Origin of the sequence: Cryobacterium sp. TMS1-20-1 (assembly GCF_004402355.1) — a bacterium.
GTDB classification, from domain to species: domain Bacteria; phylum Actinomycetota; class Actinomycetes; order Actinomycetales; family Microbacteriaceae; genus Cryobacterium; species Cryobacterium levicorallinum.
The window spans coordinates 1-56072 of the sequence record NZ_SOGF01000030.1; the positions used below are offsets into that span (position 1 = coordinate 1).

54 protein-coding genes and 2 tRNA genes are annotated in these 56072 nt (G+C 66.6%); 29 read left to right on the plus strand and 27 right to left on the minus strand.

Annotated elements, in window-relative coordinates:
- The first annotated feature begins 248 nt into the window (after window positions 1-248).
- Window positions 249-950: a hypothetical protein gene (locus E3O45_RS06945; protein ID WP_134442734.1), complete on the plus strand. Its 702-nt coding sequence runs from the start codon at window positions 249-251 to the stop codon at window positions 948-950.
- Window positions 951-1180: 230 nt separating this feature from the next.
- Here the strand turns inward: E3O45_RS06945 and E3O45_RS06950 are convergent.
- The 5 genes from E3O45_RS06950 to serS form a co-directional block, all read right to left on the minus strand.
- Window positions 1181-1269: transfer RNA gene (locus E3O45_RS06950), tRNA-Ser, on the minus strand.
- A 103-nt stretch (window positions 1270-1372) separates the two neighbouring features.
- Window positions 1373-2677 (minus strand): LCP family protein, encoded by a 1305-nt coding sequence (locus E3O45_RS06955; RefSeq protein WP_134442735.1) that lies wholly within the window; start codon window positions 2675-2677, stop codon window positions 1373-1375.
- 86 nt (window positions 2678-2763) lie between these two features.
- Window positions 2764-2848: transfer RNA gene (locus tag E3O45_RS06960), tRNA-Ser, on the minus strand.
- Between the two features lie 122 nt (window positions 2849-2970).
- Window positions 2971-3786, minus strand: coding sequence for an HAD family hydrolase (locus tag E3O45_RS06965; RefSeq protein ID WP_255452965.1), 816 nt, complete (start codon window positions 3784-3786; stop codon window positions 2971-2973).
- Window positions 3783-5063: a serine--tRNA ligase gene (gene serS, locus E3O45_RS06970; RefSeq protein ID WP_134442736.1), complete on the minus strand. Its 1281-nt coding sequence runs from the start codon at window positions 5061-5063 to the stop codon at window positions 3783-3785. The genes E3O45_RS06965 and serS overlap by 4 nt, the downstream gene beginning before the upstream one ends.
- A gap of 63 nt (window positions 5064-5126) precedes the next feature.
- Between serS and E3O45_RS06975 the strand changes: the two genes are divergently transcribed.
- Window positions 5127-6113 carry a diacylglycerol kinase family protein gene (locus tag E3O45_RS06975; protein WP_134442737.1) on the plus strand — a complete coding sequence of 329 codons (987 nt, stop codon included), beginning with the start codon at window positions 5127-5129 and terminating at the stop codon, window positions 6111-6113.
- A gap of 105 nt (window positions 6114-6218) precedes the next feature.
- On the opposite strand, the gene pheA is transcribed toward E3O45_RS06975, so the two are convergent.
- Entirely contained in the window at window positions 6219-7175 is a 957-nt protein-coding gene (gene pheA / locus E3O45_RS06980) for a prephenate dehydratase (RefSeq protein ID WP_134442738.1), read from the minus strand.
- Between the two features lie 35 nt (window positions 7176-7210).
- Here pheA and pgm point away from each other — a divergent pair, with 35 nt between their 5' ends.
- Window positions 7211-8827 (plus strand): phosphoglucomutase (alpha-D-glucose-1,6-bisphosphate-dependent), encoded by a 1617-nt coding sequence (gene pgm / locus E3O45_RS06985; protein ID WP_134442739.1) that lies wholly within the window; start codon window positions 7211-7213, stop codon window positions 8825-8827.
- Here the strand turns inward: pgm and E3O45_RS06990 are convergent.
- Together E3O45_RS06990 and E3O45_RS17505 are read right to left on the minus strand one after the other, a co-directional pair.
- Window positions 8824-9534, minus strand: a complete 711-nt coding sequence (locus E3O45_RS06990; protein ID WP_166789420.1) for an amidase domain-containing protein — start codon at window positions 9532-9534, stop codon at window positions 8824-8826. The two genes, pgm and E3O45_RS06990, sit on opposite strands and share 4 nt — an antisense overlap.
- Window positions 9535-9555: 21 nt before the next feature.
- A complete protein-coding gene (locus E3O45_RS17505; RefSeq protein WP_158251572.1) occupies window positions 9556-9693 on the minus strand; it encodes a hypothetical protein in 138 nt (45 codons plus the stop codon).
- A 172-nt stretch (window positions 9694-9865) separates the two neighbouring features.
- Between E3O45_RS17505 and E3O45_RS06995 the strand changes: the two genes are divergently transcribed.
- The gene (locus tag E3O45_RS06995) at window positions 9866-11281 is read left to right on the plus strand and encodes a GH1 family beta-glucosidase (protein ID WP_134442741.1); all 1416 of its coding nucleotides are present in this window, start codon (window positions 9866-9868) and stop codon (window positions 11279-11281) included.
- A 123-nt stretch (window positions 11282-11404) separates the two neighbouring features.
- On the opposite strand, the gene E3O45_RS07000 is transcribed toward E3O45_RS06995, so the two are convergent.
- Together E3O45_RS07000 and E3O45_RS07005 are read right to left on the minus strand one after the other, a co-directional pair.
- On the minus strand, window positions 11405-12328 hold the full coding sequence (locus tag E3O45_RS07000; protein WP_134442742.1) for an LLM class F420-dependent oxidoreductase: 924 nt from the start codon (window positions 12326-12328) through the stop codon (window positions 11405-11407).
- Window positions 12325-13221, minus strand: coding sequence for a site-specific DNA-methyltransferase (locus tag E3O45_RS07005; protein ID WP_134442743.1), 897 nt, complete (start codon window positions 13219-13221; stop codon window positions 12325-12327). Before E3O45_RS07005 ends, E3O45_RS07000 begins: the two co-directional genes overlap by 4 nt.
- A 49-nt stretch (window positions 13222-13270) precedes the next feature.
- On the opposite strand from E3O45_RS07005, the gene E3O45_RS07010 reads away from it, so the two are divergent.
- Window positions 13271-13609, plus strand: coding sequence for a GNAT family N-acetyltransferase (locus E3O45_RS07010; RefSeq protein ID WP_134442744.1), 339 nt, complete (start codon window positions 13271-13273; stop codon window positions 13607-13609).
- A gap of 36 nt (window positions 13610-13645) precedes the next feature.
- On the opposite strand, the gene E3O45_RS07015 is transcribed toward E3O45_RS07010, so the two are convergent.
- Window positions 13646-14698, minus strand: a complete 1053-nt coding sequence (locus tag E3O45_RS07015) for a biotin/lipoate A/B protein ligase family protein (protein ID WP_134442745.1) — start codon at window positions 14696-14698, stop codon at window positions 13646-13648.
- A gap of 9 nt (window positions 14699-14707) precedes the next feature.
- On the minus strand, window positions 14708-15550 hold the full coding sequence (locus E3O45_RS07020; RefSeq protein ID WP_134442746.1) for an alpha/beta fold hydrolase: 843 nt from the start codon (window positions 15548-15550) through the stop codon (window positions 14708-14710).
- An 84-nt stretch (window positions 15551-15634) separates the two neighbouring features.
- Here E3O45_RS07020 and E3O45_RS07025 point away from each other — a divergent pair, with 84 nt between their 5' ends.
- Window positions 15635-16126, plus strand: coding sequence for a MarR family winged helix-turn-helix transcriptional regulator (locus tag E3O45_RS07025; protein ID WP_134442747.1), 492 nt, complete (start codon window positions 15635-15637; stop codon window positions 16124-16126).
- Between the two features lie 5 nt (window positions 16127-16131).
- Window positions 16132-17541 carry an MFS transporter gene (locus tag E3O45_RS07030; RefSeq protein ID WP_134442772.1) on the plus strand — a complete coding sequence of 470 codons (1410 nt, stop codon included), beginning with the start codon at window positions 16132-16134 and terminating at the stop codon, window positions 17539-17541.
- A gap of 83 nt (window positions 17542-17624) precedes the next feature.
- Here the strand turns inward: E3O45_RS07030 and E3O45_RS07035 are convergent, their stop codons facing one another.
- Window positions 17625-18728, minus strand: a complete 1104-nt coding sequence (locus tag E3O45_RS07035) for a peptide MFS transporter (RefSeq protein WP_134442748.1) — start codon at window positions 18726-18728, stop codon at window positions 17625-17627.
- Between the two features lie 165 nt (window positions 18729-18893).
- Here E3O45_RS07035 and E3O45_RS07040 point away from each other — a divergent pair, with 165 nt between their 5' ends.
- The 4 genes from E3O45_RS07040 to E3O45_RS07055 all read left to right on the plus strand — a co-directional run bounded on the left by E3O45_RS07040 (window position 18894) and on the right by E3O45_RS07055 (window position 22550).
- Entirely contained in the window at window positions 18894-19820 is a 927-nt protein-coding gene (locus tag E3O45_RS07040) for a 2-hydroxyacid dehydrogenase (RefSeq protein ID WP_134442749.1), read from the plus strand.
- A gap of 40 nt (window positions 19821-19860) precedes the next feature.
- On the plus strand, window positions 19861-20190 hold the full coding sequence (locus E3O45_RS07045; RefSeq protein ID WP_092452431.1) for a metal-sulfur cluster assembly factor: 330 nt from the start codon (window positions 19861-19863) through the stop codon (window positions 20188-20190).
- Between the two features lie 251 nt (window positions 20191-20441).
- A complete protein-coding gene (locus E3O45_RS07050) occupies window positions 20442-21143 on the plus strand; it encodes a FadR/GntR family transcriptional regulator (RefSeq protein WP_134442750.1) in 702 nt (233 codons plus the stop codon).
- A 12-nt stretch (window positions 21144-21155) separates the two neighbouring features.
- Window positions 21156-22550: an alpha-hydroxy acid oxidase gene (locus E3O45_RS07055; RefSeq protein ID WP_134442751.1), complete on the plus strand. Its 1395-nt coding sequence runs from the start codon at window positions 21156-21158 to the stop codon at window positions 22548-22550.
- A 37-nt stretch (window positions 22551-22587) separates the two neighbouring features.
- Here E3O45_RS07055 and E3O45_RS07060 read toward each other — a convergent pair whose 3' ends face one another.
- The 5 genes from E3O45_RS07060 to ddaH form a co-directional block, all read right to left on the minus strand.
- Window positions 22588-22959, minus strand: coding sequence for a type II toxin-antitoxin system death-on-curing family toxin (locus E3O45_RS07060; protein ID WP_134442752.1), 372 nt, complete (start codon window positions 22957-22959; stop codon window positions 22588-22590).
- Complete coding sequence (locus E3O45_RS07065; protein WP_174843063.1) at window positions 22956-23162, minus strand: ribbon-helix-helix protein, CopG family; 207 nt, start codon at window positions 23160-23162, stop codon at window positions 22956-22958. The genes E3O45_RS07060 and E3O45_RS07065 overlap by 4 nt, the downstream gene beginning before the upstream one ends.
- A gap of 45 nt (window positions 23163-23207) precedes the next feature.
- On the minus strand, window positions 23208-24170 hold the full coding sequence (locus E3O45_RS07070) for an acetylxylan esterase (protein ID WP_134442753.1): 963 nt from the start codon (window positions 24168-24170) through the stop codon (window positions 23208-23210).
- Between the two features lie 153 nt (window positions 24171-24323).
- Entirely contained in the window at window positions 24324-25586 is a 1263-nt protein-coding gene (gene rocD, locus E3O45_RS07075; protein WP_134442754.1) for an ornithine--oxo-acid transaminase, read from the minus strand.
- A gap of 26 nt (window positions 25587-25612) precedes the next feature.
- Window positions 25613-26467, minus strand: a complete 855-nt coding sequence (gene ddaH, locus E3O45_RS07080) for a dimethylargininase (protein ID WP_134442755.1) — start codon at window positions 26465-26467, stop codon at window positions 25613-25615.
- Between the two features lie 226 nt (window positions 26468-26693).
- Here ddaH and E3O45_RS07085 point away from each other — a divergent pair, with 226 nt between their 5' ends.
- Window positions 26694-27131, plus strand: coding sequence for an Lrp/AsnC family transcriptional regulator (locus E3O45_RS07085; protein WP_092452413.1), 438 nt, complete (start codon window positions 26694-26696; stop codon window positions 27129-27131).
- 9 nt (window positions 27132-27140) lie between these two features.
- Here E3O45_RS07085 and E3O45_RS07090 read toward each other — a convergent pair whose 3' ends face one another.
- Window positions 27141-27911 carry an ABC transporter permease gene (locus E3O45_RS07090; protein WP_134442756.1) on the minus strand — a complete coding sequence of 257 codons (771 nt, stop codon included), beginning with the start codon at window positions 27909-27911 and terminating at the stop codon, window positions 27141-27143.
- Between the two features lie 169 nt (window positions 27912-28080).
- On the opposite strand from E3O45_RS07090, the gene E3O45_RS07095 reads away from it, so the two are divergent.
- The 4 genes from E3O45_RS07095 to E3O45_RS07105 all read left to right on the plus strand — a co-directional run bounded on the left by E3O45_RS07095 (window position 28081) and on the right by E3O45_RS07105 (window position 29947).
- On the plus strand, window positions 28081-28455 hold the full coding sequence (locus tag E3O45_RS07095; protein ID WP_092452408.1) for a GntR family transcriptional regulator: 375 nt from the start codon (window positions 28081-28083) through the stop codon (window positions 28453-28455).
- Window positions 28456-28596: 141 nt separating this feature from the next.
- Window positions 28597-29406 carry a hypothetical protein gene (locus E3O45_RS07100; RefSeq protein ID WP_134442757.1) on the plus strand — a complete coding sequence of 270 codons (810 nt, stop codon included), beginning with the start codon at window positions 28597-28599 and terminating at the stop codon, window positions 29404-29406.
- Window positions 29407-29414: 8 nt separating this feature from the next.
- A complete protein-coding gene (locus E3O45_RS17510) occupies window positions 29415-29588 on the plus strand; it encodes a hypothetical protein (RefSeq protein ID WP_166789421.1) in 174 nt (57 codons plus the stop codon).
- A complete protein-coding gene (locus E3O45_RS07105; RefSeq protein WP_370450329.1) occupies window positions 29585-29947 on the plus strand; it encodes a GntR family transcriptional regulator in 363 nt (120 codons plus the stop codon). The genes E3O45_RS17510 and E3O45_RS07105 overlap by 4 nt, the downstream gene beginning before the upstream one ends.
- 180 nt (window positions 29948-30127) lie before the next feature.
- Here the strand turns inward: E3O45_RS07105 and E3O45_RS07110 are convergent, their stop codons facing one another.
- The 4 genes from E3O45_RS07110 to E3O45_RS07125 all read right to left on the minus strand — a co-directional run bounded on the left by E3O45_RS07110 (window position 30128) and on the right by E3O45_RS07125 (window position 39373).
- Window positions 30128-31123 (minus strand): NAD(P)-dependent oxidoreductase, encoded by a 996-nt coding sequence (locus tag E3O45_RS07110; RefSeq protein WP_134442758.1) that lies wholly within the window; start codon window positions 31121-31123, stop codon window positions 30128-30130.
- A 10-nt stretch (window positions 31124-31133) separates the two neighbouring features.
- Entirely contained in the window at window positions 31134-34220 is a 3087-nt protein-coding gene (locus tag E3O45_RS07115; protein WP_241985266.1) for an alpha/beta fold hydrolase, read from the minus strand.
- Between the two features lie 426 nt (window positions 34221-34646).
- Window positions 34647-35669 (minus strand): 3-oxoacyl-ACP synthase III, encoded by a 1023-nt coding sequence (locus E3O45_RS07120; protein ID WP_092452398.1) that lies wholly within the window; start codon window positions 35667-35669, stop codon window positions 34647-34649.
- Window positions 35670-35791: 122 nt separating this feature from the next.
- Window positions 35792-39373 carry a bifunctional proline dehydrogenase/L-glutamate gamma-semialdehyde dehydrogenase gene (locus E3O45_RS07125; protein ID WP_134442776.1) on the minus strand — a complete coding sequence of 1194 codons (3582 nt, stop codon included), beginning with the start codon at window positions 39371-39373 and terminating at the stop codon, window positions 35792-35794.
- Window positions 39374-39529: 156 nt separating this feature from the next.
- On the opposite strand from E3O45_RS07125, the gene E3O45_RS07130 reads away from it, so the two are divergent.
- Together E3O45_RS07130 and E3O45_RS07135 are read left to right on the plus strand one after the other, a co-directional pair.
- Complete coding sequence (locus E3O45_RS07130) at window positions 39530-40495, plus strand: LysR family transcriptional regulator (protein ID WP_134442759.1); 966 nt, start codon at window positions 39530-39532, stop codon at window positions 40493-40495.
- A gap of 186 nt (window positions 40496-40681) precedes the next feature.
- A complete protein-coding gene (locus E3O45_RS07135; protein ID WP_134442760.1) occupies window positions 40682-41188 on the plus strand; it encodes a DUF6328 family protein in 507 nt (168 codons plus the stop codon).
- 12 nt (window positions 41189-41200) lie between these two features.
- Here the strand turns inward: E3O45_RS07135 and E3O45_RS07140 are convergent, their stop codons facing one another.
- A complete protein-coding gene (locus E3O45_RS07140) occupies window positions 41201-42061 on the minus strand; it encodes a PPK2 family polyphosphate kinase (RefSeq protein WP_134442761.1) in 861 nt (286 codons plus the stop codon).
- Window positions 42062-42197: 136 nt separating this feature from the next.
- Between E3O45_RS07140 and E3O45_RS07145 the strand changes: the two genes are divergently transcribed.
- The 6 genes from E3O45_RS07145 to E3O45_RS07170 all read left to right on the plus strand — a co-directional run bounded on the left by E3O45_RS07145 (window position 42198) and on the right by E3O45_RS07170 (window position 47965).
- Window positions 42198-43799, plus strand: coding sequence for an NAD(P)/FAD-dependent oxidoreductase (locus tag E3O45_RS07145; RefSeq protein WP_134442777.1), 1602 nt, complete (start codon window positions 42198-42200; stop codon window positions 43797-43799).
- Window positions 43800-43884: 85 nt separating this feature from the next.
- A complete protein-coding gene (locus tag E3O45_RS07150; protein WP_134442762.1) occupies window positions 43885-44391 on the plus strand; it encodes an SRPBCC domain-containing protein in 507 nt (168 codons plus the stop codon).
- A gap of 72 nt (window positions 44392-44463) precedes the next feature.
- Window positions 44464-44694, plus strand: coding sequence for an HNH endonuclease signature motif containing protein (locus E3O45_RS07155; protein ID WP_134442763.1), 231 nt, complete (start codon window positions 44464-44466; stop codon window positions 44692-44694).
- Window positions 44695-44998: 304 nt separating this feature from the next.
- A complete protein-coding gene (locus E3O45_RS07160; protein WP_134442764.1) occupies window positions 44999-46147 on the plus strand; it encodes a methionine ABC transporter ATP-binding protein in 1149 nt (382 codons plus the stop codon).
- Entirely contained in the window at window positions 46144-46911 is a 768-nt protein-coding gene (locus E3O45_RS07165) for a methionine ABC transporter permease (protein WP_134442765.1), read from the plus strand. Before E3O45_RS07160 ends, E3O45_RS07165 begins: the two co-directional genes overlap by 4 nt.
- Window positions 46912-46948: 37 nt before the next feature.
- A complete protein-coding gene (locus tag E3O45_RS07170) occupies window positions 46949-47965 on the plus strand; it encodes a MetQ/NlpA family ABC transporter substrate-binding protein (RefSeq protein WP_241985267.1) in 1017 nt (338 codons plus the stop codon).
- A 682-nt stretch (window positions 47966-48647) separates the two neighbouring features.
- Here E3O45_RS07170 and E3O45_RS07175 read toward each other — a convergent pair.
- Window positions 48648-49211, minus strand: a complete 564-nt coding sequence (locus tag E3O45_RS07175) for an acyl-CoA thioesterase (RefSeq protein WP_370450330.1) — start codon at window positions 49209-49211, stop codon at window positions 48648-48650.
- Window positions 49212-49314: 103 nt separating this feature from the next.
- Between E3O45_RS07175 and E3O45_RS07180 the strand changes: the two genes are divergently transcribed.
- Window positions 49315-49953, plus strand: a complete 639-nt coding sequence (locus E3O45_RS07180; protein ID WP_134442766.1) for a LysE family translocator — start codon at window positions 49315-49317, stop codon at window positions 49951-49953.
- Here E3O45_RS07180 and E3O45_RS07185 read toward each other — a convergent pair.
- Together E3O45_RS07185 and E3O45_RS07190 are read right to left on the minus strand one after the other, a co-directional pair.
- Entirely contained in the window at window positions 49950-51062 is a 1113-nt protein-coding gene (locus E3O45_RS07185; protein ID WP_241985268.1) for an alpha/beta hydrolase, read from the minus strand. The two genes, E3O45_RS07180 and E3O45_RS07185, sit on opposite strands and share 4 nt — an antisense overlap.
- 74 nt (window positions 51063-51136) lie before the next feature.
- Window positions 51137-51598, minus strand: a complete 462-nt coding sequence (locus tag E3O45_RS07190; RefSeq protein WP_134442781.1) for a YbhB/YbcL family Raf kinase inhibitor-like protein — start codon at window positions 51596-51598, stop codon at window positions 51137-51139.
- 119 nt (window positions 51599-51717) lie between these two features.
- On the opposite strand from E3O45_RS07190, the gene E3O45_RS07195 reads away from it, so the two are divergent.
- From E3O45_RS07195 to E3O45_RS07210, 4 genes are all read left to right on the plus strand, one after another.
- Window positions 51718-52623 (plus strand): rhodanese-related sulfurtransferase, encoded by a 906-nt coding sequence (locus E3O45_RS07195; RefSeq protein WP_134442767.1) that lies wholly within the window; start codon window positions 51718-51720, stop codon window positions 52621-52623.
- Between the two features lie 81 nt (window positions 52624-52704).
- Window positions 52705-53607, plus strand: coding sequence for an ATP-binding cassette domain-containing protein (locus E3O45_RS07200; RefSeq protein WP_134442768.1), 903 nt, complete (start codon window positions 52705-52707; stop codon window positions 53605-53607).
- Complete coding sequence (locus E3O45_RS07205; RefSeq protein ID WP_134442769.1) at window positions 53604-54440, plus strand: ABC transporter permease; 837 nt, start codon at window positions 53604-53606, stop codon at window positions 54438-54440. The genes E3O45_RS07200 and E3O45_RS07205 overlap by 4 nt, the downstream gene beginning before the upstream one ends.
- 293 nt (window positions 54441-54733) lie before the next feature.
- On the plus strand, window positions 54734-55999 hold the full coding sequence (locus E3O45_RS07210) for a DUF222 domain-containing protein (RefSeq protein ID WP_134442770.1): 1266 nt from the start codon (window positions 54734-54736) through the stop codon (window positions 55997-55999).
- The last annotated feature ends 73 nt before the right edge of the window (window positions 56000-56072 follow it).

The following is a 56072-nucleotide window of genomic DNA, read 5'->3' on the forward strand; positions in this document are numbered from 1 at the left end:
CGGGGACTTCGGTGCTTTCAGCTTCTCAGTTCGTTCTGTCATGACCATTAGTGTCACTCCTTCAAATAGATCCGCAACCCCTTACACAGACCATCTGACACCCTCCTCGGGCCGGTTCAGACACCCTTTAGGCCACTCTGGCCGAAATTGGCGCCAAGCCGGTCTTCGACTACGACAAGGACGAGCACGGCCAGACAACCTTCTACGAGGACCTCATCCAAGTCGGCGGCCAGTGGTACGTGAACTACATGCCCCAGGACCTTATCCACGCCCTCGACCTATACCGAAAGGACCGCAAGGCAGCCGACACCGGCGTGCCCGCCGACGAAGAAACGCCCGAAGACGACGCCATCCTCCCCAGCGACTCAAACCCCGTGCGTCAAGCCAAAGAACTGCGAGACCAGCGAATCGCCGAACGTGAAAAGTACCGCGCCAAGCCCAAGGGCAAGCGCCGGCCCGACGGCTCACGCCAATACCTCTACCCTGACCCCAAGAACTACGACGGTTTAGCCGTCGACCACAAGACCGGCGAACTCATCGAGCCCATCCGCAAGAAGACCGTCGTGATACCCGCCGGAAAAGACCCCGCCAAGGACAAAGCCCTGAAGTACGGGCAGACCTACCCCCACAAAAGTCCAGTGTGGAAAGGTTTCTACGCACTGCGCAACACCGTCGAAAGCCAGAACGCATTCATCAAAGACTCCGCAACCGAAGACATCGCCTCCCCCATGAAACGGCGCGCCCGCGGCAACACCTTCGCATCGCTAGCCGTGACACTCGCACTCGTCTCAGCCAACATCCGAAAGATTTTGACGTTCATTCAGAGCGAGCTCGCCCGAGTGCCCCTCACCACGAAGAACAAGTCCTTCGCGAGCACGTACTACTCCAGCACTGAAATCACGGCGGCAACGCCACCCACCGACACGGCGCCATCACCACCACCCAGCTAGCCGCCCGGTCGTCAACAATTCCGTTACCTGCAGTAAAAGTCGCTTCGCCCTGCCAAAAACAGGGCGAAGCGGTGTTTAACCGCCGACCGCGCGCCAATCACAGCGTTTCTTAGGGCTAGCACTCCCGAAATCGGCGCCTTAACGCAGAAAACCGGCGATGCGATCGCCGATTTTTTGTTGCCGCAAGAATTTCGTAAACTAAAGGCCGGAATTACGTGAATTCCTCGCTGCGGAGACGGAGGGATTTGAACCCTCGGTACCCTTGCGGGTACTCCACCTTAGCAGGGTGGTGCACTAAGCCGAACTATGCGACGTCTCCTTGGTGTCCGCTTGCGCAAACACACTCCCCCATCTTAGCCGTACCCCGGGCATCCGTTCTGACCATGAAAAATCACGGCCCGAAAACGGATGCCCAGGCCCGGCTACTGGTTTTCGAGCGTACGGCCCCTGGTACAGGTGTAGTCGCCAGCGGTTTGGCCGGTCACCGACTCCGACAGCACCACGCCCGGGTCTTCGGTGGCGACGGGAGCCTCGGTCGCAGTCGGATCGGCGGTCGCCGAAGGATCGGCCGTTGCCGCGGGATCGGTGGTCGCGGACGGTTCCGGCTCGGCTTCAACGGGAGCGTTCGGATCGGCCTCGGTGCCGCGCCCGGTGGTTCCGCTCAAGGTCAGCGGCTGGTCGGCGGCAACCGCCTCGAACAGGTTGTCGAAGGCCGGCTGCACGGCTTTCACCCCGCCGGTCGTACTGCCGGTCGGCACCTGCGCGAAGACAACCTGGTCGAGGTCGATGTCCTTGAGCGCGATAGCAATGGACGCGAGGGTCGTCACACTGCTCAGGCTGTCGGAGAGGCGCATGTTGGCCGTGACCGCCTTGGCCAGGGCGTACACCTTGGTCGGGTCAGAGAGCGTGTCAGCGCTCTTGATCGTGCGCACGAGCGACGACATGAACAACTGCTGGTTGTTGATGCGGGTGAGGTCGCCACCATCGCCGAGGCCGTGGCGGGTGCGCAGAAACTGCAGAGCCTCGTAGCCCTCGAGCGTGTGCTCTCCCGGGTCGAGGAAGGTTCCGGTGTACTCGTCTTCGATGCGGGTGGCCACGCAGACCGGAACGCCGCCAACGGCGGAGGACATGGCCATGACGCCGCTGAACTGCACCTCGGCCGCAAACGGGATGGAGAGGCCGGTGAGTTTCTCGACGGTCAGCACGGTGCAGGCGAGTCCGCCGTAGGTGAGCGTCGTGTTGATCTTCTGGCTGCTCATTGCGCTGTGCGACCCGCTGCCGTCTTCCTTTGGGCAGGAGGGGATGGCGACGAACATGTCGCGGGGAAAGCTGATGACCGAGGCGTTGCTGTGGTCTTCGGAGATGTGCAGCAGCATGGTCACGTCGTTGAGGTCGCCGGTGGAATCCTCCGGGCCGAACCTGGCCTCCTGGCCGACGCGACTGTCGCTGCCGACGACGAGCATGTTCACGCCCCCGTCGATGGCGCCGATCGACGGAACCGGACCGTTGCTCTCATTGGCCAGGTGCACGCTCGGTGACGCGCTCTGCACGACGTCGTAGGCGGCAATGGCGGCCACGGAGAATCCGCTGACCAGAACGACGGCCACGCTGCCCGCAATGAATTTCGCAACGGCAACCGCAGCGTTCGACTTTTTGAGCCGGCCGTGACGGGCAACAGTTTTGAGGTTCTTGGAACCGGCACTGCGGGGGCGAAGTTGGTCGCTCACTCATGTCCTCTCATCGGGTTGTGGGCTTGGGGCAGCCTGAGGCGACAATCATTGTGCGCCGGTGGTGGTGCGTTTCACTGGTGCTGCGGAGGGCGTGGGATTCGAACCCACGAGACATTTCTGCCCACCAGTTTTCAAGACTGGCTCCATCGGCCGCTCGGACAGCCCTCCCGGTTTGCCCATTCCCAGCATGAAAATGCCCTGCCGGGAAGAATTGGGCGAACTGGCCCGATTCTAGCCGATGGCAGACTGCTCAGGCTGACAGAGGTGCCTGAAAAACGGCTGGATGCGCGTCAGAGCGTGCGCAACACCGTGGCCAGGCCATCGCTGGTCACGTTGCCGGTGATCTCCGACCCGGCGGCGAGAACGTCGTCGGGCGACTCGCCCATGGCCACGCCGCGACCGAATTCGGCGGCCCATTGCAGCATGTCAATGTCGTTGCGACCGTCGCCGACGGCCATCACGCGCTCGCGCGGCACACCCATGGCCACGCGCACCCGCTCCATCGCCGTTGACTTGTTGACACCGTCGGGGGCGATATCGAGCCAGGCGGTCCACCCGATCGCATAGCTCACCCGGTTCAGCCCCATGCGCTCGACCACCTGGAGAAAATCCTCCATGTCATGGTCGGGCGAAATGACGACCACGCGGGTCGCCTGGTGTTTCAGCAGCTCGTCAAAGTCGACCCGTTCACTGTCCATGCCGATCGTGGCATCGGGAATCGGTTCGGTGTAGCGGTAAAAGCCGTGCTCGTCTTCGACCGCAAAGCGGGCCGAGCCGAGGTGCGCCCGAATCGAGGTGAGCACATCGCTCGGGTCGAAGGTTTCCACCCATTCACGGCGGTAGCCAAGCGGGGCGGTGGCGTCGCGGTGCATCGTGATGGCCCCGTTGGAGCAGACCACGTAGCGCGGCGAGATTCCGAGCCGGTCGAGCACCGGCAGGGCGGCCGCGGCCGAGCGCCCGGTGGCGAGCATGACCTCGTGGCCCTGCAAGGCGAGCCGGGCGACCTCGTCGATCACGGACTGGCTGATCGAGCCGTCTTCGTGCATCGTGGTGCCGTCGATGTCGAGGGCGACGAGCCACGGCTCGGTCGTCACCACGGAGGTCACTTCGCGCCCTTCACCGGGAGGGGCGTGAGCACCTCGAGGCCGCCGAGGTAGGGGCGCAGCGCCTCGGGGACGCGCACCGAGCCATCCGCCTGCTGGTGCGTTTCGAGCATGGCGACGAGCCAGCGGGTGGTGGCGAGCGTGCCGTTGAGGGTCGCGACCGGTGCAGTCTTGCCCGATTCGGTGCGATAACGGATGTCCAGCCGACGCGCCTGGTAGGTGGTGCAGTTGCTCGTGCTGGTCAGCTCGCGGAACGCATTCTGGGTGGGCACCCACGCCTCGATGTCGAACTTGCGGGCGGCGCTCGACCCGAGGTCACCGGCGGCCACGTCGATCACCCGGTAGCTCAGGCCGAGGGACTGCAGCATGCCCTCCTGCAGGGCCACGAGGCGATCGTGCTCGGCTTCGGCATTTTCGGGGAGCACGTAGGTGAACATTTCGAGTTTGTTGAACTGGTGCACGCGAATGATGCCGCGGGTGTCTTTTCCGCCCGAACCAGCCTCGCGGCGGTAGCACGTGCTCCAGCCGGCGTAGCGCAGCGGCTCCTCGGACAGGTCGAGGATCTCGTCTTTGTGGTAGCCGGCGAGCGCGACCTCGCTCGTGCCGGTGAGGTACAGATCGTCGGCGGGCAGGTAGTAGACCTCATCGTTGTGCTCACCGAGAAAACCGGTACCGTCCATGATTTCGGGGCGCACGAGGGTGGGCGTGATGAGCGGCACGAAGCCCGCTTCGAGTGCCCGGTCGAGCGCCATGTTCATGAGCGCGATTTCGAGGCGTGCGCCGATGCCTTTGAGAAAGTAGAAGCGGGTGCCGGAAACCTTGGCGCCGCGGGGCATGTCGATGGCACCGAGCAATTCGCCGAGTTCTAGATGGTCGCGCGGATCGAAGTCGAACACGGGGGCCTCGCCGTGGGTGCGCAGGGTCACGAAGTTGGCCTCGTCACCGGCCGGAACGCCGTCGATGATGGGGTTGGCGATGGTTTTCACGATTGCCGTGAAGCGGGCATCGGCCTCGCCGGCGATGACCCCGGCTGCCTTCACCTCGGCGGCAAGACTCTGCGCTTCGGCGACGAGGGCCTTCTTCTCCGCACCGGGCGCGGCCGCGACACGCTTCCCGAACAGGTTCTGGGCGGCCCGCAGGTCTTCGAAGGCTGTGATCGTGGAACGCCGTTCGGCGTCGGCGGCGAGCGCGGCATCCACCGCTTCGACGGAGTCACCACGGGCCCCCTGCGAACGCTTGAAGAGGTCAGGGTTTTCGCGTAACAGCACCGGATCAATCACCCGGCCAGTCTACAAGTGCGCACTGACGGGCAAACGCGGAGTCAACCCAGTAGCCTAGGCCTCGTGACCGCCTCCGAACGCCGCAACCAGCACGCCGCCGCCGTCTACAACCCGGTGAAAGTTGACCTCGCCAAGCTGCGGGCCAGCGTGGCCGCGGCCGAGCAGTCTGCCGGCTGGGGCGAAACGCAGTGGTTTGAAACGAGCAAGGATGACGTCGGCCAGGCCGCCACCAAACAGGCACTCGACGGCGGAGCCTCGATGGTCGTCTCGGCCGGCGGCGACGGCACCGTTCGCGCCGTGGCCGAGGCGCTGCGTGATTCCGGCGTGCGCATGGCCATCGTGCCGTCGGGCACCGGCAACCTGCTCGCCCGCAACCTCGATCTGCCGCTCGGCAGCATCGACGCGGCCACCGCGATCGCCTTCAGTGGCGAGGACAAGTCCATCGACCTCGGCGTCGCCAGCGTCACCACCGAGGCCGGGGCGGTCGAGGAACACGTATTTCTGGTCATGGCCGGTGTCGGCCTCGACGCGCAGATGATCGCCCACACCCGCGACGACCTGAAGAAGCAGGTGGGCTGGCTCGCCTACGTGGACGGGGTTGCGCGGGCACTGCCGAAGGCGCGGCCATTTCGCATCCGCTACAGCGTTGCCGGACGTACCGACCGGCCGGCGCAGGTGAGCGCCATTCTCGTCGCCAACTGCGGACTGCTGCCGGGAAATATTCAGTTTCTGCCTCACGCTCGCCTCGACGACGGGATTCTCGACATTGCCGTACTGCAGCCCAAGGGTGTGCTCGGCTGGCTCACCATCTGGCGACGGGTGACCTGGGAGAACGGCGTGCTGCGCCGTTCAGCGGTGGGTCGCCGCATGATTCAGACCACGGAATCCACCAATGAACGCGTCATGACGACGCTGCGCGGGGCCGATATTCGCATCGTGCTCGAGCACCCGCAGGATTTCGAGCTCGACGGCGACGAGTTCGGGCTGGTGCGCAAGGTGCGGCTGAACGCCGATGCCGGCGCGTTGATTGTGCGCGTGCCGGCCGAATAGCACGTCGGCTGTGAGGGGTCGTAAATATTTCCTCCCCCGCAGCCGGATTGAGGACGATTCGCGACTCCTCACGCCGCTGAGCGACGGGTTTCCCGCTGGCTGCGCCTATTCGGCGGGCTCCCCGGCGATCAGTCCGCGCAACCAGTCGCGGGCCTCGATGAAGATGCCGTCGTCGTAGCGCGAGGTGAACTCGATCGGGCGCTTGTCGGCCCGCGGATACGACCCGAGAAAGATCACCTTGGGGCTGAACCGGCGCAGGCCCAGCAACGCGTCGGCGACGCGTTCGTCGAGGATGTGCCCCTCGGCGTCGACGACAAAGCGGTATCGACCGAGGGAATCGCCGATCGGCCGGGACTGGATGAGGCTGAGGTTCACGCCGCGGGTGGCGAACTGCTCGAGCATTTCGAGCAGGGCACCGGAGCGGTCACTTGGCAGCTCGATGATGAGGCTGGTCTTGTCGGCGCCGGTCGGTGCGGTGAGTTCGGCGGTGCGGCCGACCAGCACGAACCGAGTGACGGCGTTGGGGTTGTCCCCGATATTCGAGGCGAGAACGACGAGGTCGTGGTGCTTGTCGATTCCGGGCGGGGCGATCGCGGCATCCGCTTGATCGGAGTTCAAGAGGGCGGAGGCAGCGGCGACGTTGCTCGATGCAGGGATGTGGCCGTGGCTTGGCAGGGTCTGTTCGAGCCAGATGCGGCACTGCCCGTAGGCGACCGGATGCGCATTAACGACCCGCACGTCGGCCAGAGTCGCGCCTGGGCGGGCGACGAGCACGAAATTCACCGGCACCAGATATTCGCCGATAATGCGCAGGTTTGGCACGCTGGCCAGGGCGTCCTGCGTGGCGGTGACGCCGCCGTCGACGGAATTCTCGATGGCGATCATGGCCGCGAAGCTGCGGCCGGAGACGACATCAGCGAAGGCCTCGCCCACGTTGTTGACCGGGCGCCAGATCTGGCCGCGCGCCTCGGGCACCTGCGCGAGGGCCGCTTCGGTAAAGGTTCCGGCCGGGCCCAGATAGCTGTAGGTGCGGGTCTGGGCTGGATTCGGCGCGTCGGGCATGGCTGACAGCCTACCGGTGGTGCCAGACTGTGCTCATGAGCGAACGCGCGGGCACCCGAGCCCTGGAATCTGACCTGATCGACGTTGATGGGCTGGTCAAGGCCTATTACGATTTGAAACCGGATGCCGGGGTCCCAGCCCAGAGGGTCGTTTTCGGCACCTCCGGGCATCGCGGGAGTTCGCTGAACACCGCGTTCAACGAGGACCACATCAGCGCCACCACCCAGGCCATCGTGGAATATCGCGCGGGCCAGGGCATTACAGGGCCCCTGTTCATTGGCACCGACCCACATGCCCTGAGCGGGCCGGCCTACACGACCGCCCTCGAGGTGCTCGTCGCCAACGGCGTGCGTGTGCTGGTCGACGAGTTCGACGACTACGTGCCCACCCCGTCGTTGTCGCACGCCATTTTGGCCTACAACCGCGGCGAGCACGGCGACCTGGCCGACGGCATCGTCGTCACCCCGAGCCACAACCCGCCAATGGACGGCGGCTTCAAGTACAACCCGCCGCACGGCGGCCCGGCCGACAGTGACGCGACCTCGTGGATCGCGGGCCGCGCCAACGAACTCATCTCGGGCGGCCTCGACGGCGTACTACGGAGCGAGCCGAGCGCCGTGGAAACCTACGACTTTCGCGGCCACTACGTGAACGACCTCGAAAACATCATCGACATGCAGGCCATCCGCACCAGCGGAATCCGCATCGGCGCCGACCCGCTCGGTGGCGCGAGCGTCGGCTACTGGGGCGCCATCCGCGACCGCTACGAAATCGACCTGGTCGTGGTCAACCCGAAGGTCGACCCGACCTGGCGATTCATGACGCTGGACTGGGACGAGAAGATCCGGATGGATCCGTCGAGCGCGTCGGTGATGGCATCCGTTGTCGCGCACAAAGACGAGTACGACATTCTGACCGGCAACGACGCCGACGCCGACCGGCACGGCATCGTCACGCCCGACGCTGGCCTGATGAACCCGAACCACTTTCTGGCCGTCGCGATCGACTACCTGTACAGCCACCGCGAAGGCTGGAAAATCGACGCCGCAGTCGGCAAGACTCTCGTCTCGTCGACCATGATCGACCGGGTCACCGGCTTTCTCGGCCGCGACCTGTGGGAGGTGCCGGTCGGCTTCAAATGGTTCGTGCCGGGCCTCATCGACGGCTCGGTGGCGTTCGGCGGCGAGGAGAGCGCCGGCGCGAGCTTCGTGCGCTTCGACGGCACCGTCTGGACCACCGACAAGGACGGCATTCTGTTGGCCCTGCTGGCCGCCGAGATTCTCGCGGTCACCGGCAAGACGCCCTCGCAGCGGTATGCGGAACTGACCGAGCACTTCGGCGCACCGTCCTATGCGCGAGTGGATGCCGCGGCCACGCCCGCGCAGAAGGCCGCACTGGCCAAGCTCGACGGCTCGATGATCACGGCCACCGAGCTGGCCGGCGAGAAGATCACCGGCAAGTTCAGCGTTGCCCCCGGCAACGGCGCTGCGATCGGCGGAGTGAAGGTCACCACCGAGAACGCCTGGTTCGCGGCGCGGCCGAGCGGCACCGAAGACGTTTACAAGATCTACGCCGAGTCGTTTCTGGGTGACGACCACCTGGCGCAGGTTCAGCTCGAGGCCAAGGCCATCGTCGACGCCGCGATCGCCTAAGGAACACTCCAGTAGTACGCCGTGCCGCCCGGGTGATCAACGGTGATTGCCGTGTCGACCGAGCGGAAGTCGGAATCGAGGGTGTGCCCGGCGAACGAGATCTCGATCGTGTCGCCGACCTTCTCCACCCTGGTGACAATGCCGGTGTGGTCGCGGTCGCCGGAATTGTCCCAGTCGAACTGCACGATGTCGCCGACCTTGACCTGGTCACGCTGCTGATCGGTCAGGGCTGTGGCCTTGCCGGTCTGCGCGATGTAGTTCATGAATGCTGTGGAACTGCGCCAGGCGGCCGAGGCGTCGTAGGCGTTGCCGTTCTTCGGGCTCGACCAGACGCTGTCCATGGTCCAGCCGCGGGCGATCATGGCCTGGCTGGCGAAGTTGACGCAGTCGTTCTCGCCGAGCACGCCCCACTCGGCTGTGTTGTAGTTTTCCAGGCTCCAGTGCGCGAGGAGGTAATCGATCTGCGCGGCGACGGGGGCGCTGAGGGCCGGCTCCGCCTCGACCGGGGCCGCAGCGGCCGTGTCGGTGGGGGTGGCGCGGACCGGTTCCTGCGTTGTGGCTGGGGTTGCGGCATCCGGTGTCTGCGCCGTCTTGGTGGGGTCGGCCGGTCCTTCGAGGGCCTGCACGACGAGCGCCGTCGCGCCGACCGCGAGCACGGCACCTACGGCCGTCGTCAGGCCGAGTCGCTGCCACCTTGTCAACTGCACGTTGTACTCACTTCTGATTATTTAAACGCTGAGCGCGGCGCTCAGATAAAGGCCGATCGCCGCGAGCGCGACGACCACTCCAACGATGAGAACCCCGATCAAAAACCGGCGCCGGGTGCGCCGCTGATCGGCCTCGGTGGGTTCGTTGTTCTGCAACATGTTTCGAGCTTAGCTGCGCCGAATCTGAGAGCCCCGAATGCCGCGTGCATAACTGCGGAGATCTCCGACACGATGGTCGGTTCGCAGCCGATTGCGGGGACGGTTCGACCGGATGTCCGCGGTTACGCCCTCGTCACTGGTCGAATTCCTCGCCGCGGGGTAGCGTGACGTCATGTCGCAGATCACACCCGCACCGTTCACCTGGCCGCACGGATTTCTCTGGGGGTCGGCGACGGCCGCCGCGCAGATCGAGGGCGCCGGCCACGCTGGTGGCAAGGAAGATTCGATCTGGGATGCGTTCGCGCGGGTGAAGGGCGCCATCGCTGGCGACGACGACCTCGAGACAGCGGTCGATCACTACCATCGGATGCCTGCCGATGTGCGGCTCATGTCCTCGCTCGGCCTCGACGCCTACCGGTTCTCGACCAGCTGGGCCCGCGTGCGCCCGGGCGATCGAGCGATGAACCCCGAGGGGCTGGACTTCTACTCCCGCCTGGTCGACGAGCTGCTCGGCGCCGGCATTCTGCCCTGGCTCACCCTGTACCACTGGGACCTGCCGCAGGCCCTCGAGGAGGAAGGCGGCTGGGCGAACCGCGACACCGCCTACCGGTTCGTCGACTACGCCAGGGATGTCTACTCCGCGCTGGGCGACCGGGTCACCCACTGGACCACCTTCAACGAGCCGTTCTGCTCCTCACTGCTCGGCTACGGATCGGGCGCCCACGCGCCGGGCCGGCAAGATGGCCGGGCTGCGGTCGCTGCGGTGCATCACCAGCACCTCGCGCACGGGCTCGCGGTGAACGCGTTGCGCTCGGCCGGGGCGCAGAACCTCGGGATCACCCTGAATCTCACAAATGCCGTACCGCGCGATGCGGCCGACCCGATCGACATCGAGGCGGCCCGTCGACTCGACTCGCTCGCCAACCGCATCTTCCTCGACCCACTGCTGCGCGGCACCTACCCCGACGACACCCTGCACGACCTCGAGCCGTTCGGACTCGCCGAGGTCATCCACTCCGACGATCTTGAGATCATCGCGGCCCCCCTCGATTTTCTCGGCGTCAACCACTACCACGACGACCTCGTGAGCGGCCATGCGGATGCCTCGGCGACCGATGGTCACGCCGGTGGCGCCGACCGGCCCGTCGGTTCACCGTGGATCGGATCGGAGTACATCACCTTCCCCAGCCGCGGACTGCCCCGCACCGCGATGGACTGGGAGGTCAACCCCGACGGCCTGCGCCTGCTGCTGGTGCGGCTCGGCCAAGAGTACGACCGGCTGCCGCCGCTCTACGTCACCGAGAACGGCGCCGCCTACGACGACACGGTGAGCGCCGACGGCGCCGTGCACGACGTGGAACGCACGGAGTACATCGCGGCGCACATCAACAAGGTGGGCGAGGCTATCGCGGCCGGCGCCGACCTGCGCGGGTACTTCGTCTGGTCACTGCTCGACAACTTTGAGTGGTCGTACGGCTACGAGAAACGGTTTGGCATCGTGCGGGTCGACTACAAGACGCTCGAACGCACGGTGAAGGACAGCGGGCGCATGTACGCGGCGCACATTCGGGCGGTACACGGGGGCTGAGCCGGGCGCCGCCCGGGCCTCGCGGCACGTGTTTGGGAGATTGACACTGGTTTGAACACGTGCGAGCTTCCCCAACGCGTGCCACCGGCGGATACCGGCGCCGCGGCATCCGCTCGGCGCGCCTCAGCGCAGCTGCGGAACCACCTCGGCGGCCAAAAACTCCAGGTGCTCGAGGTCGGACAGATCCATGATCTGCAGGTAGACGCACTCGACGCCGGAGTCGGCGAGAGCGCCGAGTCGGTCGACGATCTCGGAGGCGGTGCCGGCAAGGCCGTGCTCACGCAGCTCGGCCGGCTCGCGACCGACCGAGGCCGCCCGGCGGGCGAACTCCGTCTCATCCGATCCGCCGACGGCGATCAGCGCCGCCGAGTAGGTGAGCTCGGCCGGGTCGCGGTCGATGGCCTCACAGGCCGCCCGCACGCCGTCGAACTTGCCCGCAATGTCGGCAAAGTCGGGAAACGGCAGGTTGAACTCGGTCGCGAAGCGAGCCGCGAGTTTGGGGGTGCGCTTGGCACCGCCGCCACCCACGATCACTGGCACTCGCGCCTGTGTGGGCTTCGGCAGCGCCGGCGAATCGACGAGGGAGTAGTGCTCGCCGGCGAAGTCGTAGCGGGCCCCGACCGGGGTGTTCCACAGCCCGGTGATGATCTCGAGCTGTTCCTCGAGCAGGCCGAACCGCTTGTCCGGAAACGGGATGCCGTAGGCGAGGTGCTCCTGCTCGAACCAGCCGGTGCCGAGGCCGAGCTCGACGCGCCCACCAGACATCTGGTCGACCTGCGCGACCTGGATGGCCAGAATTCCCGGCGGCCGGTAGGTCACCGAGGAGACCAGGGTCCCCAAACGGATGCGTTTTGTCTCCCGCGCCAACCCGGCGAGGGTGGTCCAGGCATCCGTCGGGCCGGGCAGGCCATCACCGTCACCCATGACCTGGTAATGGTCGCTGCGAAAGAATGCGTCGAAGCCGAGCCGCTCGGTGGCCTGCGCGACGGCCAGGACGTCGTCGTAGCTGGCACCCTGCTGGGGCTCGGTGAAAATGCGAAATTTCATGGGTTCTCCTGAGTTAGTTCTAGAAATTCGACGCCTGGCACCAGCTCGAACCGGGCACGCATCACGACGAGCGCTTCGGGGTTCTGGTCGATCAGTACGAAGCGACGGCCGAGGGCGGCCGCGACGGCGCCGGTGGTGCCGCTGCCAGCGAAGAAGTCGAGCACCCAGTCGCCCTCGCGACTGGACGCCTGCATGATGCGCCGCAGGATTCCGACCGGTTTCTGGGTGGGGTAGCCGGTTTTCTCCTTGCCGGTGGGCGAGACGATGGTGTGCCACCAGACATCCGTCGGCAGTTTGCCCTTGGCGACTTTTTCGGGCGTGACCAGACCAGGAGCCATATACGGCTCCCGGTCTACGGTCGTGGAGTCGAAGTAGTAGCTGGCCGGATTCTTCACGTAGACCAGAATCGTGTCGTGTTTGGTCGGCCACTTGTTCTTCGATTTGGCACCGTAGTCGTAAGCCCAGATGAGCTCGTTGAGAAAGCATTCCCGGCCGAACAGGGCATCGAGCAGCACCTTGGCGTAGTGCGCTTCGCGGTAATCGAGGTGCAGGTAAAGCGTGCCGTCGTCGGCCAGCAGCCGCCAGGCCTCGATCAGGCGCGGCTCCAGAAAAGCCCAATAGTCCTCGAACTGGTCGTCATAGCCGAGCAGTTCGCCCTTGATGCGCTCGTAGCGCTGGCCCTTGAACCCGGTGATCGTTCCGGTCGCGTGGGATCCATCGGTGGCGACCGAACGCACCGACGTGGTGGTCTGGCGTTTCTGTGACCGGCCGGTGTTGAACGGCGGGTCGAGATAGATCAGGGTGAAGGCACCGTCCGGCAGGCTCGGCAACACCTTGAGGTTGTTGGCGTGGATGACACGGCTCGGACTGGTCGGTGTCCACGAGAAAGGCATTTGTCTATTCTTTCAGCCTCCGCGCCGTCTATCGGCTTAGTCTGTCGGGATGACTGCTGAATCGGCTACCATCCACTCGCAGGATCTGGCTGAAGCCGGCACTCTGCAGGTGCGCCACAACCCCGAGCAGAACCGGTACACGGTCTGGCTCGGCGACGACTGCGTCGGCCTGGCCGACTACGTCACCACGCAATCGGCGGTGCATTTCACGCACACCGAGGTCGACCCGACCCGGCGCGCCCACGGTTTGGCGAGCATCCTGGTCGAGCAGGCGCTCGACGACGTGCGCGTGCGCACCGACCTGGCCGTGGTGGCCGACTGCTCGTATGTGGCGCATTGGATCGACACGCACGCGGAGTACCAGGACCTGCTGACCCGCGGCCGGTAGCCGATTCTGGGTGAGCGGATGCCGGCATCCGCTCACCTAGGGAACCCGCGTCAGCCATTCCTCGGTGCTGAACTTGTTCGCGACGAGCTCGGTGGCCTTGGCGTATTCCTCGGCGGTGACGTCGCCCTCGGCGGCGCCGTACAGGCCGGTGAAGGTCTCCTTCATGCGTTCGATGATCTCGGCACGGCTCAGGCCGGTTTGGCTGCGCAACGGATCGACGCGCTTGGCGGCACTCGTAATGCCCTTGTCGCTGAGTTTTTCGCGGCCAATGCGCAGCACCTGCACCATTTTTTCGCCGTCCATGTCGTAGCTCATGGTGACGTGGTGCAGTACGGCGCCGCTTCCGAGTCGCTTCTGGGCGGCCCCGCCGATCTTGCCGGTCGGGCTCGTGATGTCGTTGAGCGGCTGGTAGTGCGCGTCGATGCCGAGCGATTTGAGCGCGGTGATGACCCACTCGTCCAGAAAGGCGTAGGAGTCGGCGAAGCTCATGCCCTGCACGAGGTCGGTCGGCGCGTAGATCGAATAGGTGATGACCGAGCCAGCCTCCATGAACATGGCGCCGCCACCGCTGATGCGCCGAACCACGGTGAAGCCGTACTTCGCGGCGTTCTCGGGGTCGACCTCGTTTTTGAGCGACTGAAAACTGCCGATGACCACGGCCGGTTCGTTCCACTCCCAGATGCGTAGGGTGGGTTGGCGGCGACCCTCGCCGACCTCGATGGCGAGCACCTCGTCGAGGGCCATCTGCAGCACGGGCGCGACCGGCGTCTGCGAGTGGATGATCTGCCAGTCGTAGTCTCGCCAGGTGCTCGCCTGCGCGAGCGACCGGCGAATGGCGACCGCGACGGCCTCCGGCGAGAAGCCGAGCAGAATCGCGCCGGCCGGCAGCGCGCCACGCACGGCGTCCGCGATCGCAGCAGCCGTACTGCCGGCGGGCAGACCGGTCACCGCCGCGTTGATGTCCTCGAGGGCATCGTCGGGTTCGAGAAAGAAGTCCCCGGCCAGACGAAAATTGGCAATGACATCGTCGACGACATCGAGATCAACGACGACCAGTTTGCCGCCCGGAACCTTATATTCACCATGCATGGTTTCAGCCTACGACGTGAATCGTTCGTCGAGCCAGGCGACGAGGTCGCCGATGGCCTCGTCGCGGTTGGTCTCGTTGAAGACCTCGTGGCGCGCACCCGGGTACACGATCAGGCGCACATCGCGCAGCCCCGACCGCTTGACGTAGGCGTTCACCAGTTTGAGCGCGCTGCGTTCGCCACCGACGGTGTCGTCCCCGCCGACCAGAACAAGCATCGGCAGGTCGCTGGGCAGATTTTTCGCTGGCCGGCCGAACAGTCGGGCAGCCTCACGCAGGCCGAATAGCTTGGCGAGCGGCGTCGCCGTGGTCAGCGGGTCGGCCACGAACGCCTGAGCTACGGCCGGGTCCCGGCTGAGCCACTCGACTCCGGTCGTGCCGAGTGTTTTGTGCTTGCGGTTAAGGTCGCCGCCGTCGAGATAGCCCGGCCAGCGGTAGGCGCTGCCGGAGAGCACGATCGCGTCGTACTCGGCGGCGTGCGCGTTCACGATCATTTGGGCCATGAACGATCCCCAGCTGTGTCCGAGCAGCACGAGGGGCAGTGTCGGGTTTTCTGAGCGGATGATTCCACTCAGCTGATGCACGCCGGCCACAGCCGCGCGCAGCCCGCCGGCGCCCAGCCGACCAAGTTTCGTGTGGTCACCGCCATGCTGGGCAAGCCCGGTCTGGCCGTGGCCCAGGTGGTCGTCGGCGTAGACGCTGTAGCCGGCTCGGTTAAGGTCCGCGGCGAGAGCCGCATAGCGCTGGGCGTGTTCGCCGACGCCGTGGGCGAGCTGGATCACGGCTTTGGGGGCGTCGATCGGCCAAACGTGGTAGGTGACGACCAGGCCAGAGGTATCCGTATATGTGGGCACTAGGATAGTCTGCCCTGTTCCAGGCCTGCTGCCAATATACTTAGCATAGCTAATTTGCTATGCTAAGTATATATGGAATCACGAATGCACCCCAAGACCGCGGCCCTCGGCGTCATCAAGGCGCAGCCGCCCCTGAAGAGCGAGCCCACCGCGGCGAACAACACCGCCGAGCTCAGCCACGAATTTCGTCTGGCCAACGGCCGCCTCGCCCGCCGCCTGCGCCAGGAGAAGGCCGAGAACGAACTCGGCAGCGGCCAGTTCTCAGCCCTCGGCGTGCTCTACGTGCACGGCCCGTTAACGCTCACCGAACTCAGCGAGTTCGAGCGCGTCACCCCGCCGTCAATGACCCGCACGGTCAAATGCCTCGTCGATGCCGGCCTCGTCGCCCGCACCGATTCCACCCTCGACGGCCGCAAGATTGTGCTGCGCACAACGGATGCCGCGAGCGAGATGATGACCGAGACCCGCAAGCGTCGAGATGCCTGGCTGGTGCAACGCGTCGCCCAGCTCAGTCCCGCCCAGCGCAGCACCCTCGCCGACGCGACCATCATCATGAAGGAGCTCGCCGACAGTTGAGTGCCATGTTTCGCTCGCTGAGCGTCGTCAATTACCGCATCTGGTTCGCCGGGGCTTTGGTGTCGAACATCGGCACCTGGATGCAGCGCACCGCCCAGGACTGGATCGTTCTCACCCAGCTCACCAACTACGACGCGACAGCGGTCGGCATCACCATGGCGCTGCAGCTCGGCCCGCAGCTCGTGCTCATGCCGTGGTCCGGCCTTATCGCCGACCGATTCAACCGGCGCAAGCTGCTCATTCTCACCCAGACCCTGATGGGCCTGCTCGCGCTCGGCCTCGGCATTCTGACCGTGCTCGAGGTGGCCCAGCTCTGGCACGTCTACCTGTTCGCCCTCGGCCTCGGCGTCGTCGCCGCGATCGACGCGCCAGCCCGTCAGACCTTCGTCTCCGAGCTCGTCGCCGAAGACCAGCTGTCGAACGCGGTCGCGCTGAACTCAGCGTCATTCCACGGTGCACGCCTGATCGGGCCGGCCGCGGCCGGTCTGCTCACCGTCGCCGTCGGCGCCGGCTGGGTCTTCATGATCAACGCGGTCACCTTCGCCGCGACCGTCTTCGCCATGACGCTGCTGCGCACCCACCAGCTACGTCGCCAACCGAAGGCAAGCCGGGAGCGCGGCCAACTCCTCGCCGGCTTTCGCTATGTGCGGGGTCGCTCCGACATCGTCGTCGTCATGATCGCGGTCTTCCTGATCGGAACCTTCGGCCTCAACTTCGCCATCTTCACCTCGACCATGGCCACAATCGAGTTCGGCCGGGGAGCCGCAGAGTTCGGCCTGCTCAGCTCGATCATGGCCATCGGCGCTGTCATCGGCGCGCTCCTCGCCGCCCGGCGCAGCCGCGCCAGGCTCCGCCTGATCGTGCTCGGCGCCGCCCTGTTCGGCCTGGCCTGCGCCCTGTCGGCCATTATGCCGACGTATGCCACTTTCGCCATATCTCTCACCCTGGTCGGCCTGTCGTCGCTCACCCTGATGACCACCGCGAACGCCTACGTGCAAACGACGACCCGGCCCGAGATGCGCGGCCGCGTCATGGCGCTCTACATGGCCATCTTCGTCGGCGGCACTCCCCTCGGCGCCCCGCTGGTCGGCTGGGTAGCGGATGCCTTCGGCCCGCGCTGGGCGCTCGGCCTCGCCGGGGTCTCCGGTCTGTTGGCCGCACTGGTCGTGCTGTTTTGGATGGTGCGGTATCGCCGGCTTCGGGTGCAGGTGCATCCGTTCTCGGCGCCCCGGGTGCGCGTTCTGCACGCCGGCGACGGGCGCGAGGCGCCGCCGGTGCGGCCGAGGCGCCGAGGCCGGTCCGCCGTGCTGGAGCGGGAGCAGGCGCCGGCCGCGCCCGAGGGATCGGAGCCCGACCTCGATCGAGAGACCGCGACCCGGGAGATCGCGATCGTGGAGGCGACGGTTCCGCGCTAACTGCGGGCGGTTGCCACTGAGTAGACAACTTCGATGGGTTACGACCCCGCAGCACCCGACAAAGTTGTCCACTGAAGGACGGCCTAGCGAACCCCACCCATCAGGCGCAGCACCGGGCGGGAGATCAGAACGAGCAGGAGCCCGAGCACAATCGCGATGCTGCCGAGCACGCTGAAGTAGACCCGCCCTGGCGCAGTGGCGTACCAGGTGGCGAGCACACCCGCCACGGCGGAGCCGAGCGCGACCGAGAGATAGAACAGAGCCACCATCTGTGTCTTGAAGACCTCCGGCGCCAGCTTGGTGGCGACCGAGAGTCCGACCGGTGAGAGCAGCAGCTCCGCAATCGTAAAGACCAGCAGAATTCCGATCATCGCCAGGAGTGGCGTCGAGTTCGCGGCACCGCCGGCGAACGGCAGGAACAGCAGGAAGGCGCCGCCCATCACCGCGGTTCCCACCGCGAACTTGATCGGCGTGGAGGGCTGCCGCGTTCCCAACCTGGTCCACAGGGCGGCGAAGATGCCGGAGAGCACGATGATGAGCACGGGATTGATGGACTGCACCCAGGACACCGGCATCTCCCAGCCGAACAGCGCGCGGTCGAGTCGCTCGTCCGAGTAGATCGTGACGACCGTGAATTGCTGTTGGTCGCGCGACCAGAACGCCGCACTAGCGATAAAGAGCGGAATGAAGGCGTAGACCCGTTTGCGCTCGATCGTGGTGATCGGGCGGTTCGTCAGGATCACCACGAAGTAGGCAATTGTCGCGACGATCGCAATGACGGTGTACCGGGACCATCGCGAACGCGGCAGAGGATCGGGAACCCGCCGGGCGGCATCCGGCAGGCGCTTGCGGCCGAGGGAACCCTGGGTGAGCCCGATCGCCCTGCCCACGGCCGCCAGACCGAATCCGTAGTGGAAACCGACCTTCGTCTGCAGCAGGCCGGTGAGGATCGCTGCGAGGTAGACGCCACCGCCGCATGCACCGACGATGCCGGCCGCAGTGGTCTGCGGGATTCCCAGGCCGCCGTCGGCCGCCGAGAAGTATAAATACAACAACAGGATGCCCTGCATGCCGTAAAAGGAAAACCGCTCCCACATCTCGACGCCGAGGATGTTGGCAAGTGAACGCGGCTGTCCAAAGAAGGAGCGGTCATCGCGGGCAGCGGCGTGGTCGACGACTTTGCTCATGCGCCATGATTATCAATCGCCCCAGAGAGAACATCGACCGGCTCCTGCCGAAGCAGGAGGCACACCGTCGGAACCCCCGGCACGGGCGCGGGATGGTCCAGGCGACCTCGCCGCTCTACACGCCACCCTCGGCGCTGAGCACCGGTGTCCGTCTAGGCTTGACCGATGAGCTCCGAAACCCTGCGTGTCAGCCTGCCCGAGCCCGACCTGCGCGCCGCCCTTGGCAAGCTGCCCGATGGCGTCGAGGTCATCGAGTGGGCGATGGAAGGCCCGGCACCTATTCCCGAGATCGACCTTGTCGTGACACCGTACATGGGCGCCGCCAACCGGGTCGCCCACCTCGCGGGCGTGCGCACCCGGCTCGTGCAGAGCCAGTCGATCGGCTACGACGGCATCGACACGCTGCTGCCCGCCGGGCACGTGTTCGCGAACGCCGCCTCCGTGCATGAGGCCTCGACCGCCGAGCTCACCCTCGCTCTGATTCTGGCCTCCCAGCGCGGCATCGACGACTTCGTACGCGCCGCCGAGCGGGGCGAGTGGGCACCAGCGCAGCACGCGAGCCTGGCCGACCGCACCGTGCTGCTGCTCGGTTACGGCGGCGTCGGCCACGCCATCGAAACCCGGCTGCTCGCCTTCGAAACCACGGTCATTCGCGTCGCCCGCACCGCCCGCACCGACGAACGCGGCACGATTTACGGCTTCGAGTCCCTGCCCGAACTGCTTTCGAGGGCCGATATCGTCGTGGTCGGCGTGCCGCTCACGACGGAAACCACCGGCATGGTCGATGACGCGTTCCTGTCGCTCATGCCGGGCGGCGCCCTGCTGGTGAACATCGCCCGCGGCCCGGTCGCCGACACGGAGGCGCTGCTCGCTCACGCCACCAGCGGCCGAATCCGGCTCGCGCTCGACGTGACCGATCCGGAACCGCTGCCGGCGGGGCATCCACTTTTCGCGCTGCCCAACGTGATCATCTCCCCCCACGTGGGCGGCGCCTCGAGCGCGATGCTGCCTCGCATGGCCCTGCTCGTTCGCCAGCAAATAGAACGAATGCTGCGCGGCGAGACCCCGGTCAACGTCGTATTGACGAGTTAGTCGGGCACTGCGCGCCCCGCCGCGACCGTAGGCTGGGACCATGGTCTCAGCACTCACTCCGGCACGCCAGGATGACATCGAAGAAGCACTCAAAAACGTGATGGACATCGAGATTGGCATCAACGTCTTCGACCTCGGCCTGATCTACGGCCTGGCCTGGGACGACGACACCGACACGCTCGTCATCCAAATGACCCTCACCTCGGCCGGCTGCCCCGAGCAGGAAGTATTGACGGAGCAAACCGAGCAGGCCCTCGTCGGCGTGGTCGAACGCCATCGGATCAACTGGGTCTGGATGCCGCCGTGGACGCCCGACAAGATCACCGACGACGGTCGCGACATGATCAGCGCCCTCGGCCTGAGGCTGTAACCACCCACGATCTCTGCGGCTGGGGCAACCCGGCCACGTGCTGCTGCCGCGAACGGATGCCTGAGTCCCGCGCGAGTTGCTTCCCTCCGCCCTGGTGCGCCCGGGCGACGCGCGTCGCGCTGCCGCTTGGTGCAGACGCGTGCGCACCAAACGGGCGCTCCCAAGTTATGACGATTTGCCTATCGCGCGACCGGGTGATCCTCATGTAGCATGTGGTCAGACCACATGGTCACTGCACCCGAGAGGACCCGATGACCGCCCCCCGCGCCTGGCAGGTCGTGCTCGACGCTGTTGAACGCGACCTGCTCGACGGCCGGCTCAGCCCCGGCGACCACCTGCCGCCCGAGCGCACCCTTGCCGCCGACCTGGGCGTCGGCCGATCCAGTGTGCGCGAGGCCCTGCGCGTGCTCGAAGTGCTCGGTCTAATCCGCACCGCGGTCGGTTCCGGTCCCTCGGCGGGCGCGATTATCGTCGCCCGCCCCGGCGGCGGCATGTCCGCGCTCATGCGCCTGCAGGTCGCGGCCCAGGGCTTTGCGGTGGCCGACGTGGTCAAAACCCGACTCGTGCTTGAGGGCTCGATCGTCACCGACCTCGCGGCCGCAGGCTCCCCCGACCTGGCCGCCTCCGCGCAGATCCTCACCGCGATGGAAAACCAGACCCTCACCGAAGCCGAATTTCTCGCCCTCGACGCGGCGTTCCACCTCTCCCTCGCCGAAGCGAGCGGCAACCAGGTCGTCACGGCGACGATGGCCGGCCTCCGCAGCGCGATCGAGGGGTACGCGCGGGCCGGCGCGGCGGGCCTCGCGAACTGGCCGGCAACATCCGCTCGCCTGATGCTGGAGCATCGCGGCATTCTGGCCGCCATTCTGGCCGGTGAAGCGGATGCCGCCCGCCTCGCGATGCACGCCCACATCTCCGACTACTACGCCGAAACCCACCTGCGCGATCACTAGAGAAGGACGACCATGGTTCAACGACGCATCCCCAAAATCAAAGATCTCGCCCCGCTGATGAAATTCAAGAGCCCGGAGCTCAACGCGAAGAAGCGCCGGCTGGCCGCCGCGCTCACGATCGCGGACCTGCGCGCCATCGCCCAGAAGCGAACGCCGAAGGCCGCCTTCGACTACACCGAGGGCGCGGCCGAGGCCGAAATCTCGCTCGGCCGGGCCCGCCAGGCCTTTGAGGACATCGAGTTCCACCCGTCGATCCTGCGCGACGTGTCGACCGTGTCGACCGGCTGGGACGTGCTCGGGGCGCAGGTTTCGCAGCCGTTCGGTATCGCGCCCACCGGATTCACCCGCATGATGCAGACCGAGGGCGAGACCGCCGGGGCGCACGCGGCGGCTCGGGCCGGAATCCCCTTCGCGCTGTCGACCATGGGTACCACCTCGATCGAAGACGTGAAGGCCGCCAACCCGAACGGCCGCAACTGGTTCCAGCTGTACATGTGGAAGGATCGCGACCGGTCGATGGCCCTCGTGGACCGGGCCGCGAAGGCCGGTTTCGACACCCTGCTGGTGACCGTCGACGTGCCCGTGGCGGGCGCCCGGCTGCGCGACAAGCGCAATGGCTTCTCGATTCCGCCGGCGCTCACCCTCGGCACGGTCGTCAACGCGCTGCCCCGGCCGGAGTGGTGGATCAACTTTCTGACCACCGAGCCGCTCGCCTTTGCGAGCCTTGACCGCTGGAGCGGCACGGTCGCCGACCTGCTCGACACGATGTTCGACCCCACGGTCGACTTCGAGGACCTCGCCTGGATCAAGGCGCAGTGGCCCGGCAAGGTCGTCGTCAAGGGCGTGCAGAACCTCGAGGACGCCAAGCGCCTCGTCGATCTCGGCGTCGACGGCATCACCCTCTCGAACCATGGCGGTCGCCAGCTCGACCGGGCGCCGATTCCGTTCCACCTGCTGCCGCAGGTCGCGCGCGAGGTCGGTGCGCACACCGAGGTGCACCTCGACACGGGCATCATGTCCGGAGCCGACATCGTGGCTTCGATCGCGCTCGGCGCGCGCTTCACCATGATCGGCCGCGCCTACCTCTACGGCCTGATGGCCGGCGGTGAGGCCGGGGTCGACCGCACGATCCAGATTCTGTCGGAGCAGGTCAGCCGCACGATGCGGCTGCTCGGGGTGAACTCGCTCGAGGAGCTGAACCCCGGGCACGTGACGCAGCTGTCCCGGCTGATGCCGGTCGCCGCTCCCATGGTCGCCGCGGCCGAGGCTGTTCCCGCGCGGAAGGCTCCGGTACGCAAGGCTCCGGTAGGCACAGCCGCCGCGCCGAAACAGAGCGTCGGTGCATCCGCTGCCGTGACGGTCACGCCGGTCAAGCGGGCGCCGAGGAAGACGGCCCCGCCGAAATAGCCCCCGCGGCGCAGCCCGGTCCGGGTTGCGCCGCGGCTTATGGCCGTTGGACCCGATGCGCCGCGATGCGGCGTTCAGATTCGTCGAGGTCGATAATTCCTTCGGCGGCGCCGATCACGAAGTCGAACCCCTCGTTGGCGGTGAAATCGTGAGCAAATCCGTTGATCCACAAAAAGAGAACCATCAGGGTCCAACCGGTGCGCTTGTTGCCGTCCACGAGCGGATGATTACGCACGAGCGATTCGAGCAAGGCTGCGGCCTTGCGATCAAACGTCGGGTAGGCATCCGTTCCAAACATGGACGCCGACGGCCGGGCCAGCGCAGATGCGAGGAGGCCGGCGTCCCGTACGTGGAATCCGTAGCGCTCGATCACCTGAAGCGCGTCGGCGACCTCCAGGTATCGGGTCATGCGTCTTCGAGCCGCTGCAGCAACTCGGCGTCGTGGGACAGTACGAACTGTAGGCCCGACTCGATTTCATCTCGACGCGAGTAGCGGTCGACAATCAGCGTTGCCCCCTGCAGCAGCAGAGCGTGCTTCGACACGTGTTGTGCCGCCGCGAGCTCTTCCAGTTGACGATCGAGCTCCTCCGGGATGCGCACATTGATAGCCATACCAAAATGGTACCGCCATTGGTTTTTGGCGGCAAGAGCCGAACGTCAGGCCAGGTTCTCGCGGAACGCCCGCAGTGCGAGCGTGTCGTCTTCCCAGGCGCCGCCCTCATGCCCGTTGTATGGCCAGACCGTGATCTGCTTCGGGCCGGCATAGTTGTTGTAGGCCGCGAAGACGGTCGATGGCGGGCAAATCGGATCCATCAGTGCCGCCGTCATGGTCACCGGCGCGGTGGCCCGCTTGGCGAAGTTGACGCCGTCGAAGTAGGACAGCACGTCGTGCACGCGCGTAACCTTCAGCCGATGCGTCGCGAGATACTGGCCCAGCTCGCGGTACGGCTGCGCGTCGGTTATAACGGATGCCCGCGGAAAGTCGCACAGAAACGGCACCCGAGCGACCACGGCGGAAAGGTCCGGAACCAGTCCGGCCACGGCGAGCGCGATTCCACCGCCCTGACTGGTGCCCATCACGCCGACGCGGGTTTCGTCGACGAGCGCCAGGCTGCGGGCCGCCGCGACGGCGCGCACGGCGTCGGTGAAGAGGCGGCGGTAATAGTAGGTCTCGCGGGAGTCAATGCCGCGAGTCATGAACCCTGGGACCTGTGGACCGCTCCCGGCGTCATCGGCAGTGTCGCCGGCGCTGCCGCCGTAGCCCTGCCCACGCAGGTCCATCTCGAAGTGCGCGAACCCGGCGGATGCCCACAGCAGATTCTCGAAAGCCTGCCCGCGTCCCCGGCCGTAGCCGTGAAACTGCACGATGGTCGGCAGCGGACCGCTCGCGCCGACGGGCACCCGCAGCCAGGCCTTGATCGGCTGCCCGCCGAAGCCGGCGAAGGTCAGGTCGAACACGTCCAGCGTGCTGAGCCCGGCGTCGACCTTCAAGGCTGTGACATTAAGCGGATGGCTCTCGGCCTCGGCGAGGGTGTCGGTCCAGAACGCGTCGAAGTCGCCCGGGTCCGCCTGGCCGCTGCGATAGGCACGGAGTTCGGCTTCGGGCAGGTCGGTGTACATGCCCTTCAGCCTAGAGCCGCCCGGCTTGGCGCCGCAGCCGTCACGCGGGGGCATCCGCTGTTGCGGTGGCTGATTCAGGAAACGCGCGTTCGCCGAGCCACGATCCCCACGGAACGGGGCGAGCCGGGCCGGTGCCGCGAGCCGACCGGAGACCTACTTCGCGGCGGTGAGGTCGGCCAGCACCAGGCTCAGCTGCTCGACAGCCCAGTCCACGTCGTCAGCCGAGACGACGATCGGCGGGGCGAGCCGAATGGTCGAGCCGTGGGTGTCCTTGGCGAGCACGCCGCGGGCGAGCAGGGCCTCGCAGACGACGCGGCCCGGGGCCAGCGCGGGGTCGATGTCGATGCCGGCCCAGAGACCGACGCCGCGCACCTCGACCACGCCGTGGCCGATCAGCGCCGAGAGTCCGGAATGCAGGCGTGCACCGAGTTCGGTCGCTCGCTTCTGGTATTCGCCCGTGGCCAGCATTTTCACGACGGCCAGGCCCACGGCGGCGGCGAGCGGGTTGCCGCCGAAGGTGGAGCCGTGCTCGCCGGGGTGCAGCACTCCGAGAACGTCGGTGTTGCCGACGACCGCCGACACCGGCACGATGCCGCCGCCGAGGGCCTTGCCGAGCAGGTAGAGGTCGGGCACGACGCCGACCAGGTCGCAGGCGAAGGTCGAGCCGGTGCGGCCGAGCCCCGACTGGATTTCATCGGCGATGAACAGCACGTTCAGACGCGTCGTAATCTCGCGCACGGCCGGCAGATAGGCCGCCGGCGGCACGACGATGCCGGCCTCGCCCTGGATCGGTTCGAGCAGCACGGCGACGGTGTTCTCGTCGATGGCAGCCTCGAGCGCCGCGGCGTCGCCGTAGGGCACGGTGCGAAAACCGGGTGTGAACGGTCCGAAACCGGCGCGGGCCGATTCGTCGTCGGAGAAGCTGATGATGGTGGTGGTGCGGCCGTGAAAGTTGCCGGCGGCGACGATGATGTTGGCCAGGTCGGGCGCGACGCCCTTGACTCGGTAGCCCCAGGCGCGGGCGACCTTGATGCCGGATTCGACGGCCTCGGCGCCGGTGTTCATGGGCAGCACCATGTCTTTGCCGGCGAGTTCGGCGAGCGCGGTGACGAACGGGCCGAGCTGGTCGTTGTAGAAGGCACGGCTGGTCAGCGTGATGCGGCCGAGCTGCGCGCGGGCGGCGTCAAGCAGTACCGGGTTGGAGTGCCCGAAGTTCACGGCGGAATACGCGGCGAGACAGTCCAGATAGCGGTGACCGGCGACATCCGTTACCCAGGCGCCGTCACCGGTCGCGACAACGACCTCGAGCGGGTGGTAATTGTGCGCGGCGTGCGCACTTTCCTGGGCGATCAGTGCGGTGGCTTCAGACGAAACGGATGCTGCGGGCACGGTCTCGGCGGTCAGGTTCGTGGTCATATCGTGCTCCTTTAGGTTGGGCGCGGTCATCGGCGCAGCTCGAGCGTGCAGCACTTGACGCCGCCGCCGCCGAGCAGCAGCTCGGACAGGTCGACGCCGATCGGGTTGTAGCCGCGGGCGCGCAGCTGCTGTTCGAAGTCCTTGGCGCGGGCGGCGATGACGACGTTGTAGCCGTCGGAGTAGGAGTTGAGTCCGAGGATGGAGGCATCCTCTTCGGTGACGATAATGGCGTCGGGGTAACGTTCCTGCAGAATCGCGAGGCTCGGAGCATCGAACGCGCTCGGCAGGTACGCGATATTGCTGTCAGCGAGCACGGCGACGGCGGTGTCGAGGTGGTAAAAGCTCGGGTTGATCAGGCGCAGGGTGATGACCGGGCGGCCGGCGATAATCGAGAGCTCTGCATGGCTGTTCGAATCGCTGCGAAAGCCTGTGCCGGCCAGAATAACGTCGCCGACCAGCAAAAAGTCGCCCTCGCCCTCGTTGGTTTCGATCGGCACGCGTACGTCGAAGCCGTTGGCGCCGAACCAGTCCATGTAGGCGGGACCTTCGGGCTGGCGCTGTACGTGGGTGAACTTGGCGCCGTAGGCCTGGTTGTCGATGACGAATCCGCCGTTGGCCGCGTAGACCATGTCGGGCAGGCCGTCGATCGGCTCGATCAGCTGCACGTCGTAGCCGAGGCCGACGTAGGTGTCGTACAGGGTCTGCCACTGCTCGACGGCGAGCGAGGTGTCGGTGGGCAGGGCCGGGTCCATCCAGGGGTTGATGCGGTAGACCACGGTGAAGAACTGCGGCTTGCACATGAGAATGGTGCGCTTGGTGGCGGTGCGCACCGGAACGGCCGATTCTTCGGAGAGGACGGGGGTGGCTGAGTCGATCGACATGAGGCTCCTTCGTCGTTTCGCGGACCTGAAAACCCACGAAACGTAGGGTGAATGGCGGACCAGGTCGCTCACGAGAGCCCGGCGCGATCGAATCACGATCGTTCCGGGACGCCAGTCTTAGTCTCACACAGCACGATTCAACGTTTCACGCTGATCTGCGCAATAAATCTTCGAGAATGACCGTCGGGACGCACGTTTGCGCACAGCGATCGCCTAGACTCGGCCCATGGACAACCTAGACCACAGCATTCTCGACCTGCTGCGCCAGAATGCGCGTGCCGGCTACGGCGATATCGGATCCGTCGTAGGGCTGTCGGCATCCGCTGTGAAACGGCGCGTTGATCGGCTGGTGGCCGACAAGGTCATTCGCAGCTTCACCATTCAGGTCGATCCGGCCGTCGACGGCATGAGCACGGAAGCCTATGTCGAGCTGTTCTGCCGCGGCACGGTGGCGCCCGACGAACTGCTGCGCATTCTCTCCGGCGTGCCGGAGGTGGTCGATGCCGGAACGATCACCGGCAGCGCCGATGCCATGGTGCACATTCGCGCCCGGGACATTCCCGGTCTCGAGGCGGCCCTCGAAAAGGTGCGCCTCGCGCCCAACGTCGACCACACCCGCAGCGCGATCGTCTTGTCCCGCCTGATTCACCGTTCGGTCGAGTAATTTCGAGGGCTAGACCGTGGGGACGGGCTTTTGGCGCACCGGGCCGACCAGGTGCAGCAGGGTCACCGCGGCGATCGACCCGGCGCAGAGGATGCCGGCGAGCACGACGATCTGAAACCGGCCGGCCTCCAGGGGCGATGCTCCGCCAAAGAGCGCGCCGACGAACGCCCCGGGCAACGTCACGAGGCCGGTGGTTTTGGTCTGATCCGTGGACGGGATGATGGCGAAATAGACCGCTTGCCGGGCGAGTTCCCGGGTGGACTGGCCCGGTGTGGCGCCGAGCGCGAGCCAGCCCTCGACCTCGTCCCAGTGGTCGCCGACCGCTTCGGTGAAGCGCCGACCGCTCAGCGTCGCGATCGACATGGCATTGCCGATGATAATGCCGCCGATGGCGAGCACGTAGCGCGGCGAAAATTCAATCGCCCCGGTCGTGAACACGATCGTCAGCGTGACGACAACACCGAGCCCCATCGCCGCAGCAACCCGAACCAGGTGGCGCCGGTTGAAGCCGATCCTCCGGGTCACCGTGCCAACGGCTGCCGCGAACATGACGAGCAGTCCGACACCGACCCAGAGCGGATCGTTGATGATTCCGCTGAGGATCAGGCTGATCGCGGCCAGCTGCAGGGTACCGCGCAGCAGGGCCAACGCTGGCGCGAACGGATGCTGCGTGCGATAGCCGCGTAGCACCGTCACGACCACCGCCAGAAGCAGCAGGACACCGACCAGGGTGGGCAGCAGCCCGGCCAGCTGGGCGGGCAGATCGGCCGGGAAGGTCATGGGTTCGAGCCTACCGAGCCGCCGCGGCCTCACGAACGGTGCTTCGTGGGCGTTGAGGCAGGCTGGCACCCGCGCTCTCGGACATTCTGGAGGAACGTACCGACGGTATGCTGTTGCAGCATCCGTTGTAGCGGGGCAAAATTGTCCATAACGTTGAACGGAGGGTCCCGTGCCCGCTTCCTTTGTTGCCATTGATTCCCAGTCGAGTACGCCGCCGTTCGAACAGTTGCGCAGCCAGGTGATTGCGGCCGTGCGCTCCGGCGAGCTCGCCCACGACACTCGCCTGCCGACCGTGCGTGCCCTCGCCGCTGAACTCGGCCTCGCCACGAACACGGTCGCCCGCGCCTATCGTGAGCTGGAGCGTGACGCCGTCATTGAAACCCGCGGCCGATTCGGGTCATTCATCGCTCCCAATGGCGATGCGGCGGCGCGGCAGGCCCAGGCGGCCGCCGCGTCGTTCGCCGCTCGCATTCAGCAGCTCGGGGTGAGCCGGGAGGAGGCGCTCGCTCTCGTCACCGAAGCTCTGGAGCGTCCCAGCGCCTGAACCGCTGGTGCTGTGCTCTTTCTGGGTGCATTGAGTTTTCGTGGTCAGGCACGGCCAGGACAGCTTTTCCTGCCGAGCACCTATTGCCACAGTGGTTTGTATTGCTACTCTGGTACAAAACGCACACAAAGGGAGGGTTTTGTGAATCCGGTCTTGGTGATTTTGGCAGCGCTGGTGATGGCGGGTCTCGGCATCCGTTTGGCCTATATCTCGAGTGCCGAACCGCGCAGACGGATGCTGCACGCCTACTCTCGGCAGGTCGGGCTCGCGTTGGTTCCCGGGATCGTTCCCGAGCTGTCGCGCCGACTCTATCGCCGGGAACGTGCCGGGGTCGTCGGAGCGATGATCGGACTCGTCGTCGGAGCGGCGGCGCTCGTCTCGATGGGCGGGAGCGAGAGCCCGTGGAACGGACTTCTGGTCGGGGTCACGATGACGGTTGCGTCGACAAGCGCCGTGATCCTCAACGATTCGCATGCGGCCTTCGCCCCGGTTCCCGAGGCGCCGCGACTCGCGCGCAGCCTGTCGCCCCGGCTGGCCGACTATGTCACGCCGCTCGACCGCACGTTTTCGCTGGGATTCCTGGCGCTGGCCACCCTCGGCTACATTGCCGTGCTCGGAGTCATCGCGATCAACCCGGAGCGGGTGTTCGATGACGTTTCGGTGCGAACTATTCTCTGGCCGGCCGGACTGCTCCTGGCCCTCGCGGCTGCAGCGAGCCTGCTCACCTGGGCGGCAGCCGGGGCGCTGCTCGATCGCGGCCAGCCGGCCAGCACATCCATGAACTGGCCTGGAGCGATGCCTTTCGCAGCACCACCCTGCGCAGCCTGGTCGGGATCCCGGGCATCATTGCGGCCGTCAGTACCTGCGTGTTGTTCCTGTCACTCAGCGACTCGATCTATCTGCCGGAGCCCGGCTCGGTCGGGGAGATTCTGGTCGAATCGTTCACGATAATGGGACCGGTGCTGGTCTTCGCCCTAATCGGTTGGAGCGTGACGAGCCTGCGCAATCGCAGCACCACGCACTACCTGCGTCGACTGTGGCCCGAGACAGCCGTGGAACTCGCCCGGTACCGGCGCGGCCCAACCGCCGACAACTGGCCCGACGAAGACAGCCGAGAGAAGACCTCGGCATGATGCTGCTGGTCGATCCGCGATCCGCCACACCGCCCTACGAACAGTTGCGGGTGCAGGTACTCGCCGCCGTTCGTGCGGGTTCACTGGTCCCCGGCGACAAGCTGCCGACCGTGCGCAAACTCGCGGACGATCTGGGGCTCGCCGCCAACACCGTGGCCCGCGCCTACCGCGAGCTCGAGCGCGACGAAGTAATCGAGACGCGCGGCCGCAACGGTTCCTTCATCGCCGCCAGTGGGGATGCCGCCCAGCAGCACGTGCAGGCCGCCGCCGCCGCGTTTGCCGCCCGGGCGCGCAAGCTCGGCGTGGCCCCCGAGGAGGCGCTCACGTTCGCGCGCGCGGCCCTCGGGTTTCGCGCGTAGCGCCGCATCTGCCGGGATAGCCGTGCAGACCTGCGCGCTTCCGCACGAAATGAGCTCCCAACGCGCAGTTTTCGAGGCTGGGGACACCGCCGCACAAACCGACCGGGCCCGGGCCCGGTCGCTAGGCCCATGTTCTATCATGGGCCCGGTTTCCGGGCCCGGGCCCGGTCGGAGTGATGGCTAGTGGGTGCGGCGAGCGCGATAGTGCGCGGCGAGACGCTCGAAGCCCTCGTCGAGGGAGACCGCGGGGGTCCAGTGCAGGTCGGCGCGGGTGCGGCGCTGGTCGAACCAGTGCGCGGTCGAGAGCTGTTCGGCCAGAAACCGGGTCATTGGCGGCTCGTCGACACCCGGGCGACGCCGCCAGATGGCCTCGATGAGCGAGCCGACACCGCGGGCAGCGGATGCCGGCACCCGCCAGGTCGGCGCCGGCACGTTGGCCGCGCCGCAGATTCCGGCGAGGATGTCCGCAACCGGGCGCGGTTCCCCGTTGGTGATCACGTAGCTCTGGCCATGCACGGTGACAGCTGCGTCGAGCGCGGCATGAATGGCCGAAGCCGCGTTATCGACGTAGGTCGTGTCGATCAGTGCAGCGCCGTGGCCGAGCAGCGGCAGCCGACCGGAGCGCGCCCGGTCGACGATGCGCTCGATCAGCTGGGTATCGCCGGGACCCCAGACCAGGTGCGGGCGCACGGCGACCACGCTGAATCCGGGAGCATCGGCGGCCAGCGCGAGCAGTTCGGCGTGAGCCTTGGTGCGGGCGTAGTCGCCGCGAGCGTGTTCCGGCGCGGCCGGCAGCGCGTCCGAACCCATGATCGAACTGCCGGCATGAGCGACCGACGGTGAGGACACGTAGACGAACCGGGAGACGCCGGCCTGCTGCGCAGCCTGCAGCACCGTGCGGGTGCCGCCGACATTCACCGCCGCGAACTCGTCCGGATCCCCGGTGAGGGAGACCTTCGCGGCGAGGTGCACGACCGCGTCCATGCCGCTGACGGCATAGGCGAGACCGGCGTACGGGGTGTCGGCCGGCGTCGTGATGGAGCCGTGCACGTCTTCGACGCCGGCCACGCCGGATGGCCGCCGTTGAAAGGTGCGCACCTCGTGCCCGGCCGCACTGATGCGCTCGGCGACGGCGCGACCGAGAAATCCGCTGGCTCCGGTCACCAGCACTCTCATGGCGCGCCCCTCATGGCTTAGTCCAGCGACCGCCAGAGAGGATGCCGGTGGCCCAGCGCGACAACCGGCTGCGGTCGATCTTGGAGTTGTGCCGAATATCGGTGGGCAGTCCGGGCACGACGAGCACCGCGGCGACCGGCGAGCCGACGGCGGCGCGCACGGCGGCGGCGAGCGGAGCGGATGCCCGGTGCACGCTGCGGGCCGGCGGCACGGTTTCGATCACGGCGACCTGCTGCTGGGTGCCGACCGGGCCGACCCCGACGAAGGCCGCACGAGCAACGTCGGGCAGCGTTTCGATGCGCTGCTCCGGACCGACCGGGGTGACGACGCCGGCAGCCGTCACGATGACATGCGGCATGCGGCCCTCGACCCAGAGGCGGCCAGCGGTGTCGAGGTGACCGACGTCGCCGGTTCGATGCCAGCGTTCGCCGGGCACCCCGCCGCGCCGCGAGGTGCGTTCGGTGAGCCAGAGCCGGTCGTAGTGGTCCTTGACGTGCGGCGCCGACACGACGATCTCGCCGGTCACGTCGGGCTGCTCCGACAACTCACCAACGGATGCCCCACTCGCGTCGAGCGCGCTGATCCGGATGCGCGTGGTCTGCGTCGAACCCCCGACGCAGACTCCCCCGGCAGGGTTCACTTCAGCCGACGTCGCAATGAGTGCGGCCTCACCCTCTCCGCCGGTCGAGCTTGCCGAGACCGCAGTGTCGGGCAGTGGGGCTGTGGACGGGTCCGACTCGCCGTCGTGCGCTGCGGCATCCGCTCTGCGAGGCATGGAAACACTCGCAGCGGCAGCCCGGATGCCCTCGAGCGTAATGTCGGCCATGAGCAGGCCCTCGGTCATGCCGTACGGGGTGTGCGCGGTCGCTTGCGGCATGAGCGTCGCGGCCTGGGCGAGCAGGCTCTCGGAGATTGGCGCGCCGGCCGAGAGAAAACGCTGAACCCCGGCGAGGGCCGCGTGATCGGCGGGGGTGAGCGCGCCGGCGGTCGCGACGACGTTCACGAGCGCGGCGGGCGAGAGAAAGACAACCGTCGCGTCGATGGCGGCCACGGCGGCCGCGACGGCGGTGGCGGTGAGGGTTTTGGGGGCCGTGACGTCCATATCGGGGGTGACCGAGCGGGCGCCGAGGGCCGGGCCGAGCAGGGCGAACGGGGCGAATCCGGCGACGAGACCGGTTCCGACGCCCACTTCGTACTGCAGAAAGAGGGCATTGCTCACAGCGGAGAGCTGGCCGTGGGTGTAGACGACGCCCTTGGCCGGGCCGGTCGATCCGGAGGTGAACAGCACGGCGGCCGGGTCGGTCGGTGCGGGGCCGGGCGGGAGTGCGTCGTCGGCGTCCAGGCGCGCCTGGCCCAACTGCACGAGCTCGGCGAGCGTGTGCTCGATGCTCAGGAGCGCGGCCATCGGAGCCGGGAAGCGCGCCGTGGAGATTTTGCGTCCGGGCCAGCCGAGGGCGCGGGCGGCCATGAGGCCGGGAGCTGCGCCGATGACGAAGTCGGGGCGGGCGCCGCGCACGGCGCGAGTGAGGCCGGCCAGGCCGAGGCCGGCATCCGCTACGACGACGATCGCGCCGATGCGCACGCAGGCGTAGAGCACCGCGGTGAGGTCGGCGCTCGGCGGAACCAGCAGCGAGACGCGGTCGCCGGGCTTGACGCCGATGAAGACGAGACCGGCCGCGATCTGGCGTACGCGCCGCGACAGCAGACGCCAGCTGACGGTGCGCGGGGCCGGCTGCATATCGACGAGGGCGGTCTCGTCGGAGTTTTGCAATTCGTCAAGGTAATACCAAAGTGGATGTGTCCCCGCGGCTTCCCACGCGGCTTGCGTTCCCCCTATGGCGATCTCGACCAACGGAGATAGCGAGGCGGCCTCGCTCCCCGAGACGGGGGTCTCGGCCAACGGAGATGGTGCGACCGCCTCGGCGCCCGAAGTGGCGGTGAGCAGCGTGCTGGACGCTCCCATCCGCTGATCGAGCTTGCCGAGATCGCCAGTCCGGGAGGGGGACGTGACCGCATTAGCCGCATCGTCGGGAGTGACCGCGACAGCGTCGCCGAGCCAGAGCAGCGCGGCAGCAGTGTAGTCCGCATCCTCGGCCAGCAGATGCCCAGCGCCCTCGAACCGGTGCACGCGGGCGTGCGGCATCCGCCGGGCCAGGTCGTCGAGGTAGCGGTCGCTGAAGATTGGATCGCGGGGACCCCAAAGCAGCAGCGTCGGCACCGCGAGGGCGCGCGCGCCCTCCGCTATGCGGTCGAGTTCAGGCCGACTTTCGTGGCTCAGGGCGACCGGAATGTCGGCGACGAACCCGCCGATTCCCCCGCGTCGAGCGCTCGTCAAATACGGAGCTCGGTAGCCGCGCTTGACCTCGGTCGATAGCGACGGATGCGCCAGCGCCAACGTCGTGGCCAGAAACGCCGGCGTCGCCACGGTCGCCGGGCCGAGGATTCCACGACCGAGGGCGAGCCGCAGTGGCGCCGGAATCGGATCGCCAGCGCTCTGATGCACCGCCGTATTGAGCAGCATGACTCCGGCCAGCAGTTCGGGGTGGTCGACGGCCCAGCCGAGCGAGACGACTCCTCCCCAGTCATGGCCGAGGGTGACGACCGGGCCGGCCAGGTCGAGGGCGTCGGTGAGGTCGCCGAGGTCCTGCACCCGGCGGGCCAGCGGGCGAAAACCTCCGGTGCGCTCGGAGAAACCCATGTCGAGCTGGTCGACGGCGATCACGCGCCAGGCGAGCGCACCCGACGCCGCTGCATCCGTTGCCGACGACAGCAGGCCGCGCCAGAGGTAGGACCAGGTCGGGTTGCCGTGCACGCACAGAATCGTTCCGACCGGAATCACGCCGAGCGCGTCGAGCTGCGGGCCATTGTCGAGCAGGTGCCAGCCGTGCGTCACGCCACTCGCCGTGCTGCCGGTTGCCGCGGCACCCGAATCGCTGCCCAACCCACCCGCTAGTCCGCCCGCAGCGCTGCGTTCCGGAACCTCGATCAGGCGCGACCACTCTGGGTCGAGCCCCGTCAGTCCGGCCGGCGGGAGTGTCGCCGGGGCTGGCACCAGGCGCGGAAGGCGGGAAGCTGCGGTTGCGCGGGTATTAGTCACAGTGTCTTTTCTCCGATTGGGTCATGCACCTGACTGCCGTGAAGCGGATGCGTACAGTCAGGTTCACGGGGCAAGAGATGGCATCTCACGAGTGGTGGGCACGTTCAAGGGGCCAAAAGTGGCATCTCGCGAGCAACCCGGGTGCCACGCGCTGCGAGATGCCATATATAGCCCCATGGTTTTCCCGAGGTGCCATCTTTGGCCCCTTGACAGCACTCCAAGGGGCCAAAGATGGCACCTCACGGTCAGCACGCAGACCCCAAGGGGCAAGAGATGGCATCTCGCCAGTGGTGGGCACGTTCAAGGGGCCAAGGGTGGCACCTCGTGTGGCGCTTCGCCTGAACCCGTAGTAACGGGGATAGCCACAATCTTCGAAAACGCCGGCGTCGACGGAAGTACGGTCGAAGCGGCCCTCCAGAAGCATCGTCACCAGACGAGTTCCATCATGGCGGTGTTGAGGCCGGAACCGACGCCCATCAGCAGCACCCGGTTGCCCGGTTGCAGCTTCGACGCCTCCTGGGAGAGGGTGATCGGAATCGATGCCGGGCCGACATTGCCAAGCTTCGGATAGGTCAGCGGAACCTTGGTTTTGTCCATGCCGGTCGCCTTGACGATGGCGTTGGTGTGCACGTCCGAGACCTGGTGCACGATGTAGCGGTCCATGTTGGACCAGCTCCAGTCGCGCTTCGCCTCGGTCCAGGCCGACACGACCAGTTCCATGCCGCCCTTGAGCAGCGCCTTCGCGTCGGTGAACATGCCATCGACGCTGCCGACGCAGAGTCCGTTGAACTGAGTGGCCGCGCGGGTGACTCCGCCGAGGATGCGGTGGCCGGCGGGGTGGGCATCCGCTGGACCGAGCACGGCGGCAGCGGCGCCGGAGCCGAGGGTGAGGCTGGCGAACTCACTCATGAAGTCTTTGCGCTTAATGCCCGGGCGACCGAGGCGGTCAATCGTGTTGGTCTGGATCTCGTCGGCGTCTTCACCGTCGATGATCACGGCGTACTTGATCTGCCCGCTGTCGATGAGCTGGGCGGCGAGGGTCATGCCGTTGACGAAGCCGAGGCAGGCGTTGGCAATGTCGAAGTTGATCGCCGACGACGGCAGGCCGAGGCCGTGGTGAATACGCACGGCAACAGAGGGTTCAAGGTGCTTGCGGGTGACCGAGGTATTGATGAGCAGGCCCACGTCGCTCGGCTTGATGCCAGCCTCTTTAAGCGCGATCTTGCCGGCCTTGACCGCGGCGTCATCGAAGGTCTCGTCCGGGCCCCAATTGCGTCGCTCGTAGACACCGGCGACGCGCTGCAGCAGCCCGGTCGGCAGTTTGAGGCGCGTCAATACGGGCTTCAACCGTCGGTCGATTTCTTCCGACGTCGTGATCAGCGGCGCCATGAGACTCGCGACCGACAACAAGGCGACGTTTCGATGCGTCGTCGTCGCGTTTCCGTTCAAGCGTGAACCCCTGTCGAATTGTGGACAGCGGTAATCATACGTCCCCTAACAGTTTGACCCACGAAACTGTATGTAAACCGCACGTGGCCTGTGTGCCCGCTCGGGGCACACAGGCAGCCGGGCTAGATCACACCGTCCGAGAGGGTGCTCGGGTTGCCGAACCGGTGCGCGGTGATCGAGATGGCCTGTTCGCGCAGGAACGGCAGCACCTCGATGCGGCCGGCCTGGGTGACAGCGTTCGAATACACCGCGATGTCCGGGCTGCCGGCCAGCGCCTCGGCGAGAGCGGATGCCGCCTCCCGCGCCCCGAGCACCGGGTCGCTGCCGATCAGACGCACCCGGCTGGCGGTGATGCCGCCGGAGCGGGCGCGAGCGAGCCATTCCTCGTCGCTTTCGATGAACACCGGAATCTCGCGCTGGGCGAGGATATTGCGCACGGCCGGCGGCACCGGAATGGTGCTCGAGACGTCGAAGCGCGACGTGGACAGCGTTGCGGCGGCGATCACGCGCAGCAGCTGGGCGAGCGTTCCCGACTCAGTCAGGCGCACGGTGACCGGCAGCGCGCGGTAGCGGAACAGGTTGCGCTCCACTCCGAGCCCGGTGGCGTCGCGCACGACGTTGAATTCCTCGCGCCAGGCCAGGGCGTCGCTCACGGCCGAGCGGCGCAGCACGTCGAAGTCGGCGTAGTCGAGGAACGGCTGGCTGGCTTCGATAATGTCGGTGACTCGCTGCTCCAGGCCACGCAGGTGCAGCGTCGAGCTGTTGCGGCCGGGTTCGTTGACCCAGCTGCCGAGGCCGAGCAGGTAGTTCGGTCCGCCGGCCTTGGTGCCGGCGCCCACGGCCGAGCGCTTCCAGCCGCCGAACGGCTGACGCTGCACGATGGCGCCGGTGATGCCGCGGTTGACGTAGAGGTTGCCGGCTTCGATCGTGTCGACCCAGAGGGCCAGCTCGTCGGCGTCGAGCGAGTGCAGTCCGGTGGTCAGGCCGAAGTCGACAGCGTTCTGAAAGCGGATGGCTTCTTCCAGATTGCGTGCGTGCATCACGCCGAGTACCGGTCCGAAGAACTCGGTCAGGTGGAAATACGATCCGGGCGTGACGCCGGTGCGGATGCCCGGCGACCACAGCTTGCCGGTCTCATCGAGCTGCCGGGGCTCGACCAGCCACTGTTCTTCGGCGCCGAGGGTGGTGAGGGCGTGCAGCAGTTTGCCGTCGGCCGGCATCATGATCGGGCCCATCTGGGTGACCGGGTCGCTCGCCTGGCCGACCTTGATCGAGGTCGCGGCGTCGACCAGCTGGCCGAGGAACCGCTCCGACTTCGCGACCGATCCGACCAGAATCACCAGGCTCGCGGCCGAGCACTTCTGCCCGGCGTGGCCGAAGGCGCTCTTCACCACGTCGGCGGCGGCTAGGTCGAAGTCGGCCGACGGCGTCACGATGATGGCGTTCTTGCCGCTGGTTTCGGCGAGCAGGGGTAGGTCATGACGGAATGAACGGAACAGCTCGGCCGTCTCATAGCCGCCGGTGAGGATGACCCGGTTCACCGCGGGGTGCGCGATGAGCTTGGCGCCGAGATCGCGGTCGGGCAGGTTCACCAGCGCGAGCAGCTCGCGCGGGATGCCGGCTTCCCAGAGCGCTTCGACGACGATGGCGCCGGTGCGCTGGGCTACTGCGGCGGGCTTGATCACGACGCCGGCACCCGAGGCGAGGGCGGCGAGGACGCCGCCGGCCGGAATGGCGGTCGGGAAGTTCCACGGCGGGGTGACCACGATGAGCTTGGACGGCACGAAGATGGCGCCCTGCACCCGGTCGAGGTCTTTGGCTCGTTCGGCGTAGTAGTTGGCGAAGTCGATGGCCTCGCTCACCTCGGCGTCACCCTCGGCGATGGTCTTGCCGCACTCGCTCGCCATGACCTCGATCAGGCGGTCACGGTTCGCGGCGAGCGCCAGGGCGGCGCGGTGCAGCACGGCGGCACGTTCGGCGCCGGTCTTCTGGCCCCAGGCGTTTCCGGCTTCGAGCACACCGTCGATGATGGTATTCAGCGCTGCCTCATCGGCAACGGCGGCGGCCTCGATCGTCTCGGTACCGAGAACGGATGCGTCGGCGCGGGCCAAAATCCGTCGGCCCCAGGCGCGGTTCGCGGGCAGCGACGGGTCGGTGTCCGGCTCGTTGTGGAACGTCGAGTGGGTGGGCACCGAGCCGCGGGTGATGCCGAGCAGTGCGCCGGTCAGTTGCGGGTCGTCGTCGTTGGCGGTCTCGGCGTCGTGGCTGCGGGCATCCGTTGCGGCGGCGGCGAGGCGGTCGAGGTCGTAGCTGCTCGAACGATCCTGCACGCGGTTGGGGGTGGGGACCCGGTCGTCGAGCGCGTCGAGCGAGGCCTGGAAACGGGCCTTTTCGCGGTCGAACAGCTCGGGGTTGCTGGTCAGCTCGAACACGGCCGACATGAAGTTCTCCGAGCTCGCGTTCTCTTCGAGCCGGCGAATGAGGTAGCTGATGGCCACGTCGAACTGCGAGGGGTCGACGACCGGTGTGTAGAGCAGCAGCTGGCCGACGTCTTTGCGCACGGCCTGGGCCTGGCCGGTCGCCATGCCGAGCAGCATCTCGAACTCGACCTTGTCGTCGACGCCGCGGGCGACGCTGAGCAGGTGCGCCCAGGCCACGTCGAACAGGTTGTGGCCGGCGATGCCGAGCTTGACGGCATCCGTGTTCTGCGGGGTGAGCGCCCAGTTGAGCACCCGCTTGTAGTTGGTGTCGCTGTCCTGCTTGGTGCCGAAGGTCGCGAGCGGCCAGTCGTGCACGGCGGCATCGACGTGCTCCATAGCGAGGTTGGCGCCCTTGACCAGGCGCACCTTGATCGGGGCACCGCCGGCCGCGCGGCGGTTCTGGGCCCAGTGGGTGAGGCCCTGAATGGCGCTGAGGGCGTCGGGCAGGTAGGCCTGCAGCACGATACCGGCCTCAAGCTGGGCGAGCTGCGGCTGGTCGAGCAGGCCCTCGAACACCGCGATGGTGAGGTCGAGGTCGCGGTACTCCTCCATGTCGAGGTTGATGAATTTCGGGGTAGCGGATTGTGCTGCGAACTCAAACAGCGGTGTCAGGCGTTCGATCACGCGGGCGACGGTCTCGTCGAACGCCCACATCGAGAGCTGGCTGGCGATCGAGGACACCTTGATCGAGACGTAGTCCACGTCGGGGCGTTCGAGGATGCGCTTGGTGCCTTCGAGGCGTTCGAGCGCTTCTTTCTCGCCGAGCACGGATTCGCCGAGCAGGTTGATATTGAGGCGGTTGCCGCCCTCTTTCAGGTGCACGAGCGCGGGGCCGAGCTTGTCGGGGGTGGCGTCGACGACGAGGTGGCCGACCATCTGGCGCAGCACGGTGCGGGCGGCCGGGATGACGACCCAGGGCAGCACCGGTCCGAGGATTCCACCGAGACCGATCGCCGCGCGCATCGGTGCGGGCAGAAAACCGGGCGCCTTCTTGGCGACCTTTTGCAGGCTGTAGCCGGCGACCATCTTGTCTTCGGGACGCATGACGCCGTCCACAAAGCCCACCGTGAAGTCGAGGCCGTTCGGGTCCTTCAGCACGCCGGCGAGCCGCTCGGCCGCGGCATCCGCTGGGATGGTGGCACTTTCGTCAAGCCATTTCTTAACGAGCTTGACGACCTCCGAACTGAAATCCTCGTTGGCGGGACGGGTGGAGGCGTTGGTCATGGTCACGAGACTAGTCTTTCGTTCGCGGTGGGTGGCTCTGATGCTTCAAGTCTGAGGCCAGCCTATATTTAGCAAAAGCAATTGTTTATGCATGATATTCGTTACAATTTCTAATGATTTGGTTTTCGGTGGGTCGATGGGTGTAGGGGGCAGTGGATGTTGGACGTCAGGCGGCTGCGACTGCTGCGCGAACTGAAGATTCGCGGCACCCTCGCCGGGGTCGCCGAGGCACTCGCCTACAGCCCTTCGGCGGTGTCGCAACAGCTCGCGCTGCTCGAAAAGGAGGCCGGCGTCGTGCTGTTGAAGAAGGTCGGCCGCCGGGTGCAGCTCACGCCGCAGGCCGAGATTCTGGTCGAGCACACCACCTACCTGCTGGAGCGACTCGAACTCGCCGAAGCGGACCTGCGCGCGAGCACCACGACCGTGTCGGGCACCGTGCGGGTGGCCGTGTTCCAGTCGGCGGCCCTCGCGGTGATTCCCCGGGCGCTCACCTTTCTGGCGGAAGACTATCCGGCGCTGCGCGTCGAAGTGACCGAGCGCGAGCCGGAACGTGGCCTGTTCGAGGTCGCCGCGCGCGACTTCGACCTCGTACTCGCCGAGCAGTACCCCGGCCATACTCGCGCGCACTGGCCCGACCTCGACCGGGTCAATCTGGCCACGGATGCGCTGCGGCTCGCGGTGCCGCCCGAAGATGCCGGCTCGGGCCGCGTGCGTGCGGCGACGCTGGAGGAGACCGCCGGGCTGCCCTGGGTGATGGAACCGGTCGGCACAGCATCGCGGCAATGGGCCACGCAGCTCTGCCGCTCCGCCGGGTTCGAACCGGACGTTCGGTTTGAGACCGCCGACCTGATCGCGCACATCCGCTTGATTGAATCGGGCAATGCGGTGGGCATTCTGCCCGACCTGGTTTGGGCGGGGCGGATGCCGGCCGTGCAGCTGCACGATCTGCCGGGCACCCCGCATCGCACCCTGTTTTCGGCCGCGCGCCGGTCGAGCGCGCAGCGGCCGGGAGTGGTCTCGGTGCGCGGCGCCCTCGACCGGGCGGTGAGCAAGGTGGCCAAGCCCACCGAATCCGACCCGCTGGAGCCGCCGCGCCCGTTCGAGCCCCTCGCGCCGGTCTAGCGGGCCGCCCTCCCTTCCGCGAGAGCGGGAAAAGGTTGCTTCAGCCCCTGGGAAGCAACCGATCACTTGCCTTCGCGTTCGAAGTGCACCCACGCGTCTCACGGCTCCGGCAGTTCGAGACCGCCGCTGGCTTCGGCCCACTCGGCTTCGTGGCAACGCAGCATCACGGGCGCTAGCATTCGGAGCATGACCCCGCCGAATTCAGGATCAGCTCCAGATGTCGCGCCGGAGGACGGCCGCACCGAGACCGCGAACGAACGGCTGGACCGCAACTGGAACTCACTGCTGCAGGAGCTTCGCGTCACGCAAACCGGAACGCAGATCATCGGCGGATTTCTGCTCGCCGTCGCCTTTCAGCCACGTTTTACCGAGCTGGACCGGTACCAGATCACGCTGTACCTGATTTTGGTCTGCGTGACGGCTCTGACCACGGCCCTCGGGCTTGGTCCGGTCATCTTGCACCGGCTCCTGTTCCGACAGCAGGCTATGGCGCAGATCGTGCAAGTCGGCAGCGTCCTGGTGCGCGCCACCCTGGTCGGTGTGGCGGTCGTCGTGTCCGGCACAGTCATCTTCATCTTCGATGTGGCGCTGGGTCGAAGTGCCGGGATCATTGCCGCAGCCGCCGTACTTTTATTGATCAGCTTAAGCTGGCTTATTCTGGCCCGCGCGGTGTCGCGCTGGAGAAGCGCCTAGCCGTCGGGAGCGTCAGGTCGTTGACAGGCGCAACTTTTCTTCCTCAATGTCGAAGGATGCTTCCGGCCAGGTCAGCACCATCCCCTTCAGCTCATCGATGAGCAGGTGCTGCACGGCCAGGCGCGCGTACCACTTGTGGTCGGCTGGCACGACAAACCATGGCGCCGCCGCCGTCGAGGTGCGCTCGAGTGCGATCTGGAAGGCGTCCTGATAGGCGGGCCAATGCATCCGCTCGTCTACGTCTACCGGGTGATACTTCCAATATTTGTCTGGCCGGCTCAGGCGTTCGCCGAGGCGATCCTTCTGCTCGGCGGAGCTGATTTGCAGCATGATCTTGATCACGACGGTGTCATCATCGACGAGTTCCTGCTCGAACGTGTTGATCTGGTCGTAGCGTTTGGTGATCTCTGCCGCCGGGGCGAGTTCGTGCACCCGAGCGATGAGCACGTCTTCATAGTGCGACCGGTCGAACACGCCGATCATTCCGGCCGCAGGCACTTGTTTGCGGATACGCCAGAGAAAGTCGTGCCTGAGCTCCGCCTTGGTGGGCGCCTTGAAGGCAAAGTGACTGATGCCCTGCGGGTCAACAGCGCCGACGACGTGGCGAACGATGCCGCCCTTGCCGGCCGTGTCCATGGCTTGCAGTACGAGCAGAAGCTTGCGGTTATCCCCACAGGTGCTGTTGGCAAAGAGCATCTCCTGTAGGTGCGAGAGGACGCCGGCCGCCTGGGTTCCCGCCGCAGCCGAGTCTTTTTTTGAACCCTTGAAACCTGGCGTTGACCCCGTGTCAAGCGTCGCCAGCCTGAAGCCGGAGGTCACCCGCAGCGCGCTAATCGGGTCTTCGCTCCAGAAACTTCTGATGTCTTTGCCCACGGTGCACCTCTCGCTTGTTCCTATATTGCACCGGCATCAGGCTCGGCGCCAGAGCCTGGCTGGCCCGGTGGCTGCCGTCGTCGACAACCCCACCAAGGTCGACGTGGCCGCGCCTGGACTGGATAGGCTCGCACGCATGAGCGAACCCACCCACGACGTCGTGATCATCGGAGGCGGCCACAACGGCCTCGTCGCCGCCACCTACCTCGCCCAGGCCGGACGCAGCGTACTCGTGCTCGAACGCGAGCCGCAGGTCGGCGGTGCCGCCATTTCAGCGGATGCCTTTGCCGGCGTCGATGCGCGCCTGTCGCGCTACTCCTATCTGGTGAGCCTGCTGCCGGCCAGAATCATTCGCGAGCTGGGGCTCGACATTGAACTCGCCCGACGGCGGTATTCGTCATATACGCCGATGCCGGGCGTCGCGTCTACTGGCAGCGCGTCGGCTGACAGCGCAGCTGGGCTGCTGGTCGATCACGGCGACGCCGCGGCGACCAGGGACTCGTTCGCGCGCATCGGGGCTGCGGCCGAGTTCGACGCGTGGAACGCGTTCTACGAGGACACCGCTCGACTGGCGCGCGCCGTGTTCCCCACGGTCTGCGAACCACTGCTCACCCGCTCGGAGGCCCGGCGGCTGGTCGACGACGACGCGCTCTGGGCCGCGCTGATCGAGCAGCCGCTCGGCCGGACCATCAGCGACCGCTTCTCGAACGACCTCGTGCGCGGCGTCGTGGCCACCGACGGGCTGATCGGCACGTTCACGAGCCTCGCCGACCACAGTCTCGACGCGAACCGCTGCTTTCTGTACCACGTGATCGGCAATGGAACCGGGGACTGGGACGTGCCGATCGGAGGAATGGGTGCCGTGACCGGGGCGCTCGAGCGGGCGGCCCGCGCTGCCGGCGCGCGGCTTGAAGTCGGGGCGGAAGTCACATCGGTCAGCGCCGATGGAGGCGTGGAGTACTTCCAGGAGGGTCGCGTCAAGCGGGCGCACGGCGCGGTGATTTTGGCGAACGTCGCGCCCTGGTCGCTGCGGGAGCTGCTGGGCGCTGGAAGAACGGCATCCGCTGTAGTAGGAAAGCCGGAGGGCGCGCAGGTGAAGGTCAACCTGCTGCTGACCCGGTTGCCGCAGCTGTTGGATGCGAGCGTGTCGCCCGAGGCCGCGTTCGGCGGCACTTTTCATATCAACGAGTCGTACGAGCAATTGCAGGCCGCGTATGAGCAGGCGCTGGCCGGGGAGATTCCCTCCGTTTTGCCGTGCGAGATCTACTGTCATTCGCTGACCGATCCGAGCATTCTTTCGCCCGAACTCGCCCAGGCCGGGGCGCACACGCTCACCGTTTTCGCCCTGCACACGCCCCATCGCGCGCTCACCGAGGCCAACAACGACGAGATGCGGGCGCAGTTGCAGGCCGCAGTGCTGCGTTCGCTCAATTCGGTGCTGGCCGAGCCGATCGAACCCCTCTTAATGACGGATGCTGCCGGTCGTCCCTGCATCGAAACCAAGACCACGCTCGACCTCGAGCACGCCCTGAACCTGCCCGGCGGCAATATTTTTCACGGCGGGCTGTCCTGGCCGTTCCTCGAGGATGACGAGCCGCGCGGCACGCCAGCCGAGCGCTGGGGAGTAGCCACCTCGCATCCGCGCATATTGATCTGCGGGGCCGGTGCGAGGCGCGGCGGCGGGGTCAGCGGGCTCGGCGGCCACAACGCCGCGATGGCCGTGCTCGAGGGTGCGTAGTAGACGGATCGGCGCGTGTAGCCGACGGGTTGAAAGTGGCCTAGCCTGAGGGAAGACTCGCGTTTCACTCAAAGTGGAGGTCACCATGTCAGCCAAGCCCACCGGTCGTCTCGTTCACCGCGAGGACGGCCTGTATCTCATGCTCAATCGGCTCTTCAATGCGCCGATCGAACAAGTCTGGGCGAGCCTGACCCGCCCGGCCGAGCTGGAGAAGTGGATCGGCACCTTTACCGGTTCGCCGGCCACCGGAGCGGTCAAGTTCAAGATGACCGCCGAACCCGATGCCAAGTGGGAGTACGTGAGCGTTCGCGAATGCCAGGCTCCGCACCGGTTCAACGGTGATTTCGGCGAGGGTGAGGATTCCTGGCGGGCCATGTTCCACCTGGTCGAGGGCGACGGCATGACCAACCTGACCTTCGGGCAGCGCCTGCGGAGCCCGTCGGAAGCCGCCACGGTTGGCCCCGGATGGGACTACTACCTCGATCGCCTGGTGGCCTCGCGCGCCGGTCTGCCGCTACCGCAGTGGGAGCACTACTACCCCGCGCACGCCCAGTTCTACAAGGACCTGATCGTTCCGGCTCGCACCGCCTGAACGCTAACGTTCGGCGAATTGCTCAGGGCCTGCGCCCTAACGGCGCAGACCCGGGGGTGCGACGACGGCGATGTGCTCTACCTCGGCGACAAAATCCGCTGCTTCACCGCCAAACAACGCGCCGCGATCGCCGCCCGCGACGGCGGCTGCATCATCCCCGGCTGCACCATCCCCGCCCGCTGGACCGAAGTTCACCACGTCCTCCCCTGGCATGAAGGAGGACTAACCAACATCGACAACGGCACGCTGCCCGGCCCCAGCCACCACCACCACCATCACCACCACGTGATCCATAGAGGCTGAAGGGTGCAGGTCGTCGACAACGTGCGCTGGTTCGCCCCACCAGCGAGCATCGACCCCAGCCGCAAACCCAAGCGCCGCTGGAAACTTTTCGTACCGAGACCACCACGACCCCCGGGCTGTTTTCTGCTGGTTGAGCAACGCGCTCTGGCACGAGTCGAAACCCCGCCGCATCTTCTGATTTCGAGACGATCGCTCCGAGACCTGCTCAACCAGCGGAAGTCGTTCGCGTCACACATCGTCACGCGACGCAATATTGTTTCGCCGCGGTTAGGCGCCGCGCCGCGCCGACAATAGGCTCACGGCCATGATCAGCATCGAACAACTGACCAAGGTCTACGGTCACGGCGCCAAGGCGACGGTCGTCCTCGACCGGCTCGACTTCCGCGTCGACGCCGCCGAGATCTTCGCCGTCGTCGGACCGAGCGGCGCCGGCAAGTCGACCCTCGCGCAGTGCGTCAACCTGCTCGAGCGGCCCACGTCCGGTTCGGTGCTTGTCAACGGCGAGAACCTCTCCCAGCTCGGCGAGCGCCAGCTGCGCGCGGCCCGCCGCCGCATCGGAACGATCTTCCAGTCCGACGGCCTCTACAGCCGTCGCACGGCCGCCCAGAATGTCGCGTTACCGCTCGAATACCTCGGCGTCACCACCGCCGAGGCGAAGCGCCGCGTCGCCGAATTGCTCGACCGCGTCGGGCTCTCCGACCGCGCCGGACACTACCCGCACCAGCTCTCCGGCGGCCAGCGCCAGCGCGTCGGTATCGCCCGCGCGCTCGCGTTGCGCCCGCAGGTGCTGCTCTCCGACGAGGCGACATCCGGCCTCGACCCCGAGTCGACGGCATCCATCGTCTCCCTGCTCAAGGAGCTTCGTGACGACCTCGACCTCTCCATCCTGTTCATCACCCACGAGATGGACACCGTGCTCCAGGTTGCGGACGCCGTCGCCCGTCTCGACCACGGCCACATCGTCGAGTCCGGGCGCATCGTCGACTTGCTGCGCGACCCGGCATCCGCCCTCGGCCGCGCCCTCCGCCCGGCCCGCCCGCACGCCACACCGCAGCTGGGCGAGACGCACTGGTTCGTGAGCTACACCTCCGGCGCGGTGCCGGCCGACTGGGTGCTACGGCTGGCCAGCGAGCTCGACACCCCGGTCTCCGTGCTCGGCGCGTCGATCGAGACCGTCGCCGGCCAGACGGTCGGGCACGCGAACATCGGCGTGCGCGCGGTCGACCCGGCCCTGCTTGTTGAGACTGCCCGCCGCCTGGGGCTGGATGCCCGGCCCGTGCCCGAGGATCCGGAGGCTGCGGCTCTGGCCGACCGGTCGGCGGAGGAGTCTTCGAGGTCCTCGGATGGCGGGCGTTCGACGTCCGCGGATGCGTCCGCCCCGGCTGCGGCAGGCGACACAACCCCGGCGGCCTCGATCTCGTCCACAGTGCCCGCACTGGAGCGTGTTGCATGAGCGCTGCCCTGAGCGTGCTCGCCACCGGCATCCGCACGGCCCTTCCGACGAACAACAACGTGCCGATCGCCGAGATCCCGGCGCTCGTGTTCCCGGCGCTGATCGACACCCTCATCATGGTCGGCATCGTCATGGTCATCGTCGTGCTGGTCGGGGTGCCGCTTGGCGCGCTCGTGCACAACCTCGCGCCTGGCGGCCTAGTCGAGAACCCCGCGCTACACCAGTCGATCAGCTGGATCGTCAGCATCGGCCGGTCGCTGCCGTTCCTCATCCTGATGGCGGCGATCGTTCCGTTCACGCGCTTCATCACCGGAACCAACATCGGCATCGCCGCGGCCGTCGTGCCGATGGCGATCGCCGGGATCGCGTTCTTCACCCGCATTGTCGAGAACTCGCTGCGTGGCGTACCGCCCACGCTCGTGCGGGTCGCGAGGGCGTCCGGTGCGTCGCCTCTGCAGATCGTCCGCACCGCGCAGTTGAGCGAGGCGCTGCCCGCGATCATTGGCGGGCTCACGATCAACACGATCGCGATGATCGAGTACTCGGCGATCGCCGGCACGATCGGCGCCGGCGGCATCGGATACGTGGCGGTGACCTACGGCTACCAGCGCTTCGACAACACCGTCATGCTCGCGACGATCATCATCCTCGTCGCGACGGTCGCCACGGTGCAGCTGCTCGGAGACCGGCTCGTGCGACTGGCGACGCCGCACGCCCGCGAGCGCCAGCCGAGGCGCGCGAAGTCGATGCCCGTCCCACGCTGAGCGCGGGGACGCTTCCGCCGAACCACCCTTGCCTGGCATGAGCCTCCCCACCCGGCATCCGCTCGACCCTGCCACCCGCCCGTTCACGCCACTGCGTCACCACGACTCCAGCACCTCGAAAGGAAACACCATGTCCCAAGGCACGATCACCAAACCCACCTCGCAGGACCCCGACGAGCCGCACGGCTTCGAGCTCAAGACGCGCCGCCGCTGGCCCTGGATCGCCGGCGCCTCGGTGGCCGTCGTCGCGGTCGCCGCCGCGATCGGCATCCCGCTGCTCAATCCGAGCGTCTCGCCGAACGAGGTCGCGGGCGCCACGCTCGTCATCGCGACGGCGGAGGGCAACGCGGCCGAGCAGGCCCTCGTCGAGTTCGTCGCCAAGAACGTGGCCGCCGACTATGGGATCACGGTCGCCTTCAGGGGACTCTCCGACAGCAACACGATCAACCGTGCGGTGAGCGAGGGCGAGGTCGCCGGCACGATCTACCAGCACAAGCTCTGGCTGAGCCAGGTGCTCGAGGCCAACCCCGACTTCCGGGAGACGGCGGCGACACCGGTCTTCCGGTGGGGCTTCGGGCTATGGTCCGAGAAGTGGGGCAGCGTCGAGGAGATCCCGGATGGCGCCACCATCTCGCTCTACTCCGACCCCGCCAACGAGGCACAGGGGCTATGGCTGCTCGAGAACGCAGGGCTCATCACCCTCAAGGACGGCGCAACCGCCGGCACCGCGACCCAGGACGACATCGCGTCGAATCCGAAGAACCTGAAGTTCGTGCTGCTCGACTTCGCCGCCCAGTCGCGCGCGCTGCCCGACATCGATGCCGCCGCCGGGTACACCGAGTACTACCTCGCCGCAAAGATCCCGCTCGAGCAGCAAATCTTCGCCCCCGCCGCACCGGACGACTTCGCCGGCCAGCTCACGATCGGCAGCGACTACGCCGACACCGACAACATCAAGAAGCTCGTCGCGGCCTTCCAGGACCCGGCCGTGCAGAAGTTCCTCGCGACCGGTCCGTCGGTGAAGGGAATCCTGCTGCCACTCAACAAGCAGTAGCGCGACTGGCGGGGAGCGGATGCCGCCAGTATCCCGGCCCCTTTCCCTTTCACCATTCGGGAGTTCCTGGGCGGTGCGACCGTCAGAATTTAGGAGTATCTGGCCAGCATGACCTTCGAGGGCCGGGGCGCTGTCCCACCAGCAACATCCGCCTCGTGGGCCACACCAAATCCTGAATGATGATGGCCACCCGTTTCGCCACCTCCTGAATAATGACAAAGAGCGTTCGCTATGGGCGAGCGAAAAGGGATCACATTTGCTCAGAAAGCCCGCCTGAGCTTGAATAAGCAACGTAACGCGGGAGCCCGGTAGGGCGATTGAAGGCAACGAATTAGGCACCGAAGGCGCATCATACCTCGCCACAGGCCGAGGTTGGGGTCGTATTAGCAACGTATCGACAACGCGGTCCTATTGTGCTGGTACCACCACCACATGATCGACATCAGCGGCTGGAAAATCCGCATGATTCACGGCCGACCCCAACTACTCGTCCCCGTCCTGTGGGACCCGTCCCAAATCTGGCGACCAGCCCAAACCCACCGGGCCAATACGCCCAGCCCGGAACCACCCTGGCGCACGTGAGCCGAAGAGGTCGATTTTCCGCGAGAGACAAAGCGCCCCGCAGTCAAGTCGCCCTCGCGTTGCGAGCATGGATTCCCCCGACGTCACCGTATCCGCGCGGTTAGTTCCAGATGCTGGGGGCGGGAGCGCGCGTGGGCGGGACCGCCGCGGTGGCTGCCCACTCCAGCAGCCAGTCGGGCACGCTCACGTTGTCGGGGGCGACGCCGATGGCCTCGAGCAGTTCGTCGATCGTGACGATTCCACCGGTGCGCTTGAGAAAGCGACCACGAATGTGACCGTGGGCGTAGATTTCGGGCGTGCCATCGGCATCCGGTCGTACGAAGCGCTGCTCGACGTACACGGCTTTCTCATCGAACCCGATGATGCGCGACTCGACCGTGAACTTCTGGCCGAGCTTGAGCGACTTGCGAAAACTGATCGTTTCCGACACGACGACCGGATACCAGCCTCGCCGTTTGAAGATCGCCCAGACGCCGGTGCGGTGCAGCATGTCGAAGCGGGCCACGTCCATGATCGACAGGTAGACGCCGTTGTTCATGTGCCGCAAAATGTCCTGGTCGGTGGGCAGCGTCACGAAGTTGGTGCGCGCCACGTCGAAGTGACCGAGCCGGGGGCCGAACTGCGACAGCAGGGCATGGAGGAGGGTTCTGAAGAACATATGCACGACCCCGATGCTAGCGAGGCCGCGGTGCAGGCGGGCAATCCGTTGTGGGTGAGCGCCAGCATCCGTCTCTCCAGACCAGCTTGCCTGCACGATATGCTCAAACATGGTTTCCCTGCCCACCCTGCTGACGTTCGCCCTCGCGTCGATCGCGCTCATCGTCATTCCCGGCCCGACCGTGCTGTTTGTGATCGGGCGTTCGCTCGCTCTCGGACGCCTCGGTGGCTTTCTCAGCGTTCTCGGCAACGCTCTCGGTCTGATTCCGGTGATCATCGCGGTTTCGCTCGGACTCGGCGCGATCGTGACCCAGTCCGTGCTGCTGTTCACGATCGTGAAGTTCGCCGGTGCTGCGTACATCATCTATCTCGGGGTGCAGGCTATTCGAAACCGGCACAAGGCGGCCCGGATGAGCGAGGCCCGCGTGGCGCGTAAAACCAAGTGGCGGCTCGTGTTCGAGGGGTTCGTGGTGGGGCTCAGCAATCCGAAGTCGCTCGTGTTCTTCATCGCGGTACTGCCACAGTTCGTCAATTACCGGGCTGGCGATGTGCCGCTGCAACTCGCAGTGCTTGGGCTGGTCTTCGTGGTGCTTGCCCTGCTCGGCGACAGCACCTGGGCTCTCGCGGCCGGCACGGCGCGGACCTGGTTTGCGAAATCACCGCAGCGCGTCGAGAATCTCTCCTCGGCCGGCGGCGTGATCATGATCGGGCTCGGCGGGGTGCTCGCCGCGACCGGCGCACGGTCCTAAACAGCGACCACCGCGCGCGGCGCGACCGCACGCACGAAGGCGCCGAGGCGGCGGTAGACCTCCTGCGATTCCGGATGCGAGTCGTCCTGCTGCCAGGTGTGCTTGGTGTTGACGCTGCGACGTCCGTAAATCAGGGTGTCCACCCAGATCTTGCGCGCCCGCAGCGCCTCGATGAAGTTGAGGTTGGCGCGATAGAAATAGTCCCGCTCCGAGGTCGTGACGAACACCGGCGGAAAGCCCCGGTCGAGCCATTCGATCGGCGACATGAACCGTACGGCGGTGCGCAGGTGCAGCCCGCGGCCCCGCTCGGGCAGCAGCATCCGCACGAAATTGAGGCTCAAGACGAATCCGCGGTCGAACAGCACCGAAAAGTCGGCAATGCTGCAGTGCTGCACCAGACCGCGCAGATGGCGGGCAGTGACGGGGGGACGAATGCCGTAGTGCTCGGCGAGTTCGGGCGCATAGGCGGCGGCCGTGAGCAGCGCGGCGATGTGGCCGCCCGCGGAATCGCCACCGAGCACGATGCGCGTCGGGTCGCCGCCATAGGCCGCGACATTGCGGGCGACCCAGTCGAGCACCGCGTTGCCGTCCTGCATCATGTGGCCCAGCTGAAACCGCGTCGCCATGCGGTAGTTGGCGTTGATGACGATCATGCCCTCAGCGGCCTGGCTCGCGCAGTATTTGGTCAGCGGATCCTTGTCGCCCGAGGTCCAGCCGCCACCGTGAAAGTACACGTAGACCGGCAGGGGTGCCGCTTCGGCATCCGTGCGCTTGGGCACGAGGACGTCGAGCCGGTGAATCTTCTGGCCGTCGCCGATGTAGTCGATATCGAGGTCGTACTCCACGGAGTCGATCGGGTGCAGATTGAACTTGTGCACCGGTGTCGCGCGCCGCAACATGAGTGCACGCCAAGCCCAGACCGGCAGCCGACGGATGCCCGTCTCCCGGTGCGTAGACCGGTCGACGGTCACGCCGTCCGCGTGCAAACGGATACCGTGCAGCCAGGCCGGTGCGCGGCGGTCAGCGCGGGCGGTGCCCGCCGAAGTCGAGGGGTGTGCTGCGAGGGGAGTGGGACGAACGATGTCGAACGCGGTACTGGTGTAACTCATTACCTGAGGTTATGTCGAATCCCACGAATCCCCGCTGAGAGCTCCCCCATATGGGGTGAACTCCCGGTTTCAACTCAGGCAGCGGATGCCCCGCCCGCGACCCCGGTCGCCTCCAGCACCGCACGCGCGACCGTGTGAAAGTGCAGGTTGAAGCCGAGAACGGCCGGCGTCGACTGCGCGTCGATGTCGAGCAACGGCACGTCGACGGCGTGCACGATGAATTGGTAGCGGTGGGTGCCCGTTCCCGGCGGCGGTCCGGCACCGGAGAAGGAGGTCAGGCGCTGCTCGTTCGGCAACACGAGCGAGCCGGACGGCAGGGCATCGACTCCGGCGGGCAGCTCGGTCACCGATACCGGCAGGTTCGCTACCGCCCAGTGCCAAAACCCTGAGCCGGTCGGGGCGTCGGGGTCGTACACGGTCAGGGCGAAACTCCGGGTCTCGGGCGGGAAGCCGGTCCAGGACAGCTGGGGGGAGACATCCGCTCCCCCGGCACCAGCACCGTATTGAGGCGCGGCGAGGGGTCCGCCGTCGGTCATGTCGGCGCTCGTGAGAGAGAACTGGGGCACTTCGCCGAAGCGGGCGAGCGGATCAACGGTCACGAGGGGCCTCCTATTTGTTGTGCGGCCAGCCTACGCGCCCCTAATAAAATGGGCTCATGGCCATTCCGAAGATTCTGCTCTATTACATCTTCACTCCCCTGGCCGATCCAGACGCTGTGCGGCTCTGGCAACGCGACCTGTGCGCCGGGCTCGGCCTGCGCGGGCGCATCCTGATCTCCAAGGACGGCCTGAACGGCACGGTCGGCGGCGACCTGCCGGCGATCAAGAAGTACATTCGCAGGACCCGCGACTACCCGGCGTTCAAGAACATCGATTTCAAGTTCAGCGAGGGCACCGGGCTCGACTCGCACGGCCACAGCCTCGACTTTCCCAAGCTTGTGGTCAAGGTGCGCGACGAAATCGTGAGCTTCGGAGCCCCCGGCGAACTGCGCGTCGACGCGAACGGCGTCATCGGCGGCGGAACCAAGCTGCAACCGGCCGAGCTCAATGCGCTCGTCGCCGAGCGGGGCGATGAGGTCGTCTTCTTCGACGGGCGCAATAAGTTCGAGGCCGAGATCGGCCATTTTCGGGACGCGGTCGTGCCGGATGTGGCCAATACCCGCGAGTTCGTGGCCGAGCTCGACAGCGGTAAATACGACCATCTCAAGGGCAAGCCGGTCGTGACCTACTGCACCGGCGGCATCCGTTGTGAGGTGCTGAGCGGTCTCATGAAATCGCGCGGATTCGGCGAGGTGTACCAGCTCGACGGTGGCATCGTGCGCTACGGCGAGACCTTCGGCAACGAAGGCCTGTGGTCGGGTTCGCTCTACGTCTTCGACCAGCGGATGTCCATCGACTTCGCCCCAGAGGCTGCCGTACTCGGCAGCTGCCAGGTCTGCGCGGCACCGACCACGAACATGCGCAACTGCCGGGACGCCTCCTGCCGGGAGCAACTCGTGGTCTGCCCCGAGTGCGTTGCGCTGGCTGCTCCGACCTGCCAACAGCACGCCCTCACCAAATAATCCCCGGTCGGCAGCCGAAAACGGCCACGCGGGGAATAGGCTGGGAGCACTATTTCTTGAAGCAGCACAGAGGGGAGTCGGATGCCGACCGGCGCGCTCATCGAGTTCACGAACATCAGCAAACGCTTTGGCGGTGTCACCGCGGTCAACGATCTGTCCTTCACAGTCGAACCCGGCCGGGTCACCGGTTTTCTCGGACCGAACGGCGCCGGAAAGACCACTTCCCTGCGTATTCTGCTCGGGCTGGTCGCCGCGAGCAGCGGAACGGCCACCTTCGGCGGCGTGCGCTATCGCGACCTGCCGCATCCGCTTAAAACGGTCGGGGCCGCCCTCGAAGCGGCGAGTTTTCACCCGGGTCGTTCTGCTCGCGACCACCTCGGCGTCTACGCCATCGCAGCCGGACTGCCGCGCACCCGGGTGCTGGAGGTGCTCACCCAGGTGGGCCTCGCCGCCCATGCCGCCCAACGCGTCGGCGGTTACTCGCTCGGCATGCGCCAGCGCCTCGGCCTCGCCTATGCCCTGCTCGGCGACCCGGGCGTACTGGTTCTCGACGAGCCGATCAACGGGCTCGACCCGGAGGGCATCCGCTGGATTCGCGGTTTTCTGCGCGACATGGCCGCCGAAGGACGCACCGTTCTGGTCAGTTCGCACCTGCTCTCCGAGGTGCAGCAGAGCGTCGACGACGTCGTGATCATCGCCCGCGGCGAGCTCGTGCACCTCGGGCCCTTGTCAAGCCTCGACACGGATGCCGCGGCCCAGACGATCGTGGATTCTCCCGACCGCGAGAACCTCGCCACCGCACTCACGGCGGCCGGCATCACCTTCACGACCGGCCGCACCGGACTCATCGCGGCAACCAGCGACCCGGCCCTGCTCGGCCACCTCGCCTTCGAAGCCGGGGTCGAACTGAGCGTGCTGCATCGGCAGAAAGTCGGCCTGGAAGACTCGTTTCTCGCCCTCGTCGGCGGAGGCCACTCACTATGACTTCGTTCCTGCGGTCCATTGCGGCCGAATTCGCCAAGATTTTCACCACTCGCCTCTGGTGGATAATCGCCCTCGTGCTGTTTGGCTACATCGGACTGCTGGCCGGCGGTCTTGCGGCGTTGTTCTCCGGGCTTCAGACCGGTGTGATCAGCCCCGATACGGTGAATACCGGCGGCGGCGACCTGAGCGGTTTCGGAAGCCTCCCACCCATCATCTACAGCTTCGCATCGTCGGTCGGTTATGTCTTTCCGGTGCTGATCGGTGCCCTCGCGACCACCGGCGAGTTTCGCCACCAGACGCTGACCCCGACCTTTCTGGCGACACCGCGACGCGGGGTCGTGCTCGGCGCCAAGACGGTCACACTCCTCTTGGTCGGCGCGGCATTCGGTCTCATCGCGCTGGCGGCATCCGTTGGTATCGGCGGCGGCGTCATGAGTGCTTTCGGTGTGGATGCGCTGCTCCTCGATTCGGAGACCTGGCTGCTGGCAGCTCGTTCGGTGCTCGCCATGGGCCTGTGGGCCGCGATCGGCGTCGGTCTCGGCGTGCTCGTGCCCAATCAGGTCGCCTCGATCGTGATCGTGCTCGCCTTCACCCAGTTCGTCGAACCTCTGCTGCGGCTCGCGGCCTCTTTTCTCGAGGTCACCGCGAAGATCGGCAACTTTCTCCCCGGTGCCGCCTCCGACGCCCTGGTCGGCGCGAGCATCTTCACGCTTATGAACCCGGCCGGCGCAGCGCCCCTGGACTGGTGGCAGGGCGGCCTCGTGCTGCTCGGCTACGCGCTCGTGGCCACCGTCATCGGGTACGCCGTGAGCTGGAAGAAGGACGTCAGCTAGCTGGTGCACCGAAGGTCCGCTGATTTCCGTCGATCGAGCCTGACAAGATCCGGGCGACTGACGCAAGGCGGTCTGCGGAACCGACCCTAGCCGTTGGTCGAGCCCGCTCTCTCCCGCCGCGAGCGGTCTGGAGAACCCGGCCACTGCCGTTGGTCGAGCTTGCCGAGACCGCCATCGACTGGCCTGAGCCGGTCTCGACAACGCACGGTCTGCCCGAATGCATATTCGCACAGACATCCAAACATATCTGAGAAACCCTCGACTCTGGCGCATGGTTTTGGTACACTTCTTCTATGAGCCAGAGCGGCGACACCCCACAGCCGGGCCGTGTCGATCCATTCTTCGCGGCTCACGGCTACCCGCCGTCTACACTCGAAGAGCGTGCCGAGTTCGAGGTGTTCTGGGCGCAGTGTCAGGCTGATTGGCGGTGTGAAATTGCCGAGGGGCTCGGAGAATTCGCCCCGTATGAGGTCACCGACCCGGTCGATCTGGAACCGGTGAGTCCGGCACCGGTGAGCCCGGCACCAGTGAGCCTGGCACCGGTGAGCCCGACGATTGGCCGCCCGGAGTTGATTGACGGCCCGACCATTCCGGCCGACCTCGACCTGACCGAGGTATTCGGTGCGGTGCCGCCCGAGCACCTCTTCGATGAGGACCTCCGCGAGGAGTTCCTGTATACCAATTACCTCGCGGACAACTACCTCCCGGTCGATTTCATCCCGGACGGATGCACCGCTGACGAATGCACCACTGACGGATGCACCACTGACGGATGCACCGCTGGCGAGCGTCACACTGACCCTGCCGACGCTGACCGTGGCGAGGCTGACCGTGGCGAGGCTGACCCGGCTGACGCTGACCCGGCTGACCCGGACCCGGACCAACCCGGTCTGGCCCCTGGTGGTCCGGCAGACGTGCTGAGTCCGTTCCAGCGGCACCAGGCCCAATTCGTCGACCGGGTGCTCTACCTCGAGAAGGTGATTGCTTGGGCGCAGGCGAGTAAGGCTGAGGTCTTGACTGAGGCGTGGGATTACACCACCAACAGTGCCGAGACCGGCCGTCCCCAGGCCGGTCCGCAGCATGAGCATGACTGGGATGCGACCTTCGCCGCTCAGCAGGGCCTGGTCGCTGAAATGGCCTGTGCGCTGCGCATCCCGGCCGGCACTGCCTCTGGCCTGTTGCACCAGAGTCGGGTGCTGGTCGAATCCCGCCCGCAGACCCTGACCGCGCTCCGCACCGGGGAGATCTCCCTCCGGCATGCCCAGCGGCTGCTCGACCAGCTGGATTCCGTCTCGCAGCCCGCCCGGGCCGAGTTGGAGGCGGTGTTGCTGCCGCACGCGAAACGCCTCACCCCGACGCAGTTCGATGGCAAGGCTCGCAAGCTCCGCGAGCGGTTCCACCCCGACAGCATCACCGTTCGCCGCGCCCGGTGTCTGGCCGATCGCCGGGTGCAGTTCTTCCCCGACCAAGACGGCATGGCCACCCTGTGGTTACGGGCGGCCGGAGACGACCTGCAAGGCGTCTTGAGCTGCCGCGGGGATTTCGGACAGCGGAATTAGTGGTTTCTTCTACGCTGCCAGGGCTGGCTTTTCATAACCGTAGTGCACTTCGTTAGGCCGTCGGTACCCGAGC

Excerpts from the sequence above, each read along its gene's own strand:
- E3O45_RS07130 (WP_134442759.1), top strand. The coding sequence starts at position 39,530 with ATGTTGGACGTCAGGCGGCTGCGACTGCTGCGCGAACTGAAGATTCGC.
- E3O45_RS06945 (WP_134442734.1), top strand. The coding sequence starts at position 249 with ATGCCCCAGGACCTTATCCACGCCCTCGACCTATACCGAAAGGACCGC.
- E3O45_RS07065 (WP_174843063.1), bottom strand. The coding sequence starts at position 23,162 with ATGGCTATCAATGTGCGCATCCCGGAGGAGCTCGATCGTCAACTGGAA.
- E3O45_RS07015 (WP_134442745.1), bottom strand. The coding sequence starts at position 14,698 with ATGCATGGTGAATATAAGGTTCCGGGCGGCAAACTGGTCGTCGTTGAT.
- E3O45_RS07125 (WP_134442776.1), bottom strand. The coding sequence starts at position 39,373 with ATGACCAACGCCTCCACCCGTCCCGCCAACGAGGATTTCAGTTCGGAG.
- E3O45_RS07195 (WP_134442767.1), top strand. The coding sequence starts at position 51,718 with ATGGCCATTCCGAAGATTCTGCTCTATTACATCTTCACTCCCCTGGCC.
- E3O45_RS06995 (WP_134442741.1), top strand. The coding sequence starts at position 9,866 with ATGTCGCAGATCACACCCGCACCGTTCACCTGGCCGCACGGATTTCTC.
- pheA (WP_134442738.1), bottom strand. The coding sequence starts at position 7,175 with ATGCCCGACGCGCCGAATCCAGCCCAGACCCGCACCTACAGCTATCTG.
- E3O45_RS07035 (WP_134442748.1), bottom strand. The coding sequence starts at position 18,728 with ATGAGCAAAGTCGTCGACCACGCCGCTGCCCGCGATGACCGCTCCTTC.
- E3O45_RS07165 (WP_134442765.1), top strand. The coding sequence starts at position 46,144 with ATGAGCGCTGCCCTGAGCGTGCTCGCCACCGGCATCCGCACGGCCCTT.
- E3O45_RS07070 (WP_134442753.1), bottom strand. The coding sequence starts at position 24,170 with ATGTACACCGACCTGCCCGAAGCCGAACTCCGTGCCTATCGCAGCGGC.
- E3O45_RS07085 (WP_092452413.1), top strand. The coding sequence starts at position 26,694 with ATGGACAACCTAGACCACAGCATTCTCGACCTGCTGCGCCAGAATGCG.
- E3O45_RS07135 (WP_134442760.1), top strand. The coding sequence starts at position 40,682 with ATGACCCCGCCGAATTCAGGATCAGCTCCAGATGTCGCGCCGGAGGAC.
- E3O45_RS07090 (WP_134442756.1), bottom strand. The coding sequence starts at position 27,911 with ATGACCTTCCCGGCCGATCTGCCCGCCCAGCTGGCCGGGCTGCTGCCC.
- E3O45_RS07190 (WP_134442781.1), bottom strand. The coding sequence starts at position 51,598 with ATGACCGACGGCGGACCCCTCGCCGCGCCTCAATACGGTGCTGGTGCC.
- E3O45_RS07180 (WP_134442766.1), top strand. The coding sequence starts at position 49,315 with ATGGTTTCCCTGCCCACCCTGCTGACGTTCGCCCTCGCGTCGATCGCG.
- E3O45_RS07030 (WP_134442772.1), top strand. The coding sequence starts at position 16,132 with ATGTTTCGCTCGCTGAGCGTCGTCAATTACCGCATCTGGTTCGCCGGG.
- E3O45_RS07050 (WP_134442750.1), top strand. The coding sequence starts at position 20,442 with ATGACCGCCCCCCGCGCCTGGCAGGTCGTGCTCGACGCTGTTGAACGC.
- E3O45_RS07200 (WP_134442768.1), top strand. The coding sequence starts at position 52,705 with ATGCCGACCGGCGCGCTCATCGAGTTCACGAACATCAGCAAACGCTTT.
- E3O45_RS07000 (WP_134442742.1), bottom strand. The coding sequence starts at position 12,328 with ATGAAATTTCGCATTTTCACCGAGCCCCAGCAGGGTGCCAGCTACGAC.
- E3O45_RS07025 (WP_134442747.1), top strand. The coding sequence starts at position 15,635 with ATGCACCCCAAGACCGCGGCCCTCGGCGTCATCAAGGCGCAGCCGCCC.
- E3O45_RS07185 (WP_241985268.1), bottom strand. The coding sequence starts at position 51,062 with ATGAGTTACACCAGTACCGCGTTCGACATCGTTCGTCCCACTCCCCTC.
- E3O45_RS07010 (WP_134442744.1), top strand. The coding sequence starts at position 13,271 with ATGACTGCTGAATCGGCTACCATCCACTCGCAGGATCTGGCTGAAGCC.
- E3O45_RS07145 (WP_134442777.1), top strand. The coding sequence starts at position 42,198 with ATGAGCGAACCCACCCACGACGTCGTGATCATCGGAGGCGGCCACAAC.
- E3O45_RS07055 (WP_134442751.1), top strand. The coding sequence starts at position 21,156 with ATGGTTCAACGACGCATCCCCAAAATCAAAGATCTCGCCCCGCTGATG.
- E3O45_RS07170 (WP_241985267.1), top strand. The coding sequence starts at position 46,949 with ATGAGCCTCCCCACCCGGCATCCGCTCGACCCTGCCACCCGCCCGTTC.
- rocD (WP_134442754.1), bottom strand. The coding sequence starts at position 25,586 with ATGACCACGAACCTGACCGCCGAGACCGTGCCCGCAGCATCCGTTTCG.
- E3O45_RS07040 (WP_134442749.1), top strand. The coding sequence starts at position 18,894 with ATGAGCTCCGAAACCCTGCGTGTCAGCCTGCCCGAGCCCGACCTGCGC.
- E3O45_RS07210 (WP_134442770.1), top strand. The coding sequence starts at position 54,734 with ATGAGCCAGAGCGGCGACACCCCACAGCCGGGCCGTGTCGATCCATTC.
- E3O45_RS07160 (WP_134442764.1), top strand. The coding sequence starts at position 44,999 with ATGATCAGCATCGAACAACTGACCAAGGTCTACGGTCACGGCGCCAAG.
- E3O45_RS17505 (WP_158251572.1), bottom strand. The coding sequence starts at position 9,693 with ATGTTGCAGAACAACGAACCCACCGAGGCCGATCAGCGGCGCACCCGG.
- E3O45_RS07110 (WP_134442758.1), bottom strand. The coding sequence starts at position 31,123 with ATGAGAGTGCTGGTGACCGGAGCCAGCGGATTTCTCGGTCGCGCCGTC.
- pgm (WP_134442739.1), top strand. The coding sequence starts at position 7,211 with ATGAGCGAACGCGCGGGCACCCGAGCCCTGGAATCTGACCTGATCGAC.
- E3O45_RS07150 (WP_134442762.1), top strand. The coding sequence starts at position 43,885 with ATGTCAGCCAAGCCCACCGGTCGTCTCGTTCACCGCGAGGACGGCCTG.
- E3O45_RS07005 (WP_134442743.1), bottom strand. The coding sequence starts at position 13,221 with ATGCCTTTCTCGTGGACACCGACCAGTCCGAGCCGTGTCATCCACGCC.
- E3O45_RS07205 (WP_134442769.1), top strand. The coding sequence starts at position 53,604 with ATGACTTCGTTCCTGCGGTCCATTGCGGCCGAATTCGCCAAGATTTTC.
- E3O45_RS07045 (WP_092452431.1), top strand. The coding sequence starts at position 19,861 with ATGGTCTCAGCACTCACTCCGGCACGCCAGGATGACATCGAAGAAGCA.
- E3O45_RS07060 (WP_134442752.1), bottom strand. The coding sequence starts at position 22,959 with ATGACCCGATACCTGGAGGTCGCCGACGCGCTTCAGGTGATCGAGCGC.
- ddaH (WP_134442755.1), bottom strand. The coding sequence starts at position 26,467 with ATGTCGATCGACTCAGCCACCCCCGTCCTCTCCGAAGAATCGGCCGTT.
- E3O45_RS07105 (WP_370450329.1), top strand. The coding sequence starts at position 29,585 with ATGATGCTGCTGGTCGATCCGCGATCCGCCACACCGCCCTACGAACAG.